This is a genomic window from Pseudomonas sp. Z1-12 (assembly GCF_051132015.1).
In the GTDB taxonomy this organism is placed as follows: Bacteria; Pseudomonadota; Gammaproteobacteria; order Pseudomonadales; family Pseudomonadaceae; genus Aquipseudomonas; species Aquipseudomonas zanjanensis.
The window spans coordinates 114,820-172,490 of sequence record NZ_CP071647.1 but is presented as its reverse complement, the minus strand read 5'-3'; the positions used below and the strand labels follow the sequence as shown (position 1 = coordinate 172,490).

Annotated in this window: 36 protein-coding genes and 1 pseudogene (2 of these 37 only partly in view); 14 read left to right on the top strand and 23 right to left on the bottom strand. The window is 61.5% G+C overall.

Features of this window, described 5'->3' with window-relative positions:
- From J3P85_RS00735 to J3P85_RS00705, 7 genes and pseudogenes are all read right to left on the bottom strand, one after another.
- On the bottom strand, positions 1 to 597 hold the 5' portion of the coding sequence (locus J3P85_RS00735; RefSeq protein WP_434704551.1) for a sigma 54-interacting transcriptional regulator. It extends 339 nt beyond the left edge of the window; 597 of the gene's 936 nt are visible here — the first part of the coding sequence; its start codon is at positions 595 to 597; the stop codon falls past the left edge of the window.
- Between the two features lie 47 nt (positions 598 to 644).
- A complete protein-coding gene (locus tag J3P85_RS00730; RefSeq protein ID WP_186709448.1) occupies positions 645 to 1,226 on the bottom strand; it encodes an alpha/beta hydrolase in 582 nt (193 codons plus the stop codon).
- A gap of 225 nt (positions 1,227 to 1,451) precedes the next feature.
- Positions 1,452 to 1,697, bottom strand: coding sequence for a DUF2789 domain-containing protein (locus tag J3P85_RS00725; RefSeq protein ID WP_207966200.1), 246 nt, complete (start codon positions 1,695 to 1,697; stop codon positions 1,452 to 1,454).
- Between the two features lie 170 nt (positions 1,698 to 1,867).
- Positions 1,868 to 2,074: pseudogene (locus J3P85_RS00720) on the bottom strand (efflux RND transporter periplasmic adaptor subunit); the annotation flags it as partial.
- Between the two features lie 436 nt (positions 2,075 to 2,510).
- A complete protein-coding gene (locus tag J3P85_RS00715; protein WP_434704550.1) occupies positions 2,511 to 4,946 on the bottom strand; it encodes an alpha/beta hydrolase in 2,436 nt (811 codons plus the stop codon).
- Positions 4,947 to 4,955: 9 nt separating this feature from the next.
- Positions 4,956 to 6,398 carry a TIGR01777 family oxidoreductase gene (locus J3P85_RS00710; RefSeq protein WP_434704549.1) on the bottom strand — a complete coding sequence of 481 codons (1,443 nt, stop codon included), beginning with the start codon at positions 6,396 to 6,398 and terminating at the stop codon, positions 4,956 to 4,958.
- Positions 6,391 to 6,816, bottom strand: a complete 426-nt coding sequence (locus J3P85_RS00705; protein ID WP_434706304.1) for a cell division protein — start codon at positions 6,814 to 6,816, stop codon at positions 6,391 to 6,393. The genes J3P85_RS00710 and J3P85_RS00705 overlap by 8 nt, the downstream gene beginning before the upstream one ends.
- A gap of 836 nt (positions 6,817 to 7,652) precedes the next feature.
- Here J3P85_RS00705 and J3P85_RS00700 point away from each other — a divergent pair.
- Positions 7,653 to 8,024: a DUF6124 family protein gene (locus tag J3P85_RS00700; RefSeq protein WP_434704548.1), complete on the top strand. Its 372-nt coding sequence runs from the start codon at positions 7,653 to 7,655 to the stop codon at positions 8,022 to 8,024.
- A gap of 448 nt (positions 8,025 to 8,472) precedes the next feature.
- Positions 8,473 to 9,210 carry an RHS repeat-associated core domain-containing protein gene (locus J3P85_RS00695; protein ID WP_434704547.1) on the top strand — a complete coding sequence of 246 codons (738 nt, stop codon included), beginning with the start codon at positions 8,473 to 8,475 and terminating at the stop codon, positions 9,208 to 9,210.
- Between the two features lie 36 nt (positions 9,211 to 9,246).
- Here the strand turns inward: J3P85_RS00695 and J3P85_RS00690 are convergent, their stop codons facing one another.
- The 7 genes from J3P85_RS00690 to J3P85_RS00660 all read right to left on the bottom strand — a co-directional run bounded on the left by J3P85_RS00690 (position 9,247) and on the right by J3P85_RS00660 (position 19,303).
- Positions 9,247 to 10,113 carry an ABC transporter permease gene (locus J3P85_RS00690; protein WP_434704545.1) on the bottom strand — a complete coding sequence of 289 codons (867 nt, stop codon included), beginning with the start codon at positions 10,111 to 10,113 and terminating at the stop codon, positions 9,247 to 9,249.
- A 12-nt stretch (positions 10,114 to 10,125) separates the two neighbouring features.
- A complete protein-coding gene (locus tag J3P85_RS00685; RefSeq protein ID WP_434704544.1) occupies positions 10,126 to 10,986 on the bottom strand; it encodes an ABC transporter ATP-binding protein in 861 nt (286 codons plus the stop codon).
- Between the two features lie 5 nt (positions 10,987 to 10,991).
- Positions 10,992 to 12,017: an ABC transporter substrate-binding protein gene (locus tag J3P85_RS00680; protein WP_434704543.1), complete on the bottom strand. Its 1,026-nt coding sequence runs from the start codon at positions 12,015 to 12,017 to the stop codon at positions 10,992 to 10,994.
- 37 nt (positions 12,018 to 12,054) lie between these two features.
- Positions 12,055 to 12,957: a TauD/TfdA dioxygenase family protein gene (locus J3P85_RS00675; RefSeq protein ID WP_434704542.1), complete on the bottom strand. Its 903-nt coding sequence runs from the start codon at positions 12,955 to 12,957 to the stop codon at positions 12,055 to 12,057.
- Positions 12,958 to 14,402: 1,445 nt separating this feature from the next.
- Positions 14,403 to 15,770 (bottom strand): HlyD family type I secretion periplasmic adaptor subunit, encoded by a 1,368-nt coding sequence (locus J3P85_RS00670; protein ID WP_186709498.1) that lies wholly within the window; start codon positions 15,768 to 15,770, stop codon positions 14,403 to 14,405.
- Positions 15,760 to 17,916, bottom strand: coding sequence for a type I secretion system permease/ATPase (locus J3P85_RS00665; RefSeq protein ID WP_186709500.1), 2,157 nt, complete (start codon positions 17,914 to 17,916; stop codon positions 15,760 to 15,762). Before J3P85_RS00665 ends, J3P85_RS00670 begins: the two co-directional genes overlap by 11 nt.
- A gap of 37 nt (positions 17,917 to 17,953) precedes the next feature.
- Positions 17,954 to 19,303 (bottom strand): TolC family outer membrane protein, encoded by a 1,350-nt coding sequence (locus tag J3P85_RS00660; RefSeq protein WP_186709501.1) that lies wholly within the window; start codon positions 19,301 to 19,303, stop codon positions 17,954 to 17,956.
- Positions 19,304 to 19,660: 357 nt separating this feature from the next.
- Between J3P85_RS00660 and J3P85_RS00655 the strand changes: the two genes are divergently transcribed.
- Positions 19,661 to 32,329, top strand: a complete 12,669-nt coding sequence (locus J3P85_RS00655) for a retention module-containing protein (protein WP_434704541.1) — start codon at positions 19,661 to 19,663, stop codon at positions 32,327 to 32,329.
- A 180-nt stretch (positions 32,330 to 32,509) separates the two neighbouring features.
- Positions 32,510 to 32,848 (top strand): hypothetical protein, encoded by a 339-nt coding sequence (locus J3P85_RS00650; protein ID WP_014335964.1) that lies wholly within the window; start codon positions 32,510 to 32,512, stop codon positions 32,846 to 32,848.
- Between the two features lie 867 nt (positions 32,849 to 33,715).
- On the opposite strand, the gene lapD is transcribed toward J3P85_RS00650, so the two are convergent.
- Entirely contained in the window at positions 33,716 to 35,662 is a 1,947-nt protein-coding gene (gene lapD / locus J3P85_RS00645; RefSeq protein WP_186710004.1) for a cyclic di-GMP receptor LapD, read from the bottom strand.
- Between the two features lie 14 nt (positions 35,663 to 35,676).
- Positions 35,677 to 36,300 (bottom strand): cysteine protease LapG, encoded by a 624-nt coding sequence (lapG, locus tag J3P85_RS00640; protein WP_434576648.1) that lies wholly within the window; start codon positions 36,298 to 36,300, stop codon positions 35,677 to 35,679.
- A 271-nt stretch (positions 36,301 to 36,571) separates the two neighbouring features.
- Here lapG and J3P85_RS00635 point away from each other — a divergent pair, with 271 nt between their 5' ends.
- The 5 genes from J3P85_RS00635 (at position 36,572) to J3P85_RS00615 (ending at position 43,730) form a co-directional block, all read left to right on the top strand.
- The gene (locus tag J3P85_RS00635; RefSeq protein WP_434704540.1) at positions 36,572 to 37,264 is read left to right on the top strand and encodes a GntR family transcriptional regulator; all 693 of its coding nucleotides are present in this window, start codon (positions 36,572 to 36,574) and stop codon (positions 37,262 to 37,264) included.
- A gap of 683 nt (positions 37,265 to 37,947) precedes the next feature.
- Positions 37,948 to 38,724, top strand: coding sequence for a DUF3050 domain-containing protein (locus tag J3P85_RS00630; protein WP_158457536.1), 777 nt, complete (start codon positions 37,948 to 37,950; stop codon positions 38,722 to 38,724).
- Complete coding sequence (locus tag J3P85_RS00625) at positions 38,721 to 39,653, top strand: diiron oxygenase (protein WP_434704539.1); 933 nt, start codon at positions 38,721 to 38,723, stop codon at positions 39,651 to 39,653. The genes J3P85_RS00630 and J3P85_RS00625 overlap by 4 nt, the downstream gene beginning before the upstream one ends.
- A gap of 10 nt (positions 39,654 to 39,663) precedes the next feature.
- Positions 39,664 to 43,233, top strand: a complete 3,570-nt coding sequence (locus tag J3P85_RS00620; protein ID WP_434704538.1) for an amino acid adenylation domain-containing protein — start codon at positions 39,664 to 39,666, stop codon at positions 43,231 to 43,233.
- 32 nt (positions 43,234 to 43,265) lie between these two features.
- Complete coding sequence (locus tag J3P85_RS00615) at positions 43,266 to 43,730, top strand: SRPBCC family protein (RefSeq protein ID WP_434704537.1); 465 nt, start codon at positions 43,266 to 43,268, stop codon at positions 43,728 to 43,730.
- Positions 43,731 to 44,528: 798 nt separating this feature from the next.
- On the opposite strand, the gene J3P85_RS00610 is transcribed toward J3P85_RS00615, so the two are convergent.
- Positions 44,529 to 46,409, bottom strand: coding sequence for a methyl-accepting chemotaxis protein (locus J3P85_RS00610; protein ID WP_186709998.1), 1,881 nt, complete (start codon positions 46,407 to 46,409; stop codon positions 44,529 to 44,531).
- Between the two features lie 254 nt (positions 46,410 to 46,663).
- Here J3P85_RS00610 and J3P85_RS00605 point away from each other — a divergent pair, with 254 nt between their 5' ends.
- From J3P85_RS00605 to J3P85_RS00595, 3 genes are all read left to right on the top strand, one after another.
- Positions 46,664 to 47,164: a sigma-70 family RNA polymerase sigma factor gene (locus tag J3P85_RS00605; protein ID WP_434706303.1), complete on the top strand. Its 501-nt coding sequence runs from the start codon at positions 46,664 to 46,666 to the stop codon at positions 47,162 to 47,164.
- On the top strand, positions 47,154 to 48,155 hold the full coding sequence (locus J3P85_RS00600) for a FecR domain-containing protein (protein ID WP_434704536.1): 1,002 nt from the start codon (positions 47,154 to 47,156) through the stop codon (positions 48,153 to 48,155). The genes J3P85_RS00605 and J3P85_RS00600 overlap by 11 nt, the downstream gene beginning before the upstream one ends.
- 85 nt (positions 48,156 to 48,240) lie before the next feature.
- Positions 48,241 to 50,745, top strand: a complete 2,505-nt coding sequence (locus J3P85_RS00595; protein WP_434704535.1) for a TonB-dependent siderophore receptor — start codon at positions 48,241 to 48,243, stop codon at positions 50,743 to 50,745.
- 138 nt (positions 50,746 to 50,883) lie between these two features.
- Here J3P85_RS00595 and J3P85_RS00590 read toward each other — a convergent pair whose 3' ends face one another.
- Positions 50,884 to 51,957: a fatty acid desaturase gene (locus tag J3P85_RS00590; RefSeq protein WP_434704534.1), complete on the bottom strand. Its 1,074-nt coding sequence runs from the start codon at positions 51,955 to 51,957 to the stop codon at positions 50,884 to 50,886.
- Positions 51,958 to 52,057: 100 nt separating this feature from the next.
- Here J3P85_RS00590 and J3P85_RS00585 point away from each other — a divergent pair, with 100 nt between their 5' ends.
- Positions 52,058 to 53,062, top strand: a complete 1,005-nt coding sequence (locus tag J3P85_RS00585; RefSeq protein WP_411386140.1) for an AraC family transcriptional regulator — start codon at positions 52,058 to 52,060, stop codon at positions 53,060 to 53,062.
- A gap of 277 nt (positions 53,063 to 53,339) precedes the next feature.
- Here J3P85_RS00585 and J3P85_RS00580 read toward each other — a convergent pair whose 3' ends face one another.
- The 3 genes from J3P85_RS00580 to J3P85_RS00570 all read right to left on the bottom strand — a co-directional run bounded on the left by J3P85_RS00580 (position 53,340) and on the right by J3P85_RS00570 (position 55,779).
- Positions 53,340 to 54,578, bottom strand: coding sequence for a type II toxin-antitoxin system HipA family toxin (locus tag J3P85_RS00580; protein ID WP_434704533.1), 1,239 nt, complete (start codon positions 54,576 to 54,578; stop codon positions 53,340 to 53,342).
- The gene (locus J3P85_RS00575) at positions 54,571 to 54,819 is read right to left on the bottom strand and encodes a helix-turn-helix domain-containing protein (RefSeq protein WP_434706302.1); all 249 of its coding nucleotides are present in this window, start codon (positions 54,817 to 54,819) and stop codon (positions 54,571 to 54,573) included. The genes J3P85_RS00580 and J3P85_RS00575 overlap by 8 nt, the downstream gene beginning before the upstream one ends.
- A gap of 273 nt (positions 54,820 to 55,092) precedes the next feature.
- Positions 55,093 to 55,779 carry a Crp/Fnr family transcriptional regulator gene (locus J3P85_RS00570; RefSeq protein WP_250965368.1) on the bottom strand — a complete coding sequence of 229 codons (687 nt, stop codon included), beginning with the start codon at positions 55,777 to 55,779 and terminating at the stop codon, positions 55,093 to 55,095.
- Between the two features lie 87 nt (positions 55,780 to 55,866).
- On the opposite strand from J3P85_RS00570, the gene J3P85_RS00565 reads away from it, so the two are divergent.
- Positions 55,867 to 56,391 (top strand): DUF962 domain-containing protein, encoded by a 525-nt coding sequence (locus J3P85_RS00565; RefSeq protein WP_434704531.1) that lies wholly within the window; start codon positions 55,867 to 55,869, stop codon positions 56,389 to 56,391.
- A gap of 216 nt (positions 56,392 to 56,607) precedes the next feature.
- Here J3P85_RS00565 and J3P85_RS00560 read toward each other — a convergent pair whose 3' ends face one another.
- Complete coding sequence (locus J3P85_RS00560) at positions 56,608 to 57,597, bottom strand: sulfate/molybdate ABC transporter ATP-binding protein (protein ID WP_047700099.1); 990 nt, start codon at positions 57,595 to 57,597, stop codon at positions 56,608 to 56,610.
- 3 nt (positions 57,598 to 57,600) lie between these two features.
- Positions 57,601 to 57,671 carry the final stretch of a sulfate ABC transporter permease subunit CysW gene (gene cysW, locus J3P85_RS00555; RefSeq protein WP_024618577.1) on the bottom strand. 799 nt of this gene lie beyond the right edge of the window, so the window shows 71 of its 870 coding nt (coding positions 800–870); the start codon falls outside the window, past its right edge — the gene reads right to left on this strand; its stop codon occupies positions 57,601 to 57,603.

The window sequence follows — 57,671 nt, the reverse complement described above, 5'->3', positions numbered from 1 at the left end:
CAGGGCCGGCAGTTCGAGCCGGCCTTCGCCCAGATAGTGGTAGAGCCGTTCGTGGAATTTCCCGGCCGCCACCGCTTGCGCCAAGTCGATGCTGGTGGCCGCGACCAGGCGGACATCCACCGGACTGGGCTGATGAGCGCCGACACGGGTGACTTCATGGTTCTCCAGGGCCGCCAGTAGCTTGATCTGGATCGGCAGCGGCAAGTCACCGATTTCATCCAGGTAAAGAGTGCCGCCGTTGGCCGAACCGAACCAGCCGGCCCGGCTGCTGGCTGAACCGCTGTAGCTGCCGGCGGCATAGCCGAACAGTTCGGCGTCGGCGTAGGTCGGGCTGATGGCGCCGCAGTTGACCGACACAAACAATCCGCCGCGATCGCTTTCGCGATGGATATGCCGGGCCAGCAGTTCCTTGCCGCTACCGGTTTCGCCGCGTATCAGCACTGAAATCGCCCGGGGCGCCAGTTGCTCCAATTCCTGGCGCAACTGCCGTGAACGAGGATCGACGAACACCAGCGCCTTGGCGCGAATGCTCAGGGGGCTTTTTTCCGCATCGGGAAAGGTCAGCAAGGGCTGACCGAAGGTTTCATGCAAACTCATGGCAGGCTCCCGCCCCAGGCCGCCGGGAGACGGGGGGCGCTAAAAATTCAGGCGCGACGCAGGGCGTGATGCTCCATGCGGTTTTGCAGACGGTAGAGGTAAGCGAAACCCTGCTCCCAACGCTGGTGGCCGGACTTCACATTGATATGCCCCGCCCCTGAAAGGATCCCGGCCTCGGCGCCCCAGTTGCGGGCCAGCTCCAAAGCGCGCGGGGCGCTCACGGCGGCGTCGTTGTCGGAGCTGACCACTTGGCTTGGGAACGGCAGCAGATCATTGGGAATCGGCGCGAAGTTGCGCAGCGCCGGGACGCAGGCCGGCCGCTCGACATCCGCCGGCGCCACCAGCAACGCCCCGCGCACCTGCCGCAGGAAGTGCACCGGTGCGGTGGCGGCCCAATGGGCCACGGTGATGCAGCCCAGGCTATGGGCAATCAGGATCACCGGCGTGCTGTCGGCGGCCACGGCCTCGGCCAGCGCCGCGACCCAGTCCTCACGCCGGGGCGTCACCCAGTCGGCCTGCTCGACCCGGGCGCTGTTGGGCAGGCTGTTCTGCCAGTGGGTTTGCCAATGATTTTCCGGCGATCCTTGCCAGCCCGGCACAATCAGGTAGCGAATCGATTCGTTGCGCATGGGTGCTCTCCTGCGTGTCTGTTCCCGGACGAGTATAGGGAGGAGAGGTATATTACTTAAGGAATAAGAAGCTATTTGTTAATGCTTAAAACGAATAACAAGTTAACCCTGTGGGAGCGAGCTTGCTCGCGATAGCGATATGTCTGTTGCATCAGTGTTGGCTGACAGTCCGCCATCGCGAGCAAGCTCGCTCCCACAGGTTATTGCCCAAGCCCTGCATCGGCCTCACTCACTGCGGCCCTTGCGCAACAGCACGTCGAGCTGATCCACCACCACCGCCCAGTCCGCATCCTCGAGGATTTCGTCGCGCAAGAGTTGCCGCTGGCCCTCGCTCCAGAAGAAGGCATCGGAGAGGTGCAGATCGGGTTTAAGTGGAGAATGGCTGGCAATGAATTGATCGATGCTGACGGCGTCGTCAGGCAGGCCGAGTTGTTTGAACAGGGCGGGAAGTGTATGGATCGGGGTTTCCATGCGGGACTCCTGAGCATGAATGGATGGCTGGGCGCTATTCCTGCAGTCTAGCCCCTTGGAGCTGAGCACACCGTGGCGAGGGAGCTTGCTCCCGCTCACGCAGCAACGCCGAAGCCTCCCGGCGCTTGTCCTCGCTATCACCAACAAACGCCTGCGCCGGCAGGGTGTCGCCCCTTCTTGAACGACTCGCCCTCGCTGAACGGCAACTCGACAATCCGCCCGGCCAATTCGCTGGCCAACACGGCTTGATCACGTGCTCGAAGCACGCCACGCGCGTCGCTGCCCGACGCATTGGCCGAGACATTGCTCTCCAGCACCGGATCGTCGGAAGCCGGCGTCTGCGCCTGAACCTCGCACGTGATGAAGGTCAATCCCACAACCCATCAACTCAAACGCCGTATGACCGTTACTCCCTGGCGGATGGGCGGAGTCTACGATAGCGGTGGAGGCGTTAAGGGAGTAACCGTGGAGGGAGGGAAATCTCTGTGACGAAGGCAGCGTTGACCACACAATCTCTTCAACTTAGGATGACCCCACTCAACCCCGTACGCAGAGATTAAATTCTCTGGCCGTTGGGGTGAAAACACCGGCTTCGGCCGGTTTTTTCGTTTCTAGGGATTGAGAACAACTCCAGAGTTGAACGCACTCCTTGTGGCGAGGGAGCTTGCTCCCGCTGGACTGCGCAGCAGTCCCAAACCCTAACGCCTCGGTGTATCAGACAGATCGCATTCAAATTGCTTGGGGTTGCTGCGCAACCCAGCGGGAGCAAGCTCCCTCGCCACAGGTTCTGTGATCGACGGATCATCGCGCTGCCTACTCCACCAACCTCAACACCCCATCGCAATACACCACCTCACGCCCCAACCACCCCACATCCACCTGAGGCAACACCGCCGAAGGTTTGCGCAGTTCACGCAGCAACGTCGAGCCGTGGGACAGGCGACCGCCCATGCGCGCGATCACGGCGCGGGCGCTTTGGTAGTGGGCGTGGCGGCCGGGGTCCAGGGTGTCTTCGAGCAGGATGTCTTCGCCGAGGATGCCTTGGGCCTGACCTGGATAGATCAGGAACCCACTCGCCTGCTCGGTGCCTTCACGACCGTCCTGCCAGAAGCTGCCGTCGCGGCTGCGGATGTCCGGATGGGGTGCGAACCAATGCTCGCGGTCGGCGCTTGGCATGGCGTGGTGCAGGCGGAAGAAGATCCGCATCAGGTCGTCGCGATACCATTCGCGCACTTGCAAGTAATAACCGCGCAGCCCCGGCAGGCCGGCGCCATGGGCCAGGCGAATCGCCAACGGCCATTGTGGAAATGCTTGCAATGGCAGCTCCGTCGGCGCCGGACGCGCAGTGGCCGGGTCGGTTTCCCACGGCAGCCGATGAGGGCTGTGTTCAAGGTTGTCATAGGCGGTCGGTGGCCGTCCCAGCCGGTCGCCGCCACTGCTGGCCAAGGCGCTGGCAATGCACAGGTTGCCTTGCACCACGAATACGTAGAAACGGGTAAACCAGTCGGCCAGTTGCTGGCCGTCGGCACCTTGCTCGGTGAGTTCGTGCAGTTCTCGGTCAAAACGTCGCAAGCCGTTTTCCAGCGTCAGCAAATGCCCACGGGCGATGCGCTGCATGCGCAGGAACAACGGCAGCGAACGCAGCAGGCGCAGTGGCCGCCAAGGCAGGTGAGGGGTGGCGCCACCGACTTCGCCGGCGTAGCTGCTGGCGCTGATGCCCCAGTCGGCCAGCCGGGCGAGAAACAGGTCATTGTTGATGTACGAAGCGCCGCCAAACACTGCCGTGAAGGGCTCGTTGTCCTGTAGCACCCGCGAATCCCAACGCGCCATGATCGCCGGAATGCTCGCCGCCGCGCGGCGCTGGGCGTACTCCACCAACACGCTGGGTCGGGGCGGCAGGATCTCGGCGATGTTGGCAGCGGTCAGGTGACGGCGCCAGCCGTAGTCGCTGATCGGCCGGTATTGGAGCAGCCACAGTTGGGTGCCGTCCCAGGCCCATTCGACGTCGCCGGGCACGTAATGAAAGACCCGCAATACGCCTTGCAGAAAGCGCCATAGCGCCTCGGCGCTCAGGCCGTGGGCAGGCTTGAACATACCGCTGTTCCATGCCTCGCCGAGACGGGAAATAACCGCCCGCTCGGGGCTCACTTGGCCATCGGCCAACGACTCCAGGTGCCCCTCGACCCATTCCAGTTCAACGGACAGGTGACGCACGAACGCGATCCCGGACAGCCGTGGCGTGATGAAGCGCTGCACCACCACTTCCTCGACACCCGCCGCGCTCAACTCGGCAATGCGCGCAGGTACGTTGTGCATCGGTTCGCGCAGGTACGTGGTGCTCAAGCCCGCATTGGCCGCATCGGCCTGGTCCTCACCGTAACTGGAGGAGCGCACCGCCCAGGTAGCGTCCGGCTGGCCGTCCAAAAAACCCTGCAGGCGCGGATCATCGCAATGGTTGAGTGACAGCGCCGCCGGCACCGGCTGCCCCGCCAGCGCCGCGAGACGCAAGCGGCCGCCTTTGGTATGCGCGACAAAACCACGCTCGCCAGACTCCAGCCATGCCGTGAATTCAGCGGGCGAGTCGATCCACGGGTAGTGGCCCCAACCGGGCTTCAGGCTGATGGTCAAGTCGGCACGGGCCAGAATGGCCGACCAGGCCGCCGCCTGCGCAATGCCCAATACCTTGTCCTGATCGCCCCACACCAGTTCGACCGGGTCGGTGATCCATTCCAGCAATGGCAAGGCAGTGTCGGCGCGCACCAGGTCCCAGTGCGGCACAAAGGCTCGGCAACGAGCGTAGCCGGCGCCCATGCGTTGGTACTGCGCAGGCGTCCAGGCCTGGCTGGAGAACTTGTGGGCAAACAGCGTCGGCTTGTTCGCCAGCAGCCAATGAATGGTCTTGCGAATCGGCAGTGGCGACATCAATGCCGGCAGCCGCCGCTGCCACAAAAACGCGCCCACCGGCGCCAGCAACACGCTGCGGCAAAAGTGTCCCGGTTGACGCTGCAAGGCGTGCAGCACCAACAAGGCGTTGACCCCGACCGCCATGATCGCGCTGCCCTTGTCCGTTGCCGCCAGCAACGCCTGCGCGTAGGCCGCCAGGTCTTCACAGGGAGCCTGGGGATTGTTGCCAAAACCAGGCAGCTCAAGCGGCACCACGTCGTGGTGTTGAAAATGCGGCAACGCGTCGTCCCACCAATCGGCCGCGCTACCGTTGCCGGCCAGCAGGTACATCCGGGGCTTGCTCATGGGCGCTCCTCAGGCCAAGTCGCGCAGGGCGGCGTCGAGCGTCGGGTAACGGAACGTATAGCCGGCCTCGACGAGACGATTGGGCACCACCCGCTGGCCGTCGAAAAACAATTGCGCCATCTCGCCGGCCAGGGCGCGCACTGGCGCGGCAGGAATGTGGAACCACACCGGGCGCTTGAGCACCTTGCCGACACTTTCGGCAAACAACGCCTGGCTGACTGTTTCTGGCGCCACCAGGTTGTACGTACCGCTCAGGCTTTCATCATCGAAGGCTCGGGCGATCACTTGGATCACGTCATCGCGATGCACCCAACTCATGATTTGCCGACCGTCGCCCATCCGCCCGCCGAACCCCAGGCGAAACGGAATCAGCAACGGCAGCAACGCACCGCCCGGACCGAACACCACGCCCAGGCGCATCACCACCTGACGCACGCCCAACTCAGTGGCAGGCCGGGCTGAGGCTTCCCAACGCACACAGAGTTCAGCCATGAAGCCATCGCCCTGGGCGGCGCTTTCATCGAGGCTTTCGCTGGCGTCACGCACGCCGTAAAAACCCACCGCTGAGGCCTGTATCCACAACGCCGGTTTGTGCCGGGCGTTTTTCAACCAGGCCATCAAGGCTTCGGTGGTGTTGACCCGGCTGGCAATGAGTTGCGCCTGGCGCTTGGGACTCCAACGCGGCCCGGCCACCGGGGCACCCGCCAGGTTGATCACCACATCGAACATTTCGTCATGGCCCAGCTTGCCCAGCGAACGCAGGCAGCGGGCGCGGCCGTCAAACAGATAGGCCGCTTTCAACGGATCGCGAGCCAGCACGCTGACCGTGTGCCCGGCGTCGAGCAATTGATTGACCAGGGTCTCACCGATAAACCCAGTGCCCCCCGTGACCAGCACGCGCTTGTAGGCGCCGCCGGCAAATGGGTTGGCCGGCTTGCCTGCCCGTTGCATGCGCAAGGCCGCCAAGCCGTCGCGAATCCCCGAGGCCGTGACTCCGATGGCGAACAAGGTCAGCAGCCAGCCGCGCCAACCGAGGTCGATCACGCTCAGGCCGGTGGGCAAACTCGCCCACTGCGCCAGTTGCACGCCGTACAGCGCGAAGAAGGCCCCGCCGTTGACCGCCAGCACCGTATGCATGATGCGCTCGATGGCCGGCAGCTTGCGGCTGCGGTCCTCGACCACGAAGTCCCAGAGCGTCAGGCAAATCTCCAGGGCGAACAGCAGCGCGATAACAATCGCCCACGTTCCCTCGAAGGCCAGATGCGCCATGCCCAGGAACAGGATCCCGTAGAAACATGAGCGCAAGGCGTGGATCGACAGCTCCAGCCGCGCACTGTGGCGATAGGGCAAGGCGACGGTGAGTTCGTGGTGATACAGGGTGTCCAGCGCACCGAGGATCGCCTGGGCGATCAGCAGGGCGATGGCCCAGTCCAGCAGTGAAAAATCAGCCATGGTTGGAATCACTCGACGCGTTGTCAGTCAGGGAGGTACGGCGGTCGTGGCGATAGAGCCAGAACAGCGGCGGCAATAAAACGAGCAGTGCGAAGCTGTCGAACCACAGGTGCGACCAGACCTGTGCCTGGGCGGAAATCCACATGTCCTGGGGTGCCCACAGCAGGATGCCGGCGATCAGCCAACCCCAGGGCATGGCGCGCTTCAATCGATGACCGATATGGACGAGGGCGAGCATGTACAGCCCGTAGCTCTGCAATGTGGCGCCGAACAAGGCCAGCCACCAGACTTGTTGTGCGTGTGCCGTAGCGGGCACGGCATTGGCGCCCCAGAACGCTTGTTCGATGGTGTTCAGATAGTGATCGAGCAAGCCGGAGTGACCGGCCCACGCCAGCGTGACGCCGGCGAGCAGGTGCATCAGGGCCGCCGCGTACAACCAAACGACCAGGGCTTTGCGAAGAGGGCTGTGAGAGGTTGGCATTCCATGTCCTGAAGGCTTGCTTGAGGGCGGCCAGTCTAAAGGAAATGGGAGGGGCTTTACTGGGCTGATGGGTTGGCAGCGATAATTAAATCTCGCCAACGAGACCTGCTTCGCAGGCCAGCGGGAGCAAGCTCTCTCGCCACAGGGATTTAAGTGTCAGGTTAGCGGTGAATTGAAGATTGTCATCGCGAGCAAGCTCGCTCCCACAGGGGTTTTGTGTCGAACTCAATATCGAGACCAACCCCGATCACCTGTGGGAGCGAGCTTGCTCGCGATGACGTCAGCCCAGACACCCCCAAACCCGTGGCGAGGGAGCTTGCTCCCGCTGGCCTGCGAAGCAGGCCCCCAGCATTCCTTCAGGCACACCGCATCGCCCGGGTTTGCGACTGCTGCGCAGCCGAGCGGGAGCAAGCTCCCTCGCCACAGGTTCTGTGTACCGCTTACCTACAACTGAGTCCTAGGAGATTTCCTTCAAGTTGCGGCGATGTTGGTGAACTTGTCCGGCGCTTGGCTCGTGGCTAGTCTGGGTTTGTCACTGAAAAAACGGTGACACGGACGTGCAAGTCCGAACAAACTGTTTAGGATGCAACGCTGCATCGCTCAGGGGCTTTCTTCTGCCCTCTGGCTTTATGGCGGCTGCGCGCAGGAGATCCTTGGATCTGCTGGGTGTCCTAAACAGGCCCGGTCTTGCACACCTGCGTACGGCCGCCACCCCATTCGCGTGCAAGCGGACGGTGACGGTTCCCAACTAATTACTGTTTAGGGTATCTCTCATGTTCAAAGCAACTCCAAATCCGCCAGGAAGCCCTGGCAACACCGCCGACAAATCCTCGAAAACCAAGAAACTCGACGAAGCCGCCGAGCGCGCCCTCGATTACTACCTCAAACCCAAACCTGCCGATAAATCCTCAGCCAAATCCCAAACCGCCCAGCTCTTCACGGTCGCCCCGGACATCGACACCGAAACCCTGCTGGCCAATGCATCCGAAGACCTGCTGTCCATCAGCGCCATCGCCGCCGACCTGGCTGATGATGTCGACGGTTCGCGCCGCAGCGTGATCCTGGCGATCAGTCGGATGGCCGATGGGGTGCATTTGTTGGTGGAGCGGGCGATGGATCGACTGGAGGTGCAAGCGACTGGCTGAAATGTCTGTGGTGAATTGAAGATTGTCATCGCGAGCAAGCTCGCTCCCACAGGGGTTTTGTGTCGAACCCAATATCGAGACACAACACCACCTCACTGTGGGAGCGAGCTTGCTCGCGATGACGTCAGCCCAGACACCCCAAAACCCGTAGCCAGAGATTGCTCCCGCTGGCCTGCGTGTAGGAGCTGTCGAGTGAAACGAGGCTGCGATATTCCCCCAGACACTTGAGTCCCAAGCGAAAGATCAAACGATCGCAGCCTTCGGCAGTTCCTACAGGGAACAGTCGAGCGGGAGCAATCCCTGGCCACGGCTCCTGTTGGCGTCCGGGTACCTGCAAGCAGGATGCGCGGAGTGAGAAGAACTAACAGTTCTGATAGTTCTCCAACCGGCGCCAAGGGAGTAGAACTATGGCCAACAACTCCCAGCCTCATGCTTGCCGGTGTTTCGTATGACCCAGACCAAAACGAACGACCCAGCAACCCCCAGCCAACAACGTACCGTGTTGCTGGCGGTGGACCTTAAAAACTCGGTACTCGCTGAAGTCGACGCGGGCAATACCAATCGCATCGCATACTCGCCGTACGGTCACCAGTCGGCGCAGCAGGAAGTCGCCTCCCAATTGGGGTTCAACGGCGAACGGCGGGAAACGACGCCCGGATGGTATTTCCTGGGTAACGGCTACCGCGTCTACAACCCACGCCTGATGCGCTTTCATAGCCCGGACAATATGAGTCCGTTTGGTAAGGGTGGGTTGAATGCGTACATGTATTGCGGTGGGGAGCCGGTGATGAATTCGGATCCGACGGGACATTTTTTTTTCCGCTTTTTCAGGCGAGTGATACCCACCGTGGTGGTCGCCACAGCTGCACAGTATAGTGACCGGATAGCGCCCCTTCCCCCGATGTTGCAAGCTAGCCCAACCGCTACATCAACTGCAGGCGCACCGGTTGCCTATCTTTTTCCTGCCAAGGCAACTACCGCGCCGAAAACGGGGAAAGGAGCCTTTATCTCGTACTCCGACAACAATGTAAGTTCCGTAGGTACAGCCACAACTGGGGGTCCTCGTCAGCCCAAGCAACAAACTAACTACGAGGCGCGTCGCAAAGAGGTAAGCGCAAGCGCCCGTGACCAAATCCGAAAAGAAGCTGATTACCGCAGCAAACAAAACGAGAAAAATGGCAGGTGAAACCCAAAAAGGTAAATCATCTTGATAGTTACACCTTTATAGCTGCATCCCCCAACGCTTCACCGTCACCCGCTCCAAACTGTCGAACACCAGGTTCTCCACCAGCAACCCGATGAGGATCACCACCGCCAACCCGGCAAACACCTTATCGGTATACAGCTCGTTGCGGTTCTGGAAGATGTACCAGCCCAAACCGCCCTTGCCGCTGGTGGCGCCAAATACCAGCTCGGCGGCGATCAGGGTGCGCCAGGCGAACGCCCAGCCGATCTTCAACCCGGCGAGGATCGACGGCAGCGCCGCCGGGATCAGGATGAACAGCACAAAACGCAGGCCCTTGAGCCCGTAGTTGCGCCCGGCCATGCGCAGCGTTTCCGACACGCCGAGAAACCCCGCATACATGTTCAACGCCAGCGCCCACAGCACCGAATGCACCAGCACGAAAATCAGGCTGTTCTGCCCCAGGCCAAACCACAGCAGCGCCAACGGCAACAAGGCAATGGCAGGCAACGGGTTGAACATCGAGGTCAAGGTGCTGAGCAGGTCGCGGCCCAACTGGGTCGACACCGCCAGGGTAGTCAAGCCAAACGCCAGGAGGATGCCCAGAAAATAACCCTTGAGCAGCACCACCAGGGAAATCCACACCTTGCCCAGCAGCTCGCCACTGAGCAAACCGTCATACAACGCGTTGGCGGTTTGCAGGAAACTCGGCAGCAGCAGGTCGTTATCCTGGTAACGCGCCACGCCCTCCCACAGCACCGCCAGCACAATCAGGATCAGCGCTTTACGCAGCCAACCCTGTTGCCAGAGACGCTGGCCCAGGGGCAATTCCCGCTCCAGCGGCACGTGGGTCAGCGGTTGCAGGTCGACTTCGTATTCTTCGCGCGCAGGCGATAACTGGCTCATGAAACGTTCCCCTTAATACGCGACACGGATGTCGGCGAAATCCAGCTCAGGCTCGGCGTCCGCCGACTGGCCTTGCTCGAACAGCAACGAATGAATCCGCCGCGCCGTGTGCTGGAAACCCACGCCGCCGAGGCTGTGCAGGTCGTATTGATGGCTGTGGATTTCCGCCCTCACCCGTCCCGGGTGCGGCGACAACAGCAAAATACGATTGCCCACCACCAATGCCTCTTCGATGGAGTGGGTGACGAACAACAACGTGAAACGCACCTCCTCCCAGAGCAGCAGCAATTCCTCCTGCATCTTGCGCCGGGTCAGGGCATCGAGTGCGGCGAAAGGTTCGTCCATCAAGAGGATTTTTGGTTGCATCGCCAACGCCCGGGCAATGGCGACGCGGGCCTTCATGCCACCGGACAAGGTGTGGGGATAGGCATCGGCAAACGCCGCCAGGCCGACCTTGTCGAGATAATGCAGCGCCCGCTCCTCGGCTTCGCGACGCTTGAGCGTGCCCGACGCCAGCAGCGCGAACATCACGTTCTGCTTCACGGTTTTCCACGGCGGCAATTGGTCGAATTCCTGGAACACCACGATGCGATCCGGGCCCGGTGCTCGGACGGTTTGGCCTTGCAAGCGGATCTCACCTTCGCACGGTGCGATGAAACCACCAATGGCCTTGAGCAGCGTGGACTTGCCGCACCCGGACGGGCCGAGCAGTACAAAGCGGTCCGCCGGATCGACCTCGAAACTCACTTGATGGGTGGCCCGCACCACACGCTGCGGGGTGCGGTATTCCAAGCTGACGTTGTTCACTGACAGCAGCGCAGTGTCAGCGGAGGTGGCGTTGCTGGCCGCGTGGCCTTGCAATGGCGCGTTCATGACGATCAGCTCCCCTGCAACGGCTTGGCGTCCTGGAAGAAATAATCTTCCCACGACGCCGGTTTGTGCTTGATGGCGCCGACGCGGTAGAGGAACTCCGCCAGCGGGTAAGTGTTTTTCGGGGTGACGGTGAATTCGATCTGCGGGTTGTCGATGATCTTCAGCAAGGTCGCCCGGTCGATCTTGGCCTTGGTCACACGCAGGTAGGTGTCCGCCGCCGCGCCTTTGTCCTTCTGGGCGAAGTCGGCCGCTTCGGTCAGGGCCTCGACGAAGGCCTTGTAGGTCTTCGGGTTTTGATCGCGGAATTTCTCGGTGGCGAACAGCACCGTGGGTGAATTCGGCCCGAGCACGTCATAGGAGTTGAGTACGACGTGGACGTTGGGATTTTGCAGGGCCTGGTCCTGGAACGGTGGATTGGAAAAGTGCCCGGTCAACTCGGTGCCGCCGGCAATCAACGCGGCCGTGGCGTCCGGGTGCGGGACGGCCAGGGTGTACTTGTCGAGGCGATTGAAGTCCTTGTCGCCCCACTGCTTGGCGGCGGCGAATTGCAGGAGCCGCGATTGCACCGACACACCCACCGCTGGGACCGCGATGCGGTCCTTCTCGGTGAAGTCGGCGATAGTCTTGACGTTCGGGTTGTTGCTCAACAGGTAATAGGGAAAGTTGCCCAGGGAGGCCACGGCCTTGACGTTCTGCTTGCCACGGGTGCGGTCCCAGACCGTCAGCAGCGGCCCGACGCCAGCCCCGGCAATGTCGATGGAACCCGACAGCAACGCATCGTTGACCGCCGCGCCGCCTGATAGCTGGGTCCAGTCGACCTTGATGTCGATGCCCTCCTCCTTGCCATGCTTCTCGATCAATTGCTGGTCGCGGACCACGTTCAGCAACAGGTAAACGATGCCGAACTGTTCGGCGATGCGAATCTCGCCTTCGGCGTGGGCGCTGGCGGGTGCAACGAGGCTGCCAGCCAGCAAACTGAGCCCCAGGCCGATGGCGGCCGCCAGTGGGGCAAAAGCAATGCGTGTGGACATGGTGATTCTCCAGGCTTTTTGCGCGAGGCGCAGCCGATCAGAAAGGGGCGTCGCCCTGGATGGTGGTGCGGTACAGCTTGCGGCGCAGATGACCCGGGCAACCGGCGGCCAGGTGAATCAGCGAGCGGTTGTCCCAGAACACCAAGTCGTGGGGCTGCCATTGATGGCGATAGATGTTCTGCGGCAGCACGCTGTGGGCATACAGCTCCGTCAGGATGGCTTTGCTTTCATCTTCCGGCAGGCCGACGATGCGGGTGGTGAAGCCTTCGCTGACAAACAACGCCTTGCGCCCGGTTTCCGGGTGGGTGCGGACGATGGGATGCACGACTTCGGCGACCTGGGCCAGTTGCTCAGGCGTGAGCGTCGGGCGCCAGTTGCCTTCGAATTTGGTCTCGCTGTAGCGCGCCGTGTAGGAGTGGGCCGCCGAACGGCCTTCTACCTCTTTGCGCAGCGCTTCCGGCAACCCGTCCCAGGCCTTGTGCATGTCAGCGAACAGCGTATCGCCGCCTTCGCTCGGCAGCTCCTGGGCATGAAGCATCGAGCCGAGGCTGGGAAGTTCTTTATAGGAAAGATCCGAATGCCAGAACTTGCCGGCGTCCCCCAGGCCGATGGATTGGCCGTTTTCGATGATGTTGGAAACGATGAGGATTTCCGGATGCCCGGCCAGCAGGAATTGCTTGAGCACATGGATCTGCAGCACGCCAAAACGACGGCTGAAAGCGATGTGCTGTTTGGGTGTGATGCGTTGATCGCGGAACACCACGACGTGATAGTCCAGGTGGGCGCGGTGGATGCGGGCGAAATCCTGGTCGTTGATGGGTCTGGACAAATCCAGGCCAACGATCTCGGCACCTACGGCATCGGGGAATGGACGGATGTCGAACGACTGCGGCGCGATGTTCGCGGCATTTGAATCTGGAGAAAAAGAGACGGCTGGCATACATCACTCCCACGCACGGCGCGCTTGAATGGGCGCGCAATCGATCAAAACTCACGGCGTTACCGTGTTGGTTTGTGTCGTGCGGCGCGCCGATTGGTCGGCAGGTACGCAGGGGGATGACTTTAAAGGCATAAGAAAAGTAATTTAAATACTAAAAATGCATAACTATATGGCAGAACCGGTGGGAGCGACTCTGATCCTGTGGGAGCGAGCTTGCTCGCGATGGCGTCAGGTCAGACACCTATCTGTCGCTGACACACTGTTATCGCGAGCAAGCTCGCTCCCACAAGGATTTCATGAACACCACGGTCCTGTGGCGAGGGAGCTTGCTCCCGCTTGAGTGCGCAGCGCTCATCGCTTTTTTTTGGGGCCGCTGCGCGACCCAGCGGGAGCAAGCTCCCTCGCCACAAAAGCTTCAAATCATCACTTTATAGATTGATCAACAGTAAATCCTGTGGGAGCGAGCTTGCTCGCGATAGCGTCAGGTCAGACACGTATCTGTCGCCGCCACACTGCTATCGCGAGCAAGCTCGCTCCCACAAGGATTTCAAGAACACCACGGTCCTGTGGCGAGGGAGCTTGCTCCCGCTTGAGTGCGCAGCGCTCATCGCTTTTTTGGGGGCCGCTGCGCGACCCAGCGGGAGCAAGCTCCCTCGCCACAAAAGCTTCAAATCATCACTTTATAGATTGATCAACAGTAAATCCTGTGGGAGCGAGCTTGCTCGCGATGGCGTCAGGTCAGACACGCATCTGTCGCTGACACACTGTTATCGCGAGCAAGCTCGCTCCCACAAGGATTTCAAGAACACCACGGTCCTGTGGCGAGGGAGCTTGCTCCCGCTTGAGTGCGCAGCGCTCATCGCTTTTTTTTGGGGCCGCTGCGCGACCCAGCGGGAGCAAGCTCCCTCGCCACAAAAGCTTCAAATCATCACTTTATAGATTGATCAACAGTAAATCCTGTGGGAGCGAGCTTGCTCGCGATGGCGTCAGGTCAGACACCTATCTGTCGCTGACACACTGTTATCGCGAGCAAGCTCGCTCCCACAAGGATTTCAAGAACACCACGGTCCTGTGGCGAGGGAGCTTGCTCCCGCTTGAGTGCGCAGCGCTCATCGCTTTTTTGGGGGCCGCTGCGCGACCCAGCGGGAGCAAGCTCCCTCGCCACAAAAGCTTCAAATCATCACTTTATAGATTGATCAACAGTAAATCCTGTGGGAGCGAGCTTGCTCGCGATAGCGTCAGGTCAGACACGTATCTGTCGCCGCCACACTGCTATCGCGAGCAAGCTCGCTCCCACAAGGATTTCAAGAACACCACGGTCCTGTGGCGAGGGAGCTTGCTCCCGCTTGAGTGCGCAGCGCTCATCGCTTTTTTGGGGGCCGCTGCGCGACCCAGCGGGAGCAAGCTCCCTCGCCACAAAAGCACCGAGTCACAGCTCGATTCATTTACCGCTCGTGCAACGCCTCGGACCGAGCCTTGATGATTGGCTTGAGCAGGTAGCTGAGCACGGTTTTCTTGCCGGTGATGATGTCCACCGACGCCACCATCCCAGGGATGATCAGCAAGGGCTTTTCAGGCGTGCCCAGGTGGCTGCGTTCGGTGCGCAGCTTGATGATGTAGTAGGTGGTTTTCTTGTCTTCATCGGTGATGGTGTCGGCGCCGATCTGTTCCAGCTTGGCTTTCATCCCACCGTAGATGGTGTAGTCGTACGCGGTGAATTTCACCGTGGCGTCCTGGCCGGGGTGCAGGAAGGCGATGTCCTGGGGACGGATTTTCGCTTCCACCAGGAGGGTGTCGTCCAGCGGCACGATTTCCACCAGGTCGCTGCCGGGCTGGATCACACCGCCGATGGTGTTCACCAGCAGTTTATTGACAATGCCGCGTACCGGCGAGGTCACCAGGGTACGGCTCACGCGGTCTTCCAAAGCCTTGCCGGTGGCTTGGGCCTTGTTCAGGTCGGTGCGTGCTTCGTTGAGTTGGGTCAGGGCTTCGCTGCGGAACTTGCCGCGGGTCTCGTCGATCTTGCGCTGCACTTCCTTGATCGCCGATTCGGCGCGAGGAATCGCGAGCGTCGTGGCATCCAATTGCCCGCGGGTCTCGACTTCGGCGCGCTTGAGCCGCAGCACTTCCACCGGCGACACCGCGCCTTGGGCCACCAGCGGCTCGGACATGTTGATTTCCTGGCGTTGCAGCGCCAGGCCGGAGCGGTACTGCGCCTGCTTGGAGACGAACTCGCGCAGTTCCTGCTGGCGCTGGATCAACTGCTCCTGCAAGCCACCGATTTCATCGTGCAATTGCTGGCGACGGCTGATGTACAGCGACTCTTCGCTGGCGGCCTGGCCCGGCACCGCCTTGAGCACATCGGCCGGGAAGTTCAGCGGCCGGTCATCAACCTCGGCACTCAGGCGCTCGACCCGCAACAGCATGGACAGGCGATCCGCTTCGGTCTCGCCGACGTTGGAGACGAACCGCGTGTCGTCCAGGCGAATCAACGACGCGCCGGCCTCGACGATCTGCCCTTCCTTGACGAACAGCTCAGCGACGATGCCGCCTTCCAGGTTCTGGATCTTCTGGATCTTGGACGAGGGGATCGCCTTGCCGTCGCCCTTGGTCACTTCGTCGATTTCGGCGAAGTTGGCCCACAGCGCCAGGAACACAAAGAAGCCGATGATGCCCCAGATTGTCAGGCGCACCACCCGGGGAGCGTCCTCGATCAGGGCTTTGTTGACCTCGGGCAGCGGTTGGCCATGCAGTGAATCGGAACCTTTGAAGTAACGACCCACAGCGCCCTTGAAACCTGATTTAAGCAACACTGATCTGCCCCTTCTTCAACGCTTCCATGACAGCGGCTTTCGGGCCATCGGCAAGAATCTGTCCCCGGTCGATCACCAGCAGGCGGTCCACCAGCGACAGCAAGGAGGCCCGGTGCGTCACCAACAACACGGTCTTGTTTTCCACCACGGCGGCCAGGCGTTGTTTCAAGCGTTCTTCACCGGTGTTGTCCATGGCGCTGGTGGGTTCGTCCAGCAGCAGGATCGGCGGGTTGAGGAGCAACGCGCGAGCCAGGGCGACGTTCTGGCGCTGGCCGCCAGACAGGTTCTGCCCGCGCTCACCGACTTGCAGTTCATAGCCTTGCGGATGCAGGCGGGCGAATTCATGCACGCCGGCCAGCTCAGCGGCCTGGAGCACCAGTTCGTCTTCGACGTAACGGGCGCCGGAGGTCAGGTTGTCCCGCAGGGTCCCGGCCAGCAATTGGATGTCCTGGGGCACGTAGCCAATGTTGTAGCGCAGCTCGCTGACGTCGATCTGGCGGATGTCCACGCCGTCCACCAGCAAGGCGCCGTCATCCGGCTGATAAAGGCCCACCAGCAACTTGGCCAGGGAACTCTTGCCCGAGCCGCTGCGGCCGATGATGCCGATTTTCTCGCCCGGCTTGATCACCAGGTTGATGTTCTTCAGCGCGGGGTTCTGCTGGTTCGGGTATGTGAAGTTCAACTGCCGGCATTCAACGGCGCCCTGCAACACCTTGCGACTCAGCGGGCGCTCGTCGAAATTGCGCTCCTGGGGCAGCTCCATCATCTGGTCGACCGAGGTCATGGTCACCCGCGCCTGCTGGTAACGCGTCAGCAGGCCCGACAGCGAGGCCAACGGGCTGAGGGCGCGGCCGCTGAGCATGTAGCAGGCCACCAGTCCACCCATGCTCAGGTTGCCGGCGATGATCAGGTAAACCCCGAAGACGATCATGATCACCCCAGCCAATTGCTGGATCAGCAAGGTGATGTTCATCGCCAGGCCGGACAGCATCTTCACCCGCAGTTCGAGGCGACTGAGGGTGCCGATGGTCTGCTCCCACTGGTACTGGCGTTCGCTCTCGGCGTTGTTGACCTTCACCGCGTCCAGGCCGGCCAGGGTTTCGATCAAGCTCGACTGGCGCTCGGCGCCCAGGGCCATGGTGCGCTCCATGGTCGCGACTAACGGCTTCTGCAGGGCATAACCGATCAGCAGGGCAATCGGGAACGCCAGCACCGGAATCCACACCAGGTGCCCACCGATAATCGCGATGACCATGAAGATCAGCAGGGTGAACGGCAAATCGATCAGGCTGGTGAGGGTGAGCGAGGCGAGGAAGTCCCGCAGGCTCTGGAACTCATGGATGTTCTGGGCAAAGCTGCCGACCCGCGCCGGACGGTGTTTCATGGCCATGCCGACGATGCGCTCGAACAGCGTCGCCGAAATGATCAAGTCGGTTTTCTTGCCCGCCAGGTCCAGGCACAGGCTGCGCAGCATCTTGAGGATCAGGTCGAAGACATAGGCGCCGGTGATGCCGACGGCCAATACCCAAAGGGTCGATTCGGCCTGGTTCGGCACGACGCGGTCGTAGACGTTCATCACGAACAGCGGCGCGGCCATGGCGATGATGTTGATCAACAGGCTGGCGGCGATGGCATCGGCGTACAGCCAACGGGAGCGCTTGAGGGTGTCGCGAAACCACGAACGCGCCCGGGGAATGAGCGTGCCGTGGTTAACGTCAAATTTATGCTGCGGTTGGGCGAAGAACACCTTGCCGCTGTAGTCATCGGCCAGCAGCTCGCGGCTGACCGTCACCTCACCGCCGTCGCTTTCGCTGAGCAGCAATCGCGCCTGGTCGTCACCGACCCAGCCCAGCAGCACGGCGCTGCGGCCGTCTTTAAGCAGCAGGAGCGCCGGCATGGCGATGGTCGGAATTTGCTCGAGCTTGCGTTGCAACACCCGACCTTGCAGACCGGCACGGGCTGCCGCGCGCGACAATAATTCGACGCTCAGCCGTTGCTTGGGCAGCGGCAGGCCGGTGGTGAGCATCGCCGCGCTGGCCGGCTTCTGATGCAGCATGCAGAGCGCCAGCAGACCGTCCAGCAGCGGGTCGTCGTGCAGCGTGCGCGGGTCATGAACTAGTTCGACTGGACTGACTTCTGATTCCACGCTCGGCACTCTGACTGATTAAAACGGCTGGTAGGACTCAATTCATCCCAGGCAACTGGACCTTGGGTTTCACGTCGTTCTGCACAACCGATGCCAACGGCGCGACCACACCCTGGCTTTTCAACAACTGGCCCATGGTTGCCTTGATCCGGTACTGGGTGAACAGCTGCACATTCTTGATTTCCGCCAGGCGACGGGAAGCGCTGAACAGCTCGTTTTCACTGTCGAGCAAGTCGAGCAGCGTGCGTTCGCCGAGGCTGAATTGCTTCTGGTAGGCGGTGCGCACGTTGGCACTGCGGTCTACGTATTGCTGGGCGACTGGCACCTGGGCGTTGGCGTTGTTCAAGGCGTTCCAGGCCAGGCCCAGTTCTTCGTTCAACTGGCGCAGCGCGTTGTTGCGGATGTCCAGGGCCTGGTTGGAAAGGTACGACTTGGATTCCAGGTCGGCCTTGTTGCTGCCACCGGCATACAGGTTGAAACGCATGCGCAGCATGGCTTGCCATTCATTGTTGTGACCGTTCTGGCCGTCCAGGTCGTTGTCGGCGGTGCGACCCAACTCGGCATCGAAGCGTGGGTAGAAGCTCGATTTGGCGGCTTCGTACTGTTGCTCGGCGGCAGCGATGTCGGCTTCGGCCGAACGCAGCACCGGGCTGTTTTCCAGCATCTGGGCGCGGGCTTCGGTCAGGTTGGCCGGCAGCAATGCCAGAAAATCGGCAGGACGCTCCAGTTGATCGGGCAGTTGGCCAACGGCGCTGAGGTAGTTGGTCTCGGCATCGGCCAGGTTGGTTTGTTCGGTGATCAAGTTGTTGCGGGCCTGGGCCATGCGCGCTTCGGCCTGGTCCAGGTCAGCGCCGCTGCCCACGCCACGGGAAGTGCGCAGCTTGATCTGGTCGAAGATGCGCTCGTGGCTCTTGAGGTTTTCCTCGGCCAGGCGCACGAACTCACGACGGGTCAGCACGTCCAGGTAAACCTGGGCCACTGTCAAACCGGTGCGCTCAGAGGCGTCCAGCAACGAATAGGCACGGGCATTGACGGTGGCTTGTTGACGCCCGACTTCGCTGGACGTCGCAAAACCGTCAAAAACCATTTGCGACAAGCGCAGGCTCGATTCGCTGCGGTTCAGGGTTTCCCAATGGTTATTACCGCCCGAACGGGTGGTGACACTGTCGGTGCCTTCGCGGCCATATCCGGCTGCAAGGTCCACTCTAGGCAGGTAGCCGCCCTTGGCTGCCTTGAGTTGGTAATCCGCCGCGAGACGACTGTTCACGCCGGCCTGGATTTCAGGATGGACATCCAAAGCCTGCTGCATGGCCTGCGGCAAGGTTTGTGCTTGTACGAAACTGGCGGCGAGGACGAAGGGTAAAGCCTTGAGCAGGTGCGAACGCATGGTTGGATTATTCCCAGAACTCTTGTCTTGAATCACAGCGAAACGTGGCGCTGCATCGGATGATGGCAACCGGAATGACCGTATGTCGGAAAGTTCAAAACAGGAGCAGGAACACGCACTGAAAGAACAGGTCGCCGCTTAAATATCAATGTGACATTACGTTGGCAATTGTTTAGGATGGCCAGCAGAAGGTCAATAGTTTGGCACAAACAAAAATGATCGGAAAAACAGCCAAAATATTGACAAAGAAAAGCGTCAAATAACCTTACCTTGTACACATGAACGTCCAGACCGCTGCTGCCTAAAAGCCGCCGGGTCCATGGAAGTCTACTGAGCGTGGCACCCGGAGAGTCTTCAATGAGCAGTGTTATTGCCGTTGTCAAAAGCATTGTTGGTCAGGTTTTCGTCGTATCCCCAGAGGGCATCCGGCGCGTACTCATTGAAGGCGATCGCCTGAACGTAGGCGACCAGTTGGACACCGGCCCTGCCGGCGCCGTCACATTGGAGCTGGCCGATGGCCGCACCCTGGACCTGGGCCGCGACACCCAGTGGAGTGCGAATGCTCCGGACTCGTCCACTGACCTGGCACAAGCCACCGCCCAGGCCGCGCCGTCGGTAGAAGAGCTGCAACAAGCCATCGCCGCGGGCGTCGACCCGACGACTGCCCTGGAAGCCACCGCCGCCGGCGCCACCGCCGCGGGTACAGGGGGCGCCGCCGGTGGCGGCCACAGCTTTGTGGTGCTGGATGCCACCGCCGGCAGCGTCGACCCTACCGTCGGTTTCCCAACCGAAGGCCTCGCTGCGGCGGCGGCCACCGATGACAACATTCTGGGTGGCGATACCACGGCCGATACGACCGCCAACGCCGTGCTCAATGCGACCATGACCCTGAGCGCCACGCCGACCCTGACCGAGGCCGGCGGCGTGCTGGTGTACACCGCGACCGTGACCCAGGCCCCGCAGACCAACCTGACCGTGACCTTGTCCAACGGCGCGGTCATCGTGATCCCGGCTGGCCAACTGACTGGCAGCGTCAACGTACCGCTGGCGCCGAACGACACGGTCTACAACGACCCAAGCCAGATCAGCGTGACTGTCACCGGCACCACCGGCGGCACCGGCATCGCCGTGACCGTGCCCACTACGCCGGCCGTGACTCAGATCACCGACACCGTCGACACCACCACCGTCACCCTGAGCGCGGGCAATACGGTCACCGAAGGCGGGCGAATCACCTACACCGCCACACTGACCAACCCGGCCCAGACTCCGGTGACCGTGACCTTGAGCAATGGCTCGGTCATTACCATTGCTGCTGGCCAAACCACGGGCACCGTCAACGTCGATACACCGGCGAATGACGTCTACAACAATGGCAGTACCGTCAGCACCACCATTACCGGTGCGACCGGTGGCAACTTTGAAAACCTGGTGCCGAGCACGGCGCCTGCGGTCACCACGATTACTGATTCGGCGGATGCCACTGGCCTGACCTTGACCGCCAGCAACACCATCACCGAAGGCGGCCAGATCACCTACACCGCCACCCTGACCAACCCGGCCCAGACCCCGGTGACCGTGACCTTGAGCAATGGCTCGGTCATTACCATTGCTGCTGGCCAAACGACCGGCACGGTTGCCGTGGATACCCCGGCCAACGACGTCTACAGCAACGGCAGCACCGTCAGCACCACCATTACCGGTGCGACCGGTGGCAACTTCGAAAACCTGGTACCGAGCACCACGCCAGCGGTTACGACGATTACCGATTCGGTTGACACCACCGGCTTGACCTTGACTGCCAGCAACACCATCACCGAAGGCGGTGCGATTGTTTACACCGCCACCCTGACCAACCCGGCCCAGACCCCAGTGACCGTGACCTTGAGCAATGGCTCGGTCATCACCATTGCTGCTGGCCAGACGACCGGCAGCGTGAACGTCGAGACGCCAGCCAATGACGTCTACAACAACGGCAGCACGGTCAGCACCACGATTACCGGCGCAACCGGCGGTAACTTCGAGAATCTGGTGCCGAGCACTGCGCCTGCGGTCACCACCGTCACCGATTCGGCCGACACCACTGGCCTGACGCTGACGGCCAGCAACACCATCACCGAAGGCGGCCAGATCACCTACACCGCCACCTTGACCAACCCGGCCCAGACGCCGGTGACCGTGACCTTGAGCAATGGCTCGGTCATTACCATTGCTGCTGGCCAAACCACTGGCACTGTCAACGTTGATACGCCTGCCAATGACGTCTACAACAACGGCAGCACCGTCAGCACCACGATTACCGGTGCGACCGGTGGCAACTTTGAAAACCTGGTGCCGAGCACTGCGCCTGCGGTCACTACGATTACTGATTCGGCGGATACCACCGGCCTGACCTTGACCGCCAGCAACACCATCACCGAAGGCGGCCAGATCACCTACACCGCCACCTTGACCAACCCGGCCCAGACCCCGGTGACCGTGACCTTGAGCAATGGCTCGGTCATTACCATTGCTGCTGGCCAAACGACCGGCACGGTTGCCGTGGATACCCCGGCCAACGACGTCTACAGCAACGGCAGCACCGTCAGCACCACCATTACCGGTGCGACCGGTGGCAACTTCGAAAACCTGGTACCGAGCACGACGCCAGCGGTTACGACGATTACCGATTCGGTTGACACCACCGGCTTGACCTTGACCGCCAGCAACACCATCACCGAAGGCGGTGCGATTGTTTACACCGCCACCCTGACCAACCCGGCCCAGACCCCAGTGACCGTGACCTTGAGCAATGGCTCGGTCATTACCATTGCTGCTGGCCAGACGACCGGCAGCGTTAACGTCGAGACGCCAGCCAATGACGTCTACAACAACGGCAGCACGGTCAGCACCACGATTACCGGCGCGACCGGTGGCAACTTTGAAAACCTGGTGCCGAGCACGGCGCCTGCCGTTACTACGATCACCGATTCGGCCGATACAACCGGCCTGACACTGAGCGCCAGCGAAACCATCACCGAAGGCGGCCAGATCACCTACACGGCGACGCTGAGCAACCCGGCCCAGACCCCGGTGACCGTGACCTTGAGCAACGGCGCGGTGATCAACATCGCTGCCGGTGCGACCACCGGCACCGTCGCCGTGGATACACCCGCCAACGACGTCTACAACAACGGCAGTACCGTCAGCACCACCATCACCGGCGCAACCGGCGGCAACTTCGAAAATCTTGTGCCGAGCACTGTGCCTGCGGTCACCACGATTACCGACTCGGTAGACACTACTACCGTGACGTTGACTGCTACACCAACCGTGAATGAAAACGGCACCATCACTTACACCGCGACCCTGACCGATGCCAATGGCAATCCGGTCACCGCGCAAAACGGTCCGGTGACGGTCACGCTCGACAGCGGCAAGACCATCACTATTGCAGCCGGCGCAAGTTCGGGTGCGTTGGATGTCGCTGTGGGTAACGACGTTTACCAAGGTCCGACCACCGTCACCGAATCGATTACCTCGGCATCGGGCGGTAACCTCGAAGCAATCGCTCCAAACACGACGCCAGTCAGCACTGTGGTCAGCGATGTCGATGACGCCACCACCGTGACATTGACCGCCACACCGACCGTGAATGAAAACGGCACCATCACTTACACCGCGACCCTGACCGATGCCGATGGCAAGCCAGTTACCGCGCAGAACGGTCCCGTGACCGTGACCTTGGAAAGTGGCAAGACCATCACCATCGCCGCCGGCGCAAGCTCAGGTACGCTCGATATCGCTGTGGGTAACGACGTTTATCAAGGTCCGACCACCGTCACCGAATCGATTGCCTCCGCATCGGGCGGTAACCTCGAAGCAATCGCGCCTAACACCGCGCCAGTCAGCACTGTCGTTAGCGATGTCGATGACACCACCACTGTGACATTGACCGCTACGCCAACCGTGAACGAAAACGGCACCATCACTTATACCGCCACCCTGACCGGTGCCGACGGTAAACCCGTCACCGCGCAAAACGGTCCGGTCACCGTGACGCTGGAAAGTGGCAAGACCATCACCATCGCCGCCGGTGCAAGTTCGGGTACGCTCGATGTCGCTGTGGGTAACGACGTTTACCAAGGTCCGACCACCGTCACCGAAAGCATCAGTACCGCTACTGGCGGCAACCTCGAAGCCATCGCGCCTAACACCGCTCCGGTTAGCACCGTGGTCAGCGACGTCAACGACACCACCACCGTGACGTTGACTGCTACGCCGACCGTGAACGAAAACGGCACCATCACTTACACCGCAACCCTCACCGGTGCCGATGGCAAGCCAGTTACCGCGCAGAATGGTCCTGTGACAGTCACGCTCGAAAGCGGCAAAACCATCACAATCGCAGCCGGCGCGAGCTCAGGCGAATTGGACGTGGCGGTCGGCAACGACGTGTACCAAGGTCCGACCACCGTCACCGAATCGATTGACTCGGCATCGGGCGGTAACCTGGAAGCCATCGCTCCAAACACTACGCCAGTTAGCACTGTGGTCAGCGATGTCAACGACACCACCAACGTGACCTTGACCGCCACGCCTACCGTGAACGAAAACGGCACGATCACTTACACCGCGACCCTGACCGGTGCCGATGGCAAGCCCGTCACCGCGCAGAACGGTCCGGTGACCGTGACTCTGGAAAGCGGCAAGACCATCACCATCGCTGCTGGCGCTAGCTCGGGCACGCTCGATGTCGCTGTGGGTAACGACGTTTACCAAGGTCCGACCACCGTCACCGAAAGCATCACCACCGCTACTGGCGGCAACCTCGAAGCCATCGCGCCTAACACCGCTCCGGTTAGCACCGTGGTCAGCGACGTCAACGACACCACCACCGTGACGTTGACTGCTACGCCGACCGTGAACGAAAACGGCACCATCACTTACACCGCAACCCTCACCGGTGCCGATGGCAAGCCAGTTACCGCGCAGAATGGTCCTGTGACAGTCACGCTCGAAAGCGGCAAAACCATCACAATCGCAGCCGGCGCGAGCTCAGGCGAATTGGACGTGGCGGTCGGCAACGACGTGTACCAAGGTCCGACCACCGTCACCGAATCGATTGACTCGGCATCGGGCGGTAACCTGGAAGCCATCGCTCCAAACACTACGCCAGTTAGCACTGTGGTCAGCGATGTCAACGACACCACCAACGTGACCTTGACCGCCACGCCTACCGTGAACGAAAACGGCACGATCACTTACACCGCGACCCTGACCGGTGCCGATGGCAAGCCCGTCACCGCGCAGAACGGTCCGGTGACCGTGACTCTGGAAAGCGGCAAGACCATCACCATCGCTGCTGGCGCTAGCTCGGGCACGCTCGATGTCGCTGTGGGTAACGACGTTTACCAAGGTCCGACCACCGTCACCGAAAGCATCAGTACCGCCACTGGCGGCAACCTCGAAGCTATCGCGCCAAACACCGCTCCGGTTAGCACCGTGGTCAGCGATGTCAACGACACCACCACCGTGACGTTGACCGCCACTCCGACCGTGAATGAAAACGGCACCATCACTTACACCGCGACCCTGACCGGTGCCGATGGCAAGCCAGTTACCGCGCAGAACGGTCCCGTGACCGTGACCTTGGAAAGCGGCAAGACGATCACCATCGCAGCCGGCGCTAGCTCGGGTGCGTTGGATGTCGCGGTCGGAAACGATGTTTACCAAGGCCCAACCACCGTCACCGAAAGCATCAGTACCGCCACTGGCGGCAACCTCGAAGCTATCGCTCCAAACACCGCGCCAGTTAGCACTGTCGTTAGCGATGTCGACGACACCACCACCGTGACGTTGACCGCCACGCCAACCGTGAACGAAAACGGCACCATCACTTACACTGCCACCCTGACCGGTGCCGACGGCAAACCAGTTACCGCGCAAAACGGTCCGGTCACCGTGACGCTGGAAAGCGGAAAGACCATCACCATCGCTGCCGGCGCAAGCTCGGGTGCGTTGGATGTAGCCGTCGGCAACGACGTCTACCAAGGCCCAACCACCGTCACTGAGTCGATCAAAGATGCATCCGGTGGCAACCTCGAAGCCATTGCTCCGAACACCGCGCCAGTCAGCACCGTGGTCAGCGATGTCAACGACACCACTACCGTGACGTTGACCGCCAATCCGACCGTGAATGAAAACGGCACCATTACTTACACCGCCACGTTGACCGGCGCCGACGGCAAGCCAGTTACCGCACAAAACGGTCCGGTCACCGTGACTTTGGAAAGCGGCAAAACCATCACCATCGCTGCTGGCGCAAGCTCGGGCGCGTTGGATGTAGCCGTCGGCAACGATGTGTACCAAGGCCCAACGACAGTTACTGAGTCGATCAAAGATGCATCCGGCGGCAACCTGGAAGCCATTGCTCCGAACACCGCGCCAGTCAGCACTGTCGTCAGCGACGTCAACGACACCACTACCGTGACGCTGACCGCTACGCCGACCGTGAACGAAAACGGTACGATCACCTACACCGCCACCCTGACCGGTGCCGACGGCAAGCCAGTTACCGCGCAGAACGGTCCGGTCACCGTGACGTTGGAAAGCGGCAAGACCATCACCATCGCAGCCGGCGCAAGCTCAGGTGCGTTGGATGTAGCCGTCGGCAACGATGTGTACCAAGGCCCAACTACCGTCACCGAAAGCATCAGTACCGCCACTGGCGGCAACCTCGAAGCTATCGCGCCTAACACCGCTCCGGTCAGCACCGTGGTCAGTGATGTCGATGACACCACCACCGTGACGTTGACCGCTACGCCGACCGTGAACGAAAACGGCACGATCACCTACACCGCGACCCTGACCGGTGCCGACGGCAAGCCAGTTACCGCGCAGAACGGTCCGGTCACCGTGACGTTGGAAAGCGGCAAGACCATCACCATCGCCGCCGGCGCTAGCTCGGGTGCGTTGGATGTCGCGGTCGGAAACGATGTTTACCAAGGCCCAACCACCGTCACTGAGTCGATTGCCTCGGCATCGGGCGGTAACCTGGAAGCCATCGCGCCAAACACCGCGCCAGTCAGCACTGTGGTTAGCGATGTTGACGACACCACTACCGTGACGCTGACCGCTACGCCGACCGTGAACGAAAACGGCACCATCACTTACACCGCGACTCTCACCGGCGCCGACGGCAAACCGGTTACCGCGCAAAACGGTCCTGTGACGGTCACGCTCGAAAGCGGCAAAACCATCACCATCGCTGCTGGCGCAAGCTCGGGTGCGTTGGATGTAGCCGTTGGCAACGATGTGTACCAAGGCCCAACTACTGTCACCGAAAGCATCAGTACCGCCACTGGCGGCAACCTCGAAGCCATTGCTCCGAACACCGCGCCAGTTAGCACTGTCGTTAGCGATGTCGACGACACCACCACTGTGACGTTGACCGCCACTCCGACCGTGAACGAAAACGGCACGATCACTTATACCGCGACCCTCACCGGCGCCGACGGCAAGCCAGTTACCGCGCAGAATGGTCCTGTGACAGTCACGCTCGAAAGCGGCAAAACCATCACAATCGCAGCCGGCGCGAGCTCAGGCGAATTGGACGTGGCGGTCGGCAACGACGTGTACCAAGGCCCAACGACAGTTACTGAGTCGATCAAAGATGCATCCGGCGGCAACTTGGAGGCCATCGCGCCAAACACCGCGCCAGTCAGCACTGTCATTAGCGACGTCAACGACACCACCACCGTGACATTGACCGCTAATCCGACCGTGAACGAAAACGGCACGATCACCTACACCGCCACCCTGACCGGTGCCGACGGCAAACCCGTCACCGCGCAAAACGGTCCGGTCACCGTGACGTTGGAAAGCGGCAAGACCATCACCATCGCTGCCGGTGCAAGTTCGGGTACGCTCGATGTCGCTGTGGGTAATGACGTTTACCAAGGTCCGACCACTGTCACTGAGTCGATCAAAGATGCATCCGGTGGCAACCTCGAAGCCATCGCGCCTAACACCGCTCCGGTTAGCACCGTGGTCAGCGACGTCAACGACACCACCACCGTGACGTTGACCGCTAATCCGACCGTGAACGAAAACGGCACCATCACTTACACCGCCACCCTGACCGGTGCCGACGGCAAACCCGTCACCGCGCAAAATGGTCCGGTGACCGTGACGCTGGAAAGCGGCAAAACCATCACCATCGCAGCCGGCGCAAGCTCGGGTGCGTTGGATGTCGCGGTCGGCAACGACGTCTACCAAGGTCCGACCACCGTCACTGAGTCGATCAAAGATGCATCCGGTGGCAACCTCGAAGCCATTGCTCCGAACACCGCGCCAGTCAGCACCGTGGTTAGTGATGTCAACGACACCACCACCGTGACGTTGACCGCCACTCCGACCGTGAATGAAAACGGCACCATCACTTACACCGCCACCCTGACCGGTGCCGATGGCAAGCCAGTTACCGCGCAAAATGGTCCGGTCACCGTGACTTTGGAAAGCGGCAAAACCATCACCATCGCAGCCGGCGCAAGCTCGGGTGCGTTGGATGTAGCCGTCGGCAACGACGTCTACCAAGGCCCAACCACCGTCACCGAGTCGATCAAAGATGCATCCGGTGGCAACTTGGAGGCCATCGCGCCAAACACCGCGCCAGTCAGCACTGTCATTAGCGACGTCAACGACACCACCACCGTGACATTGACCGCTAATCCGACCGTGAACGAAAACGGCACGATCACCTACACCGCCACCCTGACCGGTGCCGACGGCAAACCCGTCACCGCGCAAAACGGTCCGGTCACCGTGACGCTGGAAAGCGGCAAGACCATCACCATCGCTGCCGGCGCAAGCTCGGGTGCGTTGGATGTAGCCGTCGGCAACGACGTGTACCAAGGCCCAACGACAGTTACCGAGTCGATCAAAGATGCATCCGGTGGCAACCTCGAAGCCATCGCCCCTAACACCGCACCAGTCAGCACCGTGGTCAGCGACGTCAACGACACCACCACCGTGACATTGACCGCTAATCCGACCGTGAACGAAAACGGCACCATCACCTACACCGCCACCCTGACCGGTGCAGACGGCAAACCCGTCACCGCACAAAACGGTCCAGTCACCGTGACGTTGGAAAGCGGCAAAACCATCACCATCGCCGCCGGCGCAAGCTCGGGCGCGTTGGATGTCGCCGTCGGCAACGACGTCTACCAAGGCCCAACCACCATCACCGAGTCGATCAAGGATGCATCCGGCGGCAACCTCGAAGCCATCGCGGTCGATAAGACCGGCGCGTCGACGGCCGTGGGCGACACGGTCGACAACACCAGCGTCAGCATCACCGGCAGCACATCGGTCACCGAAGGCCAAGCAGCGACATACACCGTCAGCCTGACGAACCCGGCGCAAACGGAAGTGACGCTCAAGATCGTCTACAGCGGCACCGCCGCCGACGGCACGGACTTCACCGGTGTCTACACCGTGAAGATCCCGGCCAACGCCACCAGCGCGACCTTCAACGTGGCGACGCTGGATGACAAGATCACCGAAGGCACCGAAAACTTCGTGGTCAGGATCGACTCGGCCACCGGTGGCAACTTCGAGCACCTGGCGGTCAGCGGCACCAACGGCAGCGTCAGCACCTCGATCATCGACAACGATGCACCGCCGGTACTCGACCTGGACGCCAACAACTCCAGCGGCAAGACCGGTGCCGATTACCAGGTGACCTTTACCGAAGGCACCACCGGCCCGGGCGTGTCGATTGGCGACACCGACCTGAAGATCACCGACCCGGACAGCACCATGCTGACCGGCGCCACCATCGTGCTGACCAACCGTCAGCCTGGCGATCATCTGAACCTGGGCAATAGCGTCAACGGCATCAGCATCAACGCCAATAACACCGACGGCAAAGTCGTCCTGACGCTGACAGGCAATGCAACGCTGGCCGACTACATGCAGCAGATCAAGAACATCAGCTTCATCAACAACAGCGAAGATCCGAGCACCGTACCGCGCGTCATCACCGTGACGGTGACCGACGGCACGAGTTATTCCAACACGGCGACCACCACCGTGAACGTGGTCGGGGTCAACGACGCACCCGTCGCCACCGGTGGCGCGGTGACCGGTACCGAAGACACTTCACTGGTCCTCGGCTGGTCGACGTTCGGCATCAGCGACGTGGACAGCGCCGCCGCCAGCCAAGGTGTGAAAATCACCGGGCTGCCGGGTGACGGCAAGTTGCAGTACCTGGACGGCGCAACCTGGAAGGACGTGGCCAACAACCAGACCTTCACCAAGGCGGACATCGACGCTGGCAAGCTGCGCTTCACCCCCGATGCCAACGAATCCGGTGCCAACGGCAACCCGGCGGGCGTGGGCAATCAAAAGGCCGACTACGCGCAAATCAGCTTCCAGCCAACCGACGGCCAGACGCTGGGCAATACCGGCACCGTGAAGATCGACATCACGCCGGTCGCCGACGCACCGAGCCTCAACGTGGCCGGCAACAACGTGACCTCCACCGGTTTGATCAAGGAAGTCTGGACCGGCCTGTCGGGCCTGGGCACCGATGGCAGCGGCGCGCCGTCCGGCACGCTCAAGTCGGTGATCGATGCCGCCGGCACGCCGAACAGCAGCACCAATGTGAGCAACGTTCAGAACGACGGCAACGTCAATCCGGGCACCGCGTCGAAAACTTCAGGGCTGATTTTCCTCGAGGCCGGCAAGACCTACACCTTCAGCGGCACGGGCGATGACAGCCTGCTGGTGACCATCGGCGGCAAGACCGCCGCGGCAACCACGTGGGGTGCGGGCGGTCAGTTGAACGGTTCGTTCACGCCAACCGCCAGCGGCTACTACACCCTGGACATCTACCACCACAACCAGACCGGCCCGGGCAGCTACGACGTGAACTTGTCGGTCAACGGCAGCACGCCAGTGGACCTGAGCAATGCCGGCGTGCCGCTCTACACCGGTGTGACCGACCTGGCGAACGCGGGCGTGACCGTCTCCGACCTGCACGGCACCAACGGCGAAGGCTACTACGACGGCTTCAAGCTCAACGAAGGCGCCGAAGGCACCAGCGTGCACCTGTCGAAGATCACCACCGCCCTGACCGACACCGACGGCTCCGAAAGCCTGAGCGTGAAGATCGGCGGCATTCCGGAAGGCAGCGTACTGACCGACGGCGCCGGCCATACCGCGACCGTGGGCAGCAACGGCGAAGCCTCGGTCACCGGCTGGAACCTGGGCAGCCTCACCCTGACCCCACCGACCTACTACCACGGCCAGTTCAACCTGACCGTAACCTCGACGTCCACCGAAGCCCTTGGCGGCTCGGCGGTCAGCACGGCGCAGATTCCTGTCACGGTGTACCCGGCCACCTACAACGCAGTCACCGCCACGTCCGGCAGTGACAACGTCACCGGCACCGACGGCAACGACATCGTGGTCGCCGACATCGGTGGGCTGACCGTCGTGCCAGGGGTCAACTACAACATCGCCTTCATGGTCGACAGTTCCGGCAGCATGAGCGACTCGTCCGTCGCCGCCGCGAAGAACTCGTTGACCCAAGTGTTCAACACCCTCAAGCAGAGCCTGGGCAGCAACTCAGGGACTGTGAATATTTTCCTGGCGGACTTCGATAACCAGGTCAACAAGAACGTTGCGGTCAACCTCAACGATCCGAACGCGCTGACACTGCTCAAGGACGTGCTCGACTCGATGGTGTCCGGCGGCAATACCAACTATGAAGACGTGTTCAAGACCACCGCAAACTTCTTCAAAAGCACCCAGGCCCTGAGCAATACCGGCGCGAAGAACCTGACGTATTTCATCACCGACGGTGAGCCAACGCGCTACCAGTCCGGCGAACAGCCGAACCCAGTGTTGTACGGCACCGTCAAGCTCGACGACGTCCTGAGCGCGGCCAACTACACCGTTGGCAAGCAATACAGCCAGACGATCGACAGCACACACAAATTCACCATCGAAGAAAATGGGGACATGTTCCTGTCGATCAAGAACGGCAAGAATTGGAATGAAAACTACGTCGGCACGGTGCATGCCGAGGGCAATGGCACGTTCGAGTTCTCCTACCAGGCCGGCGGCTGGTGGGGCGACTCCTCGGCAGCAGACGGCTCAACGGCCAGCTTCACGCTGCTCAAAAGTCTGAGTAACGTCGAGGCCATCGGCCTGAACAACGGCGTCACCCTGTCCGACCTCGCCCCCTACGACTCCGATGGCAAGCCGCAAACCAACATCGATCCGAGCAACCTGGCCAACTCCATCATCGGCCACACCGAAGCGACCCAGCCGGGCGCCGATACGGTCAACGGAGGCGAAGGCAACGACATCCTGTTCGGCGACCTGGTGAGCTTCAATGGTGTTGCGGGTGAGGGCTACCAGGCCATCCAGGCCTTCGTCGCCCAACAGAGCGGCGTGGACGCGAGCAAGGTCACCACCAGCAACGTGCACCAGTACATCACCGAGCACTACACCGCGTTCGATGTGTCCGGTGCCCATGACGGCAACGACACCCTGCTGGGCGGCGCCGGCAACGACATCATCTTCGGCCAGGGCGGCAACGACACGCTCAACGGTGGCAAGGGCAACGACATCCTGTTGGGTGGCACCGGCAGCGACACGCTGATCGGCGGCCAGGGCAATGACACCCTGATCGGCGGCCTGGGGGGCGATACCTTTGTCTGGAAGTCCGGCGACACCGGCACCGACGTGATCAAGAACTTCAATTACGCCGAAGGCGACCGGATCGACCTGCGGGATCTGTTGCAGGGTGAGACCGGCAGCACCATCGACCACTTCCTGAAAATCAGCACGGTCGATGGCGTGTCGTCGCTGCAGGTCAGCACTTCCGGCCAGTTCAATGGCGCCAACGGTGCCGCGGCGACGCCGGACGTGACGATCAAGCTTGAGGGCAACAACTGGTCGAACATGAACCTGAACTCGTTGATCGCCGGTAGCGACCCGACCATCAAGATCGATCACAACAACAGCTGAAGCTGACACCCGTGGCGAGGGAGCTTGCTCCCGCTGGGGCGCGAAGCGGCCCTGTTTTTTAGCGCTGCTGCGCACTCAAGCGGGAGCAAGCTCCCTCGCCACGGGATAAGTGTTCATACTCCCCCCCAAGTTGGCCTATGCTGCCCAGCATGACGCCGCTTCATACATGAGGGATGCCCGATGTTTTATGTGCAACGCGATGCACAAGGCCTGCTGGTGCGCGTAGAAGCCACCGCTTACGCCGAGGCCACCGAGACCTTGCCGGCCGACAATCACGAGATCCAGGACTGGTTCGCCAACCAGGCGGTGGAAAACAGCCTCAAGCAACTCAAGCAAAGCGACCTGGAAATGATTCGGGTGCTCGATGACTTGATCCAGGTGCTGACCAGCAAGGGCGTCATCCGCGTCACCGACCTGCCACCGGCGGCCCAGGCCAAGCTGATGGACCGCAACCAGGCCCGTGAAGCCTTGGGCGGGTTGAGTCGGTTGATCGATGATGATGAGAAGGGGTTGATCTAGGCTGCCACGTCGTTCCAGGCAGTACGCAGCACCTGTGGCGAGGGTTTTGGGTTTTCTGGGCGGACGCCATCGCGAGCAAGCTCGCTCCCACAGTTGATCGGTATAGATTTCGATATTTTGGTTTGACGCAGATCCAGTGTGGGAGCGAGCTTGCTCGCGATGGCGGTGGGTCTGCTTGCACTAATGCGTGAGCAAGCTCGTTCCCACAGTGTTTACCGTGAATCAATCTGTGCCGTGATGGCTGGGAAAGCTTTTGTGGCGAGGGAGCTTGCTCCCGCTTGAGTGCGTAGCGCTCATCGCTTTTTTGGGGCCGCTACGCGACCCAGCGGGAGCAAGCTCCCTCGCCACAGGACCGTGCGGTTCCCAATACCGTGTGGGTATCCAACATCACCGCAAACCGACCTTCCGCCTTCGCGAGCAAGCTCGCTCCCACACAGGTTTTGGTCATTTATAAGATCAATGTCCACCGCCGATCCTGTGGGAGCCGAGCTTGCTCGCGATGGCGGTGGGTCTGCTTGCACTAATGCGTGAGCAAGCTCGTCCCCACAGTGTTTACCGTGGATCAATCTGTGCCGTGATAGCTGGGAAAGCTTTTGTGGCGAGGGAGCTTGCTCCCGCTTGAGTGCGTAGCGCTCATCGCTTTTTTGGGGCCGCTACGCGACCCAGCGGGAGCAAGCTCCCTCGCCACAGGACCGTGCGGTTCCCAATACCGTGTGGGCATCCAACATCACCGCAAACCGACCCTGCCAGTTAAAAACTGTTACCTATGTGCGAGAACTGATTTGTAACCTATGTGGGTGAGTCATACCCGGAACCATAAGCAGCCGTTACAGCAGAAACGGATATGTACTCTGAAAAGGGGCCGCCTCACCCCCAACGCTTAGGCTCACCCACCAGTTGCCCCTGCACCCCAAACAACCCCATCTCCCGAATCACCGCCAACTCCCCCTCCGTCTCCACCCGCTCAGCAATCAACGGCAAGTCGATACTGTGAGCAGCCCGCTGTATCGCTTCGATAAACAGGCGCTTGTCACTTTCCTGGTCAATCGCGCGAATGTAGCTACCGTCGATCTTCAAGTACGCCAGCCCCAACCGCGACAGATTGCCGATCATGCTGAACCGCCCACCAAACCGCTGCAGGCTCAAGGAGAAACCAAGCTCGCGCAACTGCCGGGTCAACTGCTCCAGCACCGCTTGCTCCGGCAGTTGCTCTTCACCAATTTCCAGGGTCAGGCGCGATCCAAGATTGGAATGAGCTCGCAGGATTTCAAAGACCTTGTTCAACGCCTGCGGATCGGCAAGCGTGGCGGAGGACAGGTTCAACGCCAAGGACTGCTCATGCCCAGCCATCTGCTTGAGCACCTGTTCAAGCATCAAGCGGTCCAGCCGCGCAGTCCAGCCGAAGCGCTCCAACCACGGCAGGAAACGCCCGGCGGGGATCGTCTGGCCCTGCTCGTCCAACAGCCGCGACAACACCTTGTAATGCAGCACCACCTGAGTGTCCTGGGCCGCCACCACCGGCTGGAAGTACAGCTCGAAGCGCTGATGACTCAAGGCCTGGTCGAGCAGCGTGTGCCAGGCGTGGTGATCATCACCGACACTGGCCGAGGCACTGTGGTCCAGGCAGGCCCAGCCCGGTTCTCCCTGGCTTTCGGCCTGGGCCAGGGCCTGGTCGCCGAGCTGGAGCACCGCTTGCGGCGAGTCGCCATGGACGAACGGCGCCAGCCCGATGGAGGCCACCGAGGCCACGTCAGTCGCGCCGGTGGCATGCAGGCTCGCCAACGCGGCTTCGAGGTTCTGCGCCAATTGCAGCGCTTCCTCACGCACCAGCCCCGGGGCCAGCACCGCGAACTCGCCGCCGCGAATACGCGTGACCAGGTTGTGGGTTTCCGGGTAGCGGGCGCACTCACGCTGCAATTGCTCGCCCACGGCCTTGAGCAACTGATCGGTGCGCTGGCCGCCCAGCCGCTGGTTCAAACCGGCCAGGTCCTTGACCCGCAACAGCAGCAGATAACCGGAACTGGCCTGCTCCGGGTTGCTCACCCGGGCATTGAGCTGCATTTCGAAATAACGCCGGTTGGCCAGGCCCGTGAGGTTGTCCTGGTAGGACTCGACCCGCAGTTTTTCGCTGCGCTCGGCCTGTTCCTGGAACAGCGCCTTGAGCTTCTCGACCATCTGGTTCATTGCCTGCACCACGCGGCGCAGTTCAGGCGTGCGCGGCAGCTCCGGCAGGCTCAGGAACTCACGACGGGCAATGGCGTGGGACTGATGCACCATGTAGTCCAGCGGCTTGAGCTGGCGACGCAGCAGCAAGGCCCCCAGCACCGCGCTCACGGCGCCGCACAGCAACAGCCAGCCCAGGCTGCCCAACGCGCTCTGCCACAGCTTGGCGAGGGCGAACATCGGGTGGCTGACCACTTCGACCCGCGCCGCCTGCTCCCAGCCACGGCTGACGATGGCATCGCCACCGGCCGGTTCCAGGCCGATCAGCTTGACGAACCATTGCGGCACACTGCCGGCGTCCGGTGTACCGGTGCGCTCGACCAGGGTCTTGTCGGTGGCCACGTCGACCACGCGGATGCTGGCGTAGTAGCCGCTGTCGAAGATCGAGCTGACCATCAATTCCACCATCGCCGGGTCGTCGATGTTCGGCGTCAACGACAGCGCCAGCGCCGTAGCCGCGTCCTGGGCGTGGGAGCGCAACTGGTTGACGTATTGGGCCCGCGAGCTTTCCAGGCTGACCATGAAGCTGCCGCTGAAGGCAACCACCAGGAACAGACAGATAGCGATCAACAGCTGTTTGAACAAGGACATCTGAGCGCGCGCTCCTAGTTAGTCGTCTCGACCGGAAAACCTTCGGCCTGCATTTTTTTCAACACGTCCTGCCACCGGGACAGGCGCTTGGTGTCACCCACTTTCTTGTTGCCCTTGGCGCCCGGCAGCCACAGCCCTTCGGCATTGAAAGAGTAGACCGGGAGCAAGTCGGTTCGCTGGCTGGCCGGCTGGATACCGTCGATCAGGCTGTCGAGGACCAGCGGCATCGCCTCGGGCGTGGCGTAATAGGTGAGCACCATGTGCGCACGGTTCTGCCGCAACGCCTTGACGTAGGTGATGCGCAGCTTGTCACTGGACACCCCGAGACGACGCAGGCTGAAATACTTGGCGATGGCGTAGTCTTCACAGTCGCCGGCGCCCTTCCACAAGGCCTGGATCGGCGTCTCCCAATAGTCGACTTCACGCCACAGGTCGATGTCTTCCACGTAGCGCACCTGTTTGTTGAAAAACAGGTTCACCACCTTGAGCTGTTCCAGTTCGGGGATCTGTTTCTGAGTCGCCAGCAGTTGCTGCCACGCGTCGATCCGCTGCTGCCCTTCGCCCAGTGGCCCATATAACGCTTGCGCCCGCCGGCTGATCTGCGCAAAGTCCCAGTCGGCTTGCAGGCCGCCCAGCATCAGGCCGGCCAGCAATAGTGCCGAACACAGCCAACGCAAGGACCTGAGGACTGGGAAAGGTGCAGCCAAGGGAAATACGTCCGAAAAGGGCCGTTGGAAATTCGTTGGATGGTGAAGCCTGGCCGGGCAAAAGACAATGGCAGGTTGCAATCACCGCAAGCAGACTAAACTTTAGTTCAGGAACCGGGGCCGCGAGATTTTGACGGCTTGGCAATCTGTAACTAACGTTGGCATGGATCCAATTTTCGTTACTACCCGTTCAGGTGTTGTCGTGACAAAGAAGCCCAAACCGCTCAGCACTATCCAGGTCAACGGTCCCGTCCCCGCCGATCAGGCGCGGTCGATCATCGAAAGCTCCCTGCGCGAGGCCATCCTCGACGGGCGCCTGCCCAGCGGCACCGCCCTGCGCCAGCAAGAGCTGGCCGACCTGTTCGGCGTGAGCCGCATGCCGGTACGTGAGGCGTTGCGTCAGCTCGAAGCACAGTCGTTGCTCAATGTCGTCCAGCACAAAGGCGCCGTGGTGGCCCCGCTGATTACCAACAATGCGGTGGAGACCTACGCCTTGCGTGCGGTCCTGGAAGCTTTCGCCTTGCGCTTGTCCATCCCCCTGCTCGATGACGGTGACCTGGCGCTGGCAGCCCAGTACATCGAACAGTTGGAGGCACAAACCGAATACGCTGAAATCGCCAAGCTCAACCGGCTGTTCCATATGTCGCTTTACCACAAGGCACCCAACAGCAAACTGCTGGACCTGATCGAACATGAGCTCAATGAAGAAGAGCGCTTTTTGCGTTTCCATCTTTCATCCATGGGGTTGGGCAAGCTGACCCAGGACGACCACCGCGCCATGCTCGCTGCCGCGGCGGCCAGGGATATCGATAAAGCGGTCACGTTGGTGGAGCAGCATCTGGAAAAAGCCTCCATCACCATGCGCCGGTACCTGGAACAGCCGTCGAAGCCTTGATCCCACGCCGGCGCTTCGTCCGGCGTAAAAATTTCTTACATATCCTTCCAACTCAATTGTCGCCAGCGCGGCGCGGCCTGACCGTGGCCGCGATTCGTCGCCCCATCAGTCCAATGGCACTGCCATCGATTTGGGCTCACTCTTGCGCTTGTCGATTCAAAACAGACCTGAAGAAGTCAACGCCTGGCTGAGGCCAGACGAATCGAAGCCAATACGCAAGGAGCGTCGTCCAACCGGCGGGATGATCGGAAGTCCGACCGATGTCCTGCCCCTAACAAAAAACTTCTTATTCCCCGATTCCTGAAGTGCTCCGAGTGAGGCATTCACTCGAACTATTCGATTCTGATCTCGCTAAATCGGAAGGAGCTTTTTCGCCCCAATAAAACTTATATGAAAAGTTTTAAAAGGCCTCTTCGCGCCCAACAAAACTACAACTTCAAATAATTAAAAAAACACTTGCCGCTTACTTGTTACATGTATTAATTTTTTATTCGCCGCGTTACCAGCGGCCCTTTCGATGCGCCAATACCCCAGCAAACACGGGCGTCGATAGCTGAAACAACGCTTAAAAGAGAATACTTAACCCTCTTGGGTAATTCATGGATTCCGGTTCAGGCACCCGCTCGCCTTCATTAACTAACGAGCCGCCTTCCGGACATAACATCATTGATGAGGACGTTCCAATGCAGCCATCCAAAGAACAACTATCTCTGAAAAAGCATGAACTTGGACAACACCCGGTTTTTTCCGAGATTACATCAATCGATCTGTTACGCCGCTTCATGGAAAGCCATGTCTTTGCCGTCTGGGACTTCATGTCGCTGACCAAGCGGCTGCAACGCGAGCTCACCTGTGTCCACCTGCCTTGGCTGCCGCCAGCCGACCCTCACGCGGCCCGCTTGATCAATGAAATTGTGCTGGGGGAAGAGTCGGATGACCGCCCCGGCGCAGGCTACTGCAGCCATTTCGAACTGTACCTGGACGCCATGCGGGAAATCGGCGCCGATACCCGTGCAATCGAGCAGTTCATCACCCTGCAGCAGGAAGGCGTCAGCCCCGAGACCGCGCTGGACAGCGTCGAGGTCGAACCGGCGGCGGCGCGGTTCGTCCGCCAGACCTTGCACACCGCCCTGCACGCCCCGGCCCACAGCGTGGCCGCCGCGTTCGTGCATGGCCGCGAGAGCGTCATCCCACAGATGTTCCAACGCATGTTGGACGCCTGGGGCATTGGCCTGGATCAGGCTCCGACCTTTCGCTACTACCTGCAACGGCACATCGAGGTCGACTCCGAGGACCACGGGCCGGCGGCAGAGAAACTCTTGGCGCGACTGATCGATGGCGACCCGCAGCGCGAAACCGAGGTGCTGGCCGCCGCGCTCGCCGCCGTTCACAGTCGCGCGGCCTTGTGGGACGGCCTGCGCCAGAGCATGGCCCAGCCGGTTGCACAGGTGATGCCATGAACGCCGTCGAATACCAATCCTTCGCCGACGCCTGGGAAAGCCGCGCCACGATCCGTACCCGGCCACGGCGCCGGGTCGAAGACGACGACAAGCTGATCTTCCCCATGAGCCGCCAGCCGCTGGTGCACAGCCAGACCTTCCTCAGCCACTGTGCGCAATTACGCGACTTCGTGCTGGTGCAGAGCCTCTACAAATTCATCAATGACGTGGTGATTTTCGAGACCGAACTGGTGGACCACACCGCCCGGCGCATCGCCAAGAACCGCTTCGGCATCGAGTTCCCGTTCGCCTGCCGCTACGACGCGATGACCGTGGTGGTGGACGAGGATTACCACGCGCTGGTGGCGATGGACTTCATGCAGCAGACCATCGACATGACCGGCATCGAACCGATCCCGTTGCCTGGGCAGATCGAACTCAGCCGCGCCATACCGGCGACCCTGGCCCAGGCGCCAGAGCATCTGCTCAGTGCCGTGGAGCTGATCTGCATCGCCATTGCCGAGAACACCGTGACCAACGAAGTGGCCGCCTTCGCCCGGGACGACTCGGCCAAGGCCTCGATCAAGGGGCTGATGGCCGATCACTTGCTCGACGAGGGCCGGCACTCCGGTTTCTGGACGCGACTGGTGCAGATCTACTGGCGCACCGCCCCCGAAGAGGACCGCGCGCAAATTGCCCGCCTGATGCCCGGTTTCATCGCCCAGTACCTGGCGAGCGACCTGCAGCAAGCATTCGATTTCGAGCTGATCGCGCACCTGCCCGTCGACGAATCGGTGCGCCAGTCGCTGCGTGAAGACGCCAGTGCGCTGGCGTATCCCATTAATCGTTTTCACCCCTTGGTGGGCAACATCACGCGTTTTTTCCGCGGCAGCTCGATGCTCGCGTCCCCCTGCGTACGCGATGCCCTCGCTGATTATCTGACCCCATGAGGACCTTTCCATGAGACGCCTCGACATTGCAGTGCCTGGCACCAGCCAGGCCATGGCCGAACTGGCCCGGGAATTGGAGCAGCACGGTCACGCGGTGGTGGACCTGCAATCGTCGGTCGACCTGTTGATCGACGACGGTACGACACCGCGCGCCATTGACGCCCGCTCATGCCTTCAGGTCCGCGTGGCGCTGCGCTCGCTGCCCGGCGAGGCATTGCCGCAACCGGTGCTGCTCTTTCACGACGGTGCGCAGCGGCTGTTGTGCCAGGAAGTGATCGCGCCGCAACGCGATGGCAATGGTCAATCCTTGCGCCTGCGTACGCTGGCGACGCTGGTCGAAACCGGCGCACGACTGGTCAGCCAGTTGTCCCGGGATGAGACCTGCTTCGATGATTGGCCGACGGTACACGCTGACGCCATTGACCACCCCCTGCTCGGGCTCGATGCGCTGGAGCCGCTGGCCTTCGAGCACGGCCTCAATCGGCCACCGGTGCCCTGGTTGCTGGCCGCCGCCGACGTGCCGGTGATGCACAGCATCGAACAGCGCCTGCTCGATGACGCGACGCAACCGGCCCTGTGGGTCGATGGGCAATTGATCGACTACAAATCCTTGCGCCGCCTGGCGCTGAGGTTGCAGCAGCCGATGTTGGAAATACTGCACCGAGCAGAACATGATAAAGGAGCTGTTGGAGAACCTGTTGGAGCAAGAAAAGCAGAACCTGTGGGAGCAAGGCTTGCCCGCGATGAAGACGCCGAGGTTCCCAACCAAACCGCGTCATCGTTCATCGGGGGCAAGCCTTCCTCCCACAGGACTTCTTCCCACGGGCCGTGTTCCCATAAAGTAATCGGCGTGTGCCTGCCCAAATCCGCGCACCTGTACGCGGCAATCCTGGCGGTGCTCGGCTGTGGGGCGGTGTACCTGCCGCTGGACCCGCAGCATCCGGCGCAACGTCGGCGCTTTATCCTGGAAAATGCCCAGGCGGACCTGCTGCTGCACGACGGCGACAGCGACTTGGGCGACCTGATGCTGCCAACGCTGAACATCCATCAGCTGCCAGCGCCCAAGCCAGGCATTCCGGCCTCGTTGATCCGCCGCACCGTGGATGGCGACGAACCGGCCGTGGCGATCTACACCTCCGGCACCACTGGCCAGCCCAAAGGCGTGTTGCTCAGCCAACGCAACCTCAGCCATTTCTGCGCCTGGTACGGCGACTACGTCGGGTTGCAGCGCGACAGTCGGGCGTTGCAGTTTTCCACCATCAACTTTGACGCGTCGCTGCTGGATATCCTGCCGACCTTCATCCACGGCGCCCTGCTGGTGGTGCCCAGCGAAGACCAGCGCCGCGATCCGCAACAATTGGTCGCGTTGATACAGAAACAGCGGGTCAGCCACGCCTTCCTGCCGCCTGCGCTGCTGAGCGTCATGCCCCTGGAGGCGCCGTTGGGCCTGGCGCATCTGATCACCGGTGGCGATGTCTGCGAGCCGTTCGTGATCGAACAGCTCGCGCCACAATGCCGGTTCCACAACATCTACGGCCCGACCGAAACCACGGTGCTGGCGACCACCCGGCGCTTCGGCGTCGGCGACAACAACCGCAACCTCGGCATGCCCATCGCCAACGGTCGGGTGCTGATCCTGGACGAACAACTGCAACCGGTTCCCCAGGGTGTTACGGGCGAGCTGTACATCGCCGGCCCGGGCGTCGGCCTCGGCTATCTGAATGATCCGACGCTGACCGCGGCGCGTTACCTCAACCTGACGCTGCCCACCGGGCAAACGCTGCGGGTCTATCGCACCGGCGACATCGGCCAGTGGACCGACAACGGCATCGAACTGTGTGGCCGTCGCGATAACCAGGTGAAGATCCGTGGCTTTCGGGTCGAACCCGAGGAAATCGAACACTGCCTGCGGGAAAGCCAGTTGTTTCGCCAGGTGGCGGTGGGTGTTGATGAACGGCGGCGGATCCTGGCGTTCCTGGTTCATCCCGAACAAGAGCGCCCCGGCGCCGCTCTTCAGGCCTTGCGCGAGCATGTACAGAACAGCTTGCCCAGCTACATGCACCCGGCCGCCTACGTCGAATTGCCCAGCCTGCCCTACACCAGTAACGGCAAGGTCGATCGCCGGGCGTTGCTCGCCATGGCGGTGCAGGTGCACGTCGACGGCCAGCGGCGCCAGCCGCAGAACGCCTTGGAGACACAACTGCAGCAACTGTGGGCCGAGCTGCTGGAGCTGCCGGTCGACGACATCGCCACCGACGAAAGCTTCTTCAACCTCGGCGGGCATTCGATCCTGCTGTCACGATTGCTGCTGAGCATTCGCCAGGCGTTCGGCCGCAGCCTGTCGATCAATCGCTTCATCGAAGCGCCGACGCTGATGACCTTGGCGAAGTTGCTGGACGACCCCGAGCAAAACAGTGCGTCGAGCCTCAGCCCCCAGGCCTTCATCGATGCCGAGGCTGAGCTCAACCTCGACCCGCTGCCCATCAGCCAATGCGGCGATGTGCACAAGGTGGTAGTGACTGGCGCCAACAGTTTCCTTGGCGTGCACATCGTCGAGGCGCTGCTGGCCTGGGGTGCCACCGAAGTCGCCTGCCTGGTGCGCGCCAGCGCTGAACAGAGCGCGGCCGAGCGTTTCTCCCAGGCCCTGCGGGACAATCACCTGACCCATCTGGACCTGGACCGCGTCAGCGTCTACGCCGCCGATATCACGCAACCGCAATTGGGTTTGCCGGATGACGTCTATGCCCGCATCGATGCCACCTTCGGCGCGCTGGTGCACAACGCGGCCCACGTCAACCATGTGCTCGACTACGAGTCGTTGGCACGGGACAACGTGGAACCGATTTTCGAGTGCCTGCGCCTGTGTGAAGGGCGCAGCAAGAAGATCTTCAATTTCGTCTCCACGCTGTCTGCCTCCAGTGCCCTGGATGCCGACGGTCAGGTGCTGGAACAGCCGGCCGCCGAGACGCCGCCGATCTACATCAAGAACGGCTACAACCTGTCCAAATGGGTGGGCGAACGGATCCTGCAACGGGCCCGGGATCGCGGTGTGTGGGTCAATCTTTTCCGCCCCGGCAACATCAGCTTCAACAGCCTGACCGGGGTCTGCCAACCCCACAAGAATCGCTTGATGCTGATGCTCAAGGGCTCGATCCAGCTCGGCCAGGTGCCGGACCTGTCGCTCAATTTCGACCTGATGCCGGTGGACTTCCTGGCCCGCTTCATCGCCTTCCATGCCAGCCGCTACCAGCCCAGCCAAGCGGTGTTCAACCTGCATAACCCGCAACCGTTGAGCTGGGACGCTTATGTGGCGTCGTTCCGTGACAGCGGCCGTGAATTTTCCCTGGTGAGCATCGCCGAGTGGCAACGGCAATTGGCTCGGGTCGATGCCGACAATGCGTTGTTTGGCGTACTGGGTTTCTACCTCAACGGCTTCGAGGAAGACATCGGTGACATCTCGCTGATCAGCCACGACAACGCTCGCGCCGGCGTGCGGCAGATGGGCGCCAGCTACCCGGAAAAATCCCCGGCCCTGCTACGCCGCGGCGCCGAGTACCTCAAGGCCATCGACTTCATCTGAAACCCCCTCAACCCAAAGCAAGGAGCAAGACCATGAGTGCATTTCAACCCGACACCCTGATCAAAAACCCACAAGCCTGCCAGGTCGAAACCTCGGTGGAGGTCGCGGCCGATGCGGCGCGCGTCTGGGACGTGGTGGGTGATTTTGGCGGCTTCAACCGTTTCATCCCGGCCCTGGAGCGCATCGAAATGACCGGCGAAGGCGTGAGGTCCCTGCGCAAGAAGTTCTTCCGCGATGGGCAGAACCTGGTGGTGGAGCAGCTCAACAGCCGTGACGACCAGGCCATGCACATGACCTGGACGCTGATCTACAACACCCTGGGCATCGACAACCTGTGGGCGGCCATGCGCGTCGAACCCTTGGCCGGCAAACGCTGCCGCGCCACCTGGACCATCATCGCCGACCACACCGACGCCCATACAACGTCAGGCTTCCGGGATTTCCTCCAGGGCTTCGCCGATGAGGCGATGGGGAATGTGCAGGGGATGTTCAAGTAGCGCCCATCCCTTGTGAGAGCGGGCTTGCTCGCGAAAGCGGTGGGTCTGTGCCGATGATGTCGACTGGATGACCGCCATCGCGAGCAAGCTCGGCTCCCACAGTTTGGTTCTGGGATGGACGCAAGATCCAGGCTCACCGCCAATCCCCTGTGGGAGCGAGCCTGCTCGCGAAAGCGGTGGGTCTGTGCCGGTGATGTCGACTGGATAGCCGCCATCGCGAGCAAGCTCGCTCCCACAGTTTGGTTCTGGGGTGAACGCAAGATCCAGGCTCACCGCAAATCCCCTGTGGGAGCGAGCTTGCTCGCGAAAGCGGTGGGTCTGTGCCGATGATGTCGACTGGATGACCGCCATCGCGAGCAAGCTCGCTCCCACAGTTTGGCTCTGGGATGGACGCAAGATCCAGGCTCACCGCAAATCCCCTGTGGGAGCGAGCCTGCTCGCGAAAGCGGTGGGTCTGTGCCGGTGATGTCGACTGGATAGCCGCCATCGCGAGCAAGCTCGCTCCCACAGTTTGGTTCTGGGGTGAACGCAAGATCCAGGCTCACCGCAAATCCCCTGTGGGAGCGAGCTTGCTCGCGAAAGCGGTGGGGCTGTGCCGATGATGTCGACTGGATGGCCGCCATCGCGAGCAAGCTCGCTCCCACAGTTTTGATTCTGGGATGGACGCAAGATCCAGGCTCACCGCAAATCCCCTGTGGGAGCGAGCTTGCTCGCGATGGCATCAGCCCAGGCAACCCGTACCCATGGCAAGGGAGCAAGCTCCTCGCCACAGGGGATTGGGTCGGCTTGCGACTGAGGTCAGATCTTGAAGCTGTCCACCAGTTGCTTCAGGCGATTGGCCTGTTGGGACAAGGCATCGCAGTCCTTCAGGGTTTCATTGAGGTTGGCCACGCTTTGCTGGTTCAGCAGGTTGATGTGGCTGACGTCCATGTTGAGGGTTTCAACCACGGCGGTCTGCTCTTCGGTCGCAGCGGCTACCGACTGGTTCATGCCGTCGATCTCGCCGATGCGCTGCGTCACGCTGACCAGTCGCAGGCCAGCCTGGTTGGCCACTTCCACGCTTTCTTCGCTGGAGGTCTGGCTGGCGTTCATCGTGGTCACCGCTTCACGGGAACCGACCTGAAGCGAGGTGATCATCTTGTGGATTTCCTCCGCCGACTCCTGGGTGCGGTGCGCCAGGTTGCGCACTTCATCGGCCACCACCGCAAACCCGCGTCCGGCTTCACCGGCACGAGCCGCTTCGATGGCCGCGTTCAGCGCCAGCAGGTTGGTTTGCTGGGAGATGCCCTTGATCACATCCAGGATGTGCCCGATGTTGTCGGTGCTGGCGTTCAGGGTTTCGATCTGGGTGCACGAGAGGCTGATCTTCTGCGACAGCTCGGTCATGGCCTGGATGGTTTTTTCCACCACCTGGCGACCGTCATCGGCCTGTTCGCTGGCACCGCTGGCCTGTTGCGAAGCATCGGCGGCATTGCGGGCGATTTCCTGGGTGGCGGCGCCCAACTGGTTGATGGCCGCCGCCACACTGTTGGTGCGGGCGCTCTGCTCATCCGAGCCGACGAGCGAAGCGTTGGACGAGGTCATCACTCGCTGCGACAGGTCATGCACCTGGCGGGTGGCGGAAGACACTTCCGCGATCGACGCGTGAATCCGCTCCACGAACTGGTTGAACGAACCACCCAACACCGCGAACTCATCCTTGCCCTGCACCACCAGGCGTCGGGTCAAGTCGCCTTCGCCCTGGGCGATGTCCTGCATGGCGCGACCCATGGTGGTCAACGGGCGCATCAGCACCTGGATCAACAGGCTCAGCAGCAAGGCAATCGCCGCCACTGCGACAAACATCGCGATCAGCGCCGACGTACGGAACTGGCTCAACGGTGCGTAGGCCTTGGCCTCATCGATCGACAGGCCGATGTACCACTCGGCGTTCGGCAGGCCGGTCACCGGGGTGAACGAAAGGATACGGTTCTGGCCGTTCAGCTCGACCTCCTGGATACCCTTGCCAATGCGCACCGGCGTACCTGGGTAGATGTCCTTGAGGTTTTTCATCACGTGGTCCTTGTCGGGGCTGACAATCACCTGACCGTCGCCACTGACCAGGAACGCATGGCCAATGCCACCGAAGTCCACGGAGTTGATGATTTTCACCAGGGTTTCCAGGCTCAGGTCGCCGCCCACCACGCCAAGCAATTCGCCGTTGTGCTTCACCGGCAGGGCCACGGTCACCACCAGGCCACCCACCGCCGCCAGGTAAGGCGGGGTCAACATGGTTTTATCGGCGCTCACTGCCTGTTTGTACCAAGGGCGCTGACGCGGGTCGTAGCCGTCAGGCATTTTGGCGTCCGGGCGTTGGGTGAAGACACCGTTGGCCTGGCCCACATAAGTGAATTGGAAGTTCGACGTCAGCGCCGGCTGATCCACCAGCCCCGGCAGATCGGCAGCAGTGCCCTGATGCGCGATGTTTTGCGCCAGGTTTTCCAATACCAGGATCCGCCCACTCATCCAGTTCTGGATGCTGCTGGCCGTCAGGTCGCCGGACTGCTCGATGGACGACTCCAGGCTGCTGCCGATGGTGTTGCGCTGCAAATAATCGTTGTAGAGCGTGAACAGGGCAAAAGCCAGAACCACCACACCAGAGGCGGCAAGAAGGATTTTGTGGCTGAACTTTAGATTCATCGATGGGGCTTCTTATGCAAGGAGTGGGGGTGCATTCCAGGTTGCAACGTTCCATGTAACAGCGCGGGCAGTCTCGTCACTTGCTCCACTTTGGTGCACGCATATCCACTCTGTCGGCAAGCTTGTACAAATAATTAGGCATTTGTACAAATAGGCGACAGGAGGCTCGCCGGGTCGAACGGTGGTTGCAAATTCGCCGACGGCTGATGACAATGCGACACGTTATCATTCGTAACATCCAGGCCGTCGCGTCCATGTCATCTCCCGAGTTTGCAGTACAGGCGCTCTACAGCCAGCATCACGGCTGGCTCAACACATGGCTGCGCACCCGCTTGGGCAATGCCGCCGATGCGGCCGACCTGGCCCAGGACACCTTCGTGCGCCTGTTGCAGCGTAGCGAACGCCCGGAGCTTCGGGCCCCACGCGCCTTTTTACGCACCATCGCCCAAGGCCTGGTGATCGACCATTGGCGGCGGGAAGAAATCGAACGCGCCTACCTCCAAACCATAGCGCACCTGCCGGAAGCCGAAACCCCCGGCGCCGAAGCCCAGGCCTTGATCCTGGAATTGCTCGAAGCCATTGCCAAGATGCTCGAAGGCCTCAAGCCGAAAGTCCGCAAGGCCTTTCTGTTGGCCCAATGCGAAGGCCTGACGTACAAGCAGATTGCCGAACAGATGGGCATTTCGTTGCGCTCGGTGGAGCGCTACGTCGCCGATGCGCTGTACCACTGCTACGTGTTGCGCTATGAAAACTGAGCCGGCGGATCACTTGCAGAGCCGCCGCAACGGCCCGTCGCAACAGGTCGTCAGGCAGGCGATCAACTGGCTGCTGCGCCTGCGCAACCATGCCACTCACCCCAGCCTGCGCCAACAGTGCGACACCTGGCGTGCCGCCCATCCTGAACACGAACTGGCCTGGCAACGGGTGCAATCGCTGCACAGCGAAATAACCTCAAACCTGAGGGCCGTGCCCGGTGCCCACATCGCCCTGGACACCTTGGAAAACAGCGCCCAGCGCCTCAGTCGTCGCCAAGCCCTGAAGCTGCTGTCGGGCGTAGCCCTGATGGGCGGTGCGGCGTGGCTGGGCAAGGACCTGGGCTGGCAGTCGTGGAATGCCGATTTCGCCACTGCCACCGGTGAGCGCCGAGGGTTCCAATTGCCAGATGGCACGCGGCTGGAACTCAATACCCACAGCGCCGCCGACCTGGATTTCACCGCCCAGCAGCGCCTGATCACCCTGGCCCGCGGCGAAATCATGGTCACCTGTGGACGCGACCCCGGGCGTCCACTGCTGGTGAAAAGCCGCCATGGGCTGTTCGAAGGGCTGGAGGGGCGTTTCGTCGTGCGCCAGGACAGCGACTGCACACGGCTAAGTGTCACCAGCGGACGAGTGGTTATCCGTTCGCACCCCAACAGCGATGGCTCGCCCATCCAGGTGGAAGCCGGGCAAAGCTACTTGATCACCGCAGCGACAGCGACCCTGGCGCCACCGCTGGACATGGACGCAGGGGCCTGGGCCGACGGGTTGATCGTCACGCGCAACATGCGCCTGGCAGATTTTCTCAATGAAGTAGGCCGCTACCGCCCAGGCTATCTGAACTGCGCAGCATCGATTGCCGACCTTCGCTTGTCAGGCGTTTTCCGCTTGGAGGACACCGACAAATTGCTCGCCGTCCTGCCACGCACGCTCCCGGTGCAGATCCGCTATCGAACCCGTTGGTGGATCACGGTGGAACGCCTGGCCTGAATTTTTTTGGCGGGTTTCAGGCCGGCGTCCGGCTAGGACAGTAAGCAACCCTTATCGGCCTTCAGCGACTCCAACGGAACCTACAATGACTGAGCGCGTACTTCTCAAGAACCCCTTCGGCTTCTCTTCGCAACCGGGCCTGTTGCGCCAGGCCATTCATGCCGCGCTGTTCTCCACGGCGCTGGGGGTCAGCGTGGTGCCGATGCTCGCGGTGGCCGCACAAGACGGCGTGACAGCCAGCCGCCAGAGCTACAACATTGCCCCCGGCCCGCTGAGCGATGTACTGAACCAGTTCGCCCGCCAAGCCGGGATCACCCTGGCCAGCACCCCGGCGCAAACCGGCGGCGTCCAGTCACCGGGGCTCAAGGGCGAATACTCTCCCGACCAGGCCCTGAACCAGTTGCTCATTGGCTCGGGACTGGTTGCCGTCAGCCAGGATGGCAGCAGCTACGTGCTGCAAACCGAGACCGCTGGCAGCACACTGGAACTGCCGAGCACCGACATCAAGGGCTTCGCCCTGGGTAATGCGCTGGGCAGCATGGAAGGCTACAACGCCACCCACAGCCAGGTCGCCACCAAGACCAGTACCGCCCTGCGGGAAACTTCCCAGAGCGTCTCCGTGGTGACCCGCGAGCAAATGGACGACCAGGGCGCGCAAACCGTGTCCCAGGCCATGCGCTACACCCCCGGCGTGCTGACCAACCCCTACGGCGCCACCCACCGCTACGACTACGTGGCGATGCGCGGCTTCAACGACGGCTCGGTGGATAACATCTACCTCGACGGCCTCAAGTCCATGGGCGACAGCGGCACCTACAGCTCCATCCAGGTCGATCCGTATTTCCTCGAGCGAGTCGATATCCTCAAGGGGCCGTCGTCGGTGCTCTATGGCCGCAGTTCGCCCGGCGGCCTGGTGGCGCTGACCAGTAAAAAGCCCCTGTACGAGGCCTATCACCAGATCCAGGCCACGGTCGGCACCCAGGGCCAACGGGGCATGGGCTTCGATTTCAGCGGCCCGGTGGATGACGACAAACGCATCACCTATCGCCTGGTCGGCCTGGCGGACACGTCCGATACCCAGTTCGACCACAACAAGGAAAAGCGCTTCGCCCTCGCGCCCACGGTGAACATCGACTTCAGCGAAGACACCTCGCTGACGCTCCAGGCCTACCTGCAGCATGACCCCGACGGCGGCTACCACGGCGGCATGCCGGCCGCCGGCACCTTGCATCAGCGCAACGGCCGGCGAATCTCCGAAAACTTCTTCGAAGGCGAGCCGGGCGTCGACGGTTACGAACGCGACCAGCAGTCGTTCGGCTACCAGTTCGAGCACCGTTTCAACGACGTCTTCACCGCCCGGCAGAACTTCCGTTACCTGGACTCAGACGTCACCAACGATCAGGTCTATGCCTACGACTGGACCACCCCCACCAGCAACGAGCTGAACCGCTACTACACGGGCGCCGAAGAAAAGCTCCACGCCTTCATCGTCGACAACATGCTGCAGGCCGAATTCTTTACCGGCGCGACCAAGCACACCGTGCTGATGGGCGCCGACTACCAGCGGCGCAAAACCGTGGTCGACTGGACCAGCGGCAGCCTCGCGCCGATCAATGCCTTCGACCCGGTCTACGGTAACTCGGCCATCACCTACTACAGCCCCACCAGCTACCTGCGGCGCCTGGAGCAGACCGGCGTGTACCTGCAAGACCTGATCGAAATGGATAAATGGCGCTTCTCCCTGGGCCTGCGCCAGGACTGGGTCCAAACCTCGGATGAGAACCGCATCGCCGAGCTCGGTCGCCCGGCAGGCACTGAGATCAACGACAAACGCACCAAGCTCACTGGCCGTGTCGGTGCGCTGTACCTGTTCGACAACGGCCTGGCGCCGTACATCAGCTATTCCGAGTCGTTCAACCCGAACTCCTATGCCGACAGCGCCGGCAATCCACTGGCGCCCACCGATGGCAAGCAATGGGAACTGGGCCTGAAGTACCAACCACCCGGTACCGATGATCTCTACACCGCTTCGCTGTTCCGCATCGACCAGGAAAACCTCGCGACCAAACTGCCCCAGGAAAACTTCTACCGCGCCGTCGGTGCCGTACGCTCCCAAGGCCTGGAATTGGAAGCGCACCTGCAGTTGACCGAGCAGTTCAAAGTACTGGGCAGCTACACCTTCACCGACATCGAATACTCGAAATCGATGGTCAGTACCCTCAGCACGCCCACCAACATCATCGAAAACAAAGGCAACTCACCGACCCAGGCTCCGCGCCACATGGCCTCGCTCTGGGCTGACTACAAATTCGACAGCGGCGCACTCGATGGCCTGCGCCTGGGCGGCGGCGTGCGCTATGTCGGCTACAGCTGGGCCGATGCGGAGAACACCATGAAGGTGCCGTCCTACACGCTGTTCGATGCCTCGGTGGGGTATGACCTGGGCAAGGTCGGCTTGAAAGGCGTGGATGTGCGCCTGAACGCGAACAACCTGACGAACGAAACCTACGTCGCTTCGTGCGCCAGCCTGAGTTATTGCTACATGGGCGAAGAGCGCAATGTGGCGGCGACGGTGAGTTACCAGTTCTGACCTGTACCCGGTCTTGACGCATACCATTGTGGCGAGGGAGCTTGCTCCCGCTGGGTCGCGTAGCGGCCCTTGTATTTTGGGGCTGCTGCGCAGCCCAGCGGGAGCAAGCTCCCTCGCCACAAAGGCTTGCCCCTGCCCTTAGGCCTGGGCCATATCCCCTTCCTCCCGCACCACACCCTCCTCCCGCACAAACCGATTCGCCCGCCCGAACGTACCAAAGTCATTGAACCGCACGCCCATCTCGCGCATCACCTTATGGGCCACCGGCACCGTCAGTTGGCGAATGTAGAACGGCTCCCTCACCACGAAATGATGAATGCCATGGCTGCTGCCGAAGTTGAAGCAGAACGCCTGCAACGGCCACAACCACCACGGGTTGAGTACCTGGGTTTGCTGGATGACATTGCCCGGCTCGATGTCGCCGTAGTAATGCATGTTCGAGCTGATGAAATGCAGGCAAAAGGTGCGCAATACGTTCGGCCCGATGATCACCACCGCCGCGATGTCGATCACCTGCATCGTTGCCAGCGTGCTTGCCGACCAGTCAATTGAAGCGCCCATCAGGCTGGCGACGCCGTTGACCCCGTGGAAACCGAGGAACACATACCAAGCGCCCCAGTGCAGCAGCGCCAGCGGAAAATAAACTTTCAGCGTGCGCATGAGGATGCTGCGCTTGTGCGCCCAGGTCTTGGCCCGCAGCAGGCGGATGAAGGCCGACATCACGTTGTCGCCGACCATCAGCAACCGCGCCAGCCCCCAGGGTTCGCCGTTGGTAATGGCCCGCTCTTCCATGTCAGCCTCGCTGCCGGACACCTTGTGATGGTTGAGGTGCAGGTGGCGGCGGATCCACGGGTTGATGGTGCTCGGCCGCGCCAGCCACACCAGGCCCATCATCAAGTTGTGGGGCAGGCGCTGCTTGCGAAAATACATGCTGTGGATCAGGTCGTGTTCCAACTCATGGGTCAGGGACGCGAAAAACGCGTTGAGCAACAGGCACGACCAGCCAGCCAGATCACCGTTGAGGTAGAGCAGCGCCGAACCGATCATCCCCGCCAGGGCGAACGCCAGGATGCCCGCACCCAGCGCATCCTGATGACGCAAGATCGGATAGCGCTGACGTAATTCCTCACCCCGGGCCAGGACCACCTGGCGAATATGGGCCGCTCGTTGTTGTGCATTCAATCGCTCGGGGCTTGCGCAAGTGCCGTGCATGGCTTACATCCTCTGTTAGAGATGTGCTCATCCTGCCGGGCGTTGTCCCACGGGGTGGTAGCCGTAAACGCCAACCTGTTGACCGCAAGCGCCAATCGCCATGACGGAACCGACTTCCCTCGCCAGCTGGACCCGCGCCCTGCGCAAACAGCTCGATGCGCTGGGCCTGGACAGCCATGCCTTGTGCGTCGAGGCCGGCCTCGACCCGCAATGGATGGACGACCCGAACGCCCGCTACCCGCTCTCGGCCACCACGCGCCTGTGGGCATTGGCGGTGCAGGCCAGCGGCGACCCGGCCATCGGCCTGCGGGTGTCGCGCTTCGTCAGCCCCACCACCTTCCACGCATTGGGTTATGCCCTGGTGGCCAGTGGCAGCCTGCGGGAAGTGTTCGAGCGGATCGTGCGTTATCACCCCGTGGTCAGCGATGCCCTGGCCCTGCAATTGAGCCGTGGCGAAGACCGCTACCGCTTCAGCCTCGATGTGCCCCCGGGGCGGCCGGCGCCGGCGTTTGAAGCCATCGATGCGTTCGCGGCGATTTACGTGCGCACCTGCCGCAACCGCCTCGGCCGCGACTACGCACCGCTGGCGGTGTACCTGCGGCGTCCGGAACCGACGGACCCCAGCCCGTGGCACAAGGTGTTCCGCTCGCCGGTGCATTTTGGCGCCGCCCAGGATTGCCTGGAATTCAACCTCAGCGACTTCGACAGCCACCTGGACGACGCCAACCCGGAACTGGCCGAACACAACGAAACCGTGCTCGAACGCACCCTCGCCCAGCTCCAGCCACTGACTTGGGAGCGCAAGGTTCGCGCGGCCATCGAGGCGCAACTGCCCGAAGGCGAGCCCAGCGCCGAACGCATCGCCCAGGCCATGCACCTGAGCCTGCGCAGCCTGCAACGGCACCTGGCCGACGAAGGCTGCCGCTTCGACGCACTGCTCAACGAATGCCGGGAAAACCTCGCATTGCTGCACCTGCGCGATCCGCAATGCTCGCTGAGCGAAGTCAGTTACCTGCTGGGCTTTGCCGACGCCAGCAGCTTCAGCCGCGCCTTCAAACGCTGGACCGGCATGACGCCGGGGCAGTTCCGGGATGGGTTGCGTTAGGGATTCGCGGTGCCTGGGCTGGCCCTATCGCGAGCAAGCTCGCTCCCACATTGGAAGCGGTGTGACCGCAATAGCTGCGACAACACCTAACCCCTGTGGGAGCGAGCTTGCTCGCGATGACTTTCGCCCAGACAACCCAAGCCCGTGGCGAGGGAGCTTGCTCCCGCTCGGCTGCGCAGCAGTCGCAAAACCGGCCTATGCGATCCGCCTGTAGATTGCTGGGGCCTGCTGCGCAGGCCAGCGGGAGCAAGCTCCCTCGCCACGGATGCCGGGTGCATCAGTCGGCGCTGGGTTTAAGACTGCGTGCAAGGCCCGATGTCCAAGCGTCGACCATTGCTTCCCCTGTCGCTCGGAACGGTTGATGGCCATTCATGTAGCGACGCATTTCGACCAAGGCGACACCCATTCCATGAACCACCTGCTCCAACAGTTCCTTGCAGCGCTTCTCGGTCAAATTGCAGGCTGAGCGACCAAACCCCATCAGCATTTTATATTTCGGCCAGGCTTTGGAGCCGCCCAGCAGGAGCGCCATGTTGTCATTACGAATGTAAACCGCAGTACTGACCAGGTCATAGGCGGGTGCGAGCCTGATCGATGCGTCAGCGCCACAGTGGTCATAAAGCACCCCGAAATTCTTCAAGTGCGCATCACCATTTTTCAAGCCCGCCGAAAGCGCCACGATTTTAAACAGAGACTCCAGCGCCTGATTGAGCTTATGAGGTGAAACGTACGCCTTGATCTGCCGGGCCGCGCCTTCATACGAACCGTCGTACTTGGTTTTAGAAGGCGAGCCGTTGAGCACACAGAAGTCCTCAAAACCCAAGTATTCGCCAGTGCGTGACAAATCAAAACGCTTCACGATCAGGAATTTACCGCGCTCACTGAGCTCGAACTCCGGCACCTCAAGCCCTGCATGCAACGCGGCACGCATGCAGAAAAACTCGTTGGCAGCCAGCTCGGGAAATTCGTCCGCGCGAAAAGCCTTGATCAGGTGTGTGGCACCCCGGTGGGTCAAGCGATCGACTGTCGATGCGCTATCGCGTATGAGCACCTTGGGTTGTACGCCGGACACACCCGAATACTGCCCATAGGTGTGCAGCAGATCGTCGAACAACCCCTCGGCCCCGTCGTGTACAAGCAAATCAGCCAGACTGGTTTCAGGCGGCCCGGCCGAAATCCCCAAACAACCAATGCCCACTCGACCCAATTGATGAGGCCCCACGATGGCAAGCATGGCGAAGTCGTCAAAGCCTCGTACCGCTTTGCTGAAGCGACGAACCAACTCATCATGCAAGGCACCTTCCGGCAGGTTCATCTCAAAAATGGGTGGTACGCCGGGTTCCCAGGCGTAGCTTTCAAGACGCACCGGCATCGTCAGCGAAACCGACTGTTCCTCTTGCGCCCCCGTGGAATAGGCGAACACAGATTTACTGCGTTGCTGACCCCGCCCAAGAATGCCAACCGCCGTTTCACTGACGGTGACTTGCAACCTGTCCAGGCCTTGCTCGTCAGCCATGGAAAGCATCCTTTCTCAGTGAGTCGAGCGTGGGACGTTTCGCAGGGCGAGCGACAGCTGCCAGCTCGTAGCCAAAACCATTGAGGATCGCTTCGACCTTGCGGATACCGACTTCCGCAATCGTGTTGTTTTCGATGCCGGAAATCGTGGCACGGCTCATGCCGTACTGGGCGGCCAATGCCTGCTGGGAGAGGTGGTGTTCTTTTCGAAGTCGCCTTATCAAATCGCCTAGGTTTTTCATCGTCATTCCGCATCATATACAGTGCAAGTTGATAAAATATAATGGTATGCACTGTATTTAATTCAAATTTCATGAAGTGTAGCGCATAAACATGCGTGCTTGCTCGGGATGACCTTCGCCCAGACAACCCAAGCCCTGTGGCGAGGGAGCTTGCTCCCGCTCGGCTGCGCAGCAGCCGCAAAACCGCCCTATGCGATCCGCCTGTAGGTTGCTGGGGCCTGCTGCGCAGGCTAGCGGGAGCAAGCTCCCTCGCCACGGGTGCCGCGTCGGCTTTTAGATTGTGGTCAGGGCTCGCAACCGTTCAATGTCGACGATTTCGATCTCGCCGTAGCCCAGGTGAAGAATGCCCTGGGCCTGCAGGTCCTTGAGGATCTGGTTGGTGGTCTGGCGTGACAGCGAGAGCATCAGCGCCAGTTGTTCCTGGGGCAGTTGCAGGACCCGCCGGGCCGGTTCGGTTTCGCCGTAGCCTTCGGCGATCATCAGCAGGCGGTGGGCCAGGCGGGCCGGGGCGGGCATCAGGCTCAGGTGTTCGAGGTTGATGAAGGTCAGGCGCAGTTTGTGGCTCATCAACAAGGCGAGATGGCGCCAGTGAATCGGTTGCTCCTGCAGGAAAGCCAACAACGGCGCCTGGGGCACGTGCAGCAGCACGCCTTGACCCACCACGACCGCATCATGGGTCCGTGGCTGGCCATCGAACAGGCAGATTTCACCGAACCAGTGAGGCGCTTCCACCACGCTCAGCAACGCCTCCTTGCCCTGTTCGTTCACCGCACCGACGCGCACCGCGCCTTCCAGCACGGCATACAGCCCGCAGGGTGGATCGCCGCGCTGGAACAGCCGATGGCCCGGCGCCAGATGGCGCACCCGCGCCATGCCCAGCAGACTATTCTGTAACTCAGCAGGCAGATGGCTGTACCAGTGGCCCGCCATCAGGTGTGAGTGCCAGGGATGGGAATTCATGGAAACTCCGGGACAAGTGTCGGCTAACTGACAGAACGCCTGGTGATACCCGGGCATCATGCAGGCATCACCTCAGGAGGAACAACAATGAAAAGCCTCGTCGATCATCTCAGTCAATACGCCGCGTATCACCGCGACCCGCGCAACATCGCCAGCCACTTCATCGGCATCCCGCTGATCTTCGTCGCCGTCGCCGTGCTGCTGTCACGGCCCGGCTGGCCAGTGGGCGCGGTGCTGGTGTCGCCGGCGCTGCTGGTGGCGGTGGCCAGTGCCTGGTTCTACCTGCGCCTGGAACTGCGCCTAGGCGTGCTGATGACGGTGCTGCTGGGTCTCGCCGTCTGGCTGGGCCAGGTGCTCGCCGCGCAAAGCACCTGGGTGTGGCTGGGCAGTGGCCTGGGCATGTTCGTGGTGGGCTGGGTGATCCAGTTCGTCGGCCACTATTACGAAGGCCGCAAGCCGGCGTTCGTCGACGACCTCACCGGGCTGATTGTCGGGCCGCTGTTTGTGGTGGTGGAAGCCGGCTTCCTGCTGGGGCTTCGCGGCGAACTGAAGCGCGCCATCGAAGAGCGCGCCGGGCCGGTGGCGTTGCGCAACCAGCGTTCGGCGGCCTGAAAGCTACGCCACGCAGGTAGCGGTTAGGCTACCTCTGTGGGAGCGAGCTTGCTCACGATTGCGCTCGGCCAGTCACCGATGTATCGACTGCTCCACCGCCATCGCGAGCAAGCTCGTTCCCACAATGGATCTCCATATGCACACCAATATTGTGTTCACTAAAGTTCTACTGTGGGAGCGAGCCTGCTCGCGATGCTTTTGCTTGTTCTTTTGCTCTTAGAGGTTGGCGACTTTCTGCCAGACCTTCGGCTTGAAGAACAGCGTCTCGCCCTTCGCCAGCCCCACCAGGCTGTCATGGTCCTTCACCACTTCCGCCTCGATCAGTTCGCTCTGGCCTTCCACCTTCAGGGTCACCCGAGTGGTGGCGCCGAGCGGACGGATGTCGCGCACTTCGGCGGCGTGGTGGTCTTCCAGCTCCGAGCGCGACAGCGAGACTTCGTGCGGGCGGAACAGCACATGCCGATCCTCACCCAAATGCAGGCGGTTCGAGTCGCCGAGGAAGTGGTACACAAAGTCGCTGGCCGGGTTTTCGTAGACATCCCCCGGCGAGCCGATCTGCTCGATCACGCCCTTGTTCATCACCACGATGCGGTCGGCGACTTCCATGGCTTCTTCCTGGTCGTGGGTCACGAACACCGAAGTCAGGTTGATGTCCTCGTGCAACCGCGCCAGCCAGCGGCGCAGTTCCTTGCGGACCTTGGCGTCGAGGGCGCCGAACGGTTCGTCCAGCAGCAGCACCTTGGGTTCCACCGCCAAGGCGCGAGCCAGGGCGATACGCTGGCGCTGGCCGCCGGACAACTGCTCCGGGTAGCGGTCGGCGAGCCAGTCCAATTGCACCATGTTCAGCAGTTCATGGACCTTGGTCGCGATCTGGCTTTCGTTCGGGCGCTGGCCCTTGGGCTTCATGCGCAGGCCGAAAGCAACGTTGTCGAACACCGTCATGTGGCGGAACAAGGCGTAGTGCTGGAACACGAAACCGACGTTGCGATCACGCACGTCGTGGCCGGAGACATCCTCGCCGTGGAACACAATGTTGCCTTGGTCCGGGGTCTCGAGGCCGGCGATGATCCGCAGCAAGGTGGTCTTGCCGCAACCGGATGGCCCGAGCAGCGCTACCAGCTCGCCGCTCTGGATGTCCAGGCTGATGTCGTCCAGGGCCCGGAAGGCGTTGAAATTCTTGCTGACGTTACGGACTTCGATCGACATGACTTATTCCTCCGCGGCGCTGGCGCGCAGGCGGTTGATTCGGTTTTCGCTCCACTGCTTGAGCAGCAGGATGA

Bases quoted from the DNA above. Each gene is read 5' to 3' on its own strand.
- J3P85_RS00730 (WP_186709448.1), bottom strand. From the start codon at position 1,226: ATGCGCAACGAATCGATTCGCTACCTGATTGTGCCGGGCTGGCAAGGA.
- J3P85_RS00725 (WP_207966200.1), bottom strand. From the start codon at position 1,697: ATGGAAACCCCGATCCATACACTTCCCGCCCTGTTCAAACAACTCGGC.
- J3P85_RS00715 (WP_434704550.1), bottom strand. From the start codon at position 4,946: ATGAGCAAGCCCCGGATGTACCTGCTGGCCGGCAACGGTAGCGCGGCC.
- J3P85_RS00710 (WP_434704549.1), bottom strand. From the start codon at position 6,398: ATGGCTGATTTTTCACTGCTGGACTGGGCCATCGCCCTGCTGATCGCC.
- J3P85_RS00705 (WP_434706304.1), bottom strand. From the start codon at position 6,816: ATGCACCTGCTCGCCGGCGTCACGCTGGCGTGGGCCGGTCACTCCGGC.
- J3P85_RS00700 (WP_434704548.1), top strand. From the start codon at position 7,653: ATGTTCAAAGCAACTCCAAATCCGCCAGGAAGCCCTGGCAACACCGCC.
- J3P85_RS00695 (WP_434704547.1), top strand. From the start codon at position 8,473: ATGACCCAGACCAAAACGAACGACCCAGCAACCCCCAGCCAACAACGT.
- J3P85_RS00690 (WP_434704545.1), bottom strand. From the start codon at position 10,113: ATGAGCCAGTTATCGCCTGCGCGCGAAGAATACGAAGTCGACCTGCAA.
- J3P85_RS00685 (WP_434704544.1), bottom strand. From the start codon at position 10,986: ATGAACGCGCCATTGCAAGGCCACGCGGCCAGCAACGCCACCTCCGCT.
- J3P85_RS00680 (WP_434704543.1), bottom strand. From the start codon at position 12,017: ATGTCCACACGCATTGCTTTTGCCCCACTGGCGGCCGCCATCGGCCTG.
- J3P85_RS00675 (WP_434704542.1), bottom strand. From the start codon at position 12,957: ATGCCAGCCGTCTCTTTTTCTCCAGATTCAAATGCCGCGAACATCGCG.
- J3P85_RS00660 (WP_186709501.1), bottom strand. From the start codon at position 19,303: ATGCGTTCGCACCTGCTCAAGGCTTTACCCTTCGTCCTCGCCGCCAGT.
- J3P85_RS00655 (WP_434704541.1), top strand. From the start codon at position 19,661: ATGAGCAGTGTTATTGCCGTTGTCAAAAGCATTGTTGGTCAGGTTTTC.
- J3P85_RS00650 (WP_014335964.1), top strand. From the start codon at position 32,510: ATGTTTTATGTGCAACGCGATGCACAAGGCCTGCTGGTGCGCGTAGAA.
- lapD (WP_186710004.1), bottom strand. From the start codon at position 35,662: ATGTCCTTGTTCAAACAGCTGTTGATCGCTATCTGTCTGTTCCTGGTG.
- lapG (WP_434576648.1), bottom strand. From the start codon at position 36,300: ATGCTGGGCGGCCTGCAAGCCGACTGGGACTTTGCGCAGATCAGCCGG.
- J3P85_RS00630 (WP_158457536.1), top strand. From the start codon at position 37,948: ATGCAGCCATCCAAAGAACAACTATCTCTGAAAAAGCATGAACTTGGA.
- J3P85_RS00625 (WP_434704539.1), top strand. From the start codon at position 38,721: ATGAACGCCGTCGAATACCAATCCTTCGCCGACGCCTGGGAAAGCCGC.
- J3P85_RS00620 (WP_434704538.1), top strand. From the start codon at position 39,664: ATGAGACGCCTCGACATTGCAGTGCCTGGCACCAGCCAGGCCATGGCC.
- J3P85_RS00615 (WP_434704537.1), top strand. From the start codon at position 43,266: ATGAGTGCATTTCAACCCGACACCCTGATCAAAAACCCACAAGCCTGC.
- J3P85_RS00610 (WP_186709998.1), bottom strand. From the start codon at position 46,409: ATGAATCTAAAGTTCAGCCACAAAATCCTTCTTGCCGCCTCTGGTGTG.
- J3P85_RS00605 (WP_434706303.1), top strand. From the start codon at position 46,664: ATGTCATCTCCCGAGTTTGCAGTACAGGCGCTCTACAGCCAGCATCAC.
- J3P85_RS00600 (WP_434704536.1), top strand. From the start codon at position 47,154: ATGAAAACTGAGCCGGCGGATCACTTGCAGAGCCGCCGCAACGGCCCG.
- J3P85_RS00595 (WP_434704535.1), top strand. From the start codon at position 48,241: ATGACTGAGCGCGTACTTCTCAAGAACCCCTTCGGCTTCTCTTCGCAA.
- J3P85_RS00590 (WP_434704534.1), bottom strand. From the start codon at position 51,957: ATGCACGGCACTTGCGCAAGCCCCGAGCGATTGAATGCACAACAACGA.
- J3P85_RS00585 (WP_411386140.1), top strand. From the start codon at position 52,058: ATGACGGAACCGACTTCCCTCGCCAGCTGGACCCGCGCCCTGCGCAAA.
- J3P85_RS00580 (WP_434704533.1), bottom strand. From the start codon at position 54,578: ATGGCTGACGAGCAAGGCCTGGACAGGTTGCAAGTCACCGTCAGTGAA.
- J3P85_RS00575 (WP_434706302.1), bottom strand. From the start codon at position 54,819: ATGAAAAACCTAGGCGATTTGATAAGGCGACTTCGAAAAGAACACCAC.
- J3P85_RS00570 (WP_250965368.1), bottom strand. From the start codon at position 55,779: ATGAATTCCCATCCCTGGCACTCACACCTGATGGCGGGCCACTGGTAC.
- J3P85_RS00565 (WP_434704531.1), top strand. From the start codon at position 55,867: ATGAAAAGCCTCGTCGATCATCTCAGTCAATACGCCGCGTATCACCGC.
- J3P85_RS00560 (WP_047700099.1), bottom strand. From the start codon at position 57,597: ATGTCGATCGAAGTCCGTAACGTCAGCAAGAATTTCAACGCCTTCCGG.